General features: G+C 45.8%; 58 protein-coding genes and 2 other annotated features (1 of these 60 running past the window's edge). Of the genes, 7 read left to right on the top strand and 51 right to left on the bottom strand.

The features are described 5' to 3' along the window. Positions 1 to 670, bottom strand: partial view of a M42 family metallopeptidase gene (locus tag BW931_RS02510; RefSeq protein WP_076569736.1) — the 5' portion only. 416 nt of this gene lie to the left of the window's left edge; the window shows 670 of its 1,086 coding nt (coding positions 1-670); the start codon lies at positions 668 to 670; its stop codon lies beyond the left edge, outside the window. A 67-nt stretch (positions 671 to 737) separates the two neighbouring features. After that, positions 738 to 1,220: a dUTP diphosphatase gene (locus BW931_RS02505; protein WP_008588603.1), complete on the bottom strand. Its 483-nt coding sequence runs from the start codon at positions 1,218 to 1,220 to the stop codon at positions 738 to 740. Positions 1,221 to 1,338: 118 nt separating this feature from the next. On the opposite strand from BW931_RS02505, the gene BW931_RS02500 reads away from it, so the two are divergent. Next, positions 1,339 to 1,737 (top strand): hypothetical protein, encoded by a 399-nt coding sequence (locus BW931_RS02500; protein ID WP_008588602.1) that lies wholly within the window; start codon positions 1,339 to 1,341, stop codon positions 1,735 to 1,737. A 148-nt stretch (positions 1,738 to 1,885) separates the two neighbouring features. On the opposite strand, the gene rplT is transcribed toward BW931_RS02500, so the two are convergent. From rplT to BW931_RS02360, 28 genes are all read right to left on the bottom strand, one after another. Further along, positions 1,886 to 2,242, bottom strand: a complete 357-nt coding sequence (gene rplT / locus BW931_RS02495; RefSeq protein WP_076569734.1) for a 50S ribosomal protein L20 — start codon at positions 2,240 to 2,242, stop codon at positions 1,886 to 1,888. Positions 2,243 to 2,271: 29 nt separating this feature from the next. Next, positions 2,272 to 2,469: a 50S ribosomal protein L35 gene (gene rpmI / locus BW931_RS02490; RefSeq protein WP_008588599.1), complete on the bottom strand. Its 198-nt coding sequence runs from the start codon at positions 2,467 to 2,469 to the stop codon at positions 2,272 to 2,274. Between the two features lie 29 nt (positions 2,470 to 2,498). Next, a complete protein-coding gene (gene infC / locus BW931_RS02485; RefSeq protein ID WP_176765415.1) occupies positions 2,499 to 3,044 on the bottom strand; it encodes a translation initiation factor IF-3 in 546 nt (181 codons plus the stop codon). A 43-nt stretch (positions 3,045 to 3,087) separates the two neighbouring features. Beyond that, positions 3,088 to 3,214 (bottom strand) — a sequence feature (ribosomal protein L20 leader region). Positions 3,215 to 3,313: 99 nt separating this feature from the next. After that, positions 3,314 to 5,263, bottom strand: a complete 1,950-nt coding sequence (thrS, locus tag BW931_RS02480; protein WP_076569733.1) for a threonine--tRNA ligase — start codon at positions 5,261 to 5,263, stop codon at positions 3,314 to 3,316. 66 nt (positions 5,264 to 5,329) lie between these two features. Beyond that, positions 5,330 to 5,549: a binding site (T-box leader), on the bottom strand. Positions 5,550 to 5,600: 51 nt separating this feature from the next. Beyond that, positions 5,601 to 6,539, bottom strand: a complete 939-nt coding sequence (gene dnaI / locus BW931_RS02475; RefSeq protein WP_076569731.1) for a primosomal protein DnaI — start codon at positions 6,537 to 6,539, stop codon at positions 5,601 to 5,603. Positions 6,540 to 6,544: 5 nt separating this feature from the next. Further along, on the bottom strand, positions 6,545 to 7,891 hold the full coding sequence (locus BW931_RS02470; protein WP_076569730.1) for a replication initiation and membrane attachment family protein: 1,347 nt from the start codon (positions 7,889 to 7,891) through the stop codon (positions 6,545 to 6,547). A 112-nt stretch (positions 7,892 to 8,003) separates the two neighbouring features. After that, positions 8,004 to 8,468 (bottom strand): transcriptional regulator NrdR, encoded by a 465-nt coding sequence (gene nrdR / locus BW931_RS02465; protein ID WP_040609205.1) that lies wholly within the window; start codon positions 8,466 to 8,468, stop codon positions 8,004 to 8,006. Between the two features lie 35 nt (positions 8,469 to 8,503). After that, positions 8,504 to 8,878 (bottom strand): cytosolic protein, encoded by a 375-nt coding sequence (locus BW931_RS02460; RefSeq protein WP_084193838.1) that lies wholly within the window; start codon positions 8,876 to 8,878, stop codon positions 8,504 to 8,506. A gap of 80 nt (positions 8,879 to 8,958) precedes the next feature. After that, on the bottom strand, positions 8,959 to 9,315 hold the full coding sequence (speD, locus tag BW931_RS02455; RefSeq protein WP_076569728.1) for an adenosylmethionine decarboxylase: 357 nt from the start codon (positions 9,313 to 9,315) through the stop codon (positions 8,959 to 8,961). Positions 9,316 to 9,465: 150 nt separating this feature from the next. Next, positions 9,466 to 10,500 carry a glyceraldehyde-3-phosphate dehydrogenase gene (locus BW931_RS02450; RefSeq protein WP_008588581.1) on the bottom strand — a complete coding sequence of 345 codons (1,035 nt, stop codon included), beginning with the start codon at positions 10,498 to 10,500 and terminating at the stop codon, positions 9,466 to 9,468. Between the two features lie 85 nt (positions 10,501 to 10,585). Continuing rightward, the gene (coaE, locus tag BW931_RS02445; RefSeq protein WP_076569727.1) at positions 10,586 to 11,200 is read right to left on the bottom strand and encodes a dephospho-CoA kinase; all 615 of its coding nucleotides are present in this window, start codon (positions 11,198 to 11,200) and stop codon (positions 10,586 to 10,588) included. Positions 11,201 to 11,302: 102 nt separating this feature from the next. After that, positions 11,303 to 12,127 carry a DNA-formamidopyrimidine glycosylase gene (gene mutM, locus BW931_RS02440; RefSeq protein ID WP_076569725.1) on the bottom strand — a complete coding sequence of 275 codons (825 nt, stop codon included), beginning with the start codon at positions 12,125 to 12,127 and terminating at the stop codon, positions 11,303 to 11,305. Between the two features lie 23 nt (positions 12,128 to 12,150). Then, positions 12,151 to 14,781, bottom strand: coding sequence for a DNA polymerase I (polA, locus tag BW931_RS02435; RefSeq protein ID WP_076569724.1), 2,631 nt, complete (start codon positions 14,779 to 14,781; stop codon positions 12,151 to 12,153). Positions 14,782 to 14,886: 105 nt separating this feature from the next. After that, the gene (gene pnpS / locus BW931_RS02430; RefSeq protein WP_076569722.1) at positions 14,887 to 16,344 is read right to left on the bottom strand and encodes a two-component system histidine kinase PnpS; all 1,458 of its coding nucleotides are present in this window, start codon (positions 16,342 to 16,344) and stop codon (positions 14,887 to 14,889) included. After that, positions 16,334 to 17,041 carry a response regulator transcription factor gene (locus BW931_RS02425; protein ID WP_076569721.1) on the bottom strand — a complete coding sequence of 236 codons (708 nt, stop codon included), beginning with the start codon at positions 17,039 to 17,041 and terminating at the stop codon, positions 16,334 to 16,336. Before BW931_RS02425 ends, pnpS begins: the two co-directional genes overlap by 11 nt. 87 nt (positions 17,042 to 17,128) lie before the next feature. Then, positions 17,129 to 17,605, bottom strand: coding sequence for a MaoC family dehydratase (locus tag BW931_RS02420; RefSeq protein ID WP_076569719.1), 477 nt, complete (start codon positions 17,603 to 17,605; stop codon positions 17,129 to 17,131). 56 nt (positions 17,606 to 17,661) lie between these two features. After that, entirely contained in the window at positions 17,662 to 18,600 is a 939-nt protein-coding gene (gene mdh / locus BW931_RS02415; protein WP_076569718.1) for a malate dehydrogenase, read from the bottom strand. 18 nt (positions 18,601 to 18,618) lie between these two features. Continuing rightward, complete coding sequence (icd, locus tag BW931_RS02410) at positions 18,619 to 19,893, bottom strand: NADP-dependent isocitrate dehydrogenase (RefSeq protein WP_076569716.1); 1,275 nt, start codon at positions 19,891 to 19,893, stop codon at positions 18,619 to 18,621. 70 nt (positions 19,894 to 19,963) lie between these two features. Next, entirely contained in the window at positions 19,964 to 21,082 is a 1,119-nt protein-coding gene (gene citZ, locus BW931_RS02405; protein ID WP_076569714.1) for a citrate synthase, read from the bottom strand. A gap of 184 nt (positions 21,083 to 21,266) precedes the next feature. Further along, positions 21,267 to 21,659 carry an FxsA family protein gene (locus tag BW931_RS02400; protein ID WP_076569712.1) on the bottom strand — a complete coding sequence of 131 codons (393 nt, stop codon included), beginning with the start codon at positions 21,657 to 21,659 and terminating at the stop codon, positions 21,267 to 21,269. 110 nt (positions 21,660 to 21,769) lie between these two features. Then, positions 21,770 to 23,533 carry a pyruvate kinase gene (gene pyk / locus BW931_RS02395; RefSeq protein WP_076569710.1) on the bottom strand — a complete coding sequence of 588 codons (1,764 nt, stop codon included), beginning with the start codon at positions 23,531 to 23,533 and terminating at the stop codon, positions 21,770 to 21,772. Between the two features lie 34 nt (positions 23,534 to 23,567). Then, the gene (gene pfkA / locus BW931_RS02390; RefSeq protein ID WP_076569708.1) at positions 23,568 to 24,527 is read right to left on the bottom strand and encodes a 6-phosphofructokinase; all 960 of its coding nucleotides are present in this window, start codon (positions 24,525 to 24,527) and stop codon (positions 23,568 to 23,570) included. 195 nt (positions 24,528 to 24,722) lie between these two features. Further along, the gene (accA, locus tag BW931_RS02385) at positions 24,723 to 25,685 is read right to left on the bottom strand and encodes an acetyl-CoA carboxylase carboxyl transferase subunit alpha (RefSeq protein WP_076569706.1); all 963 of its coding nucleotides are present in this window, start codon (positions 25,683 to 25,685) and stop codon (positions 24,723 to 24,725) included. After that, positions 25,669 to 26,541: an acetyl-CoA carboxylase, carboxyltransferase subunit beta gene (gene accD / locus BW931_RS02380; RefSeq protein ID WP_076569704.1), complete on the bottom strand. Its 873-nt coding sequence runs from the start codon at positions 26,539 to 26,541 to the stop codon at positions 25,669 to 25,671. Before accD ends, accA begins: the two co-directional genes overlap by 17 nt. Positions 26,542 to 26,582: 41 nt before the next feature. Then, entirely contained in the window at positions 26,583 to 27,200 is a 618-nt protein-coding gene (locus BW931_RS02375) for a FadR/GntR family transcriptional regulator (protein ID WP_076569702.1), read from the bottom strand. A 63-nt stretch (positions 27,201 to 27,263) separates the two neighbouring features. Beyond that, a complete protein-coding gene (locus tag BW931_RS02370; protein WP_076569700.1) occupies positions 27,264 to 28,502 on the bottom strand; it encodes an NADP-dependent malic enzyme in 1,239 nt (412 codons plus the stop codon). Positions 28,503 to 28,652: 150 nt separating this feature from the next. Continuing rightward, positions 28,653 to 31,952, bottom strand: a complete 3,300-nt coding sequence (gene dnaE / locus BW931_RS02365; RefSeq protein ID WP_076569698.1) for a DNA polymerase III subunit alpha — start codon at positions 31,950 to 31,952, stop codon at positions 28,653 to 28,655. A 168-nt stretch (positions 31,953 to 32,120) separates the two neighbouring features. After that, positions 32,121 to 33,068, bottom strand: a complete 948-nt coding sequence (locus BW931_RS02360; RefSeq protein WP_076569696.1) for a DHH family phosphoesterase — start codon at positions 33,066 to 33,068, stop codon at positions 32,121 to 32,123. Between the two features lie 90 nt (positions 33,069 to 33,158). Between BW931_RS02360 and BW931_RS02355 the strand changes: the two genes are divergently transcribed. Beyond that, positions 33,159 to 33,458, top strand: a complete 300-nt coding sequence (locus BW931_RS02355) for a YtpI family protein (protein ID WP_084193836.1) — start codon at positions 33,159 to 33,161, stop codon at positions 33,456 to 33,458. A 29-nt stretch (positions 33,459 to 33,487) separates the two neighbouring features. On the opposite strand, the gene BW931_RS02350 is transcribed toward BW931_RS02355, so the two are convergent. The 7 genes from BW931_RS02350 to BW931_RS02320 form a co-directional block, all read right to left on the bottom strand. Next, positions 33,488 to 34,801: a DRTGG domain-containing protein gene (locus BW931_RS02350; RefSeq protein WP_076569694.1), complete on the bottom strand. Its 1,314-nt coding sequence runs from the start codon at positions 34,799 to 34,801 to the stop codon at positions 33,488 to 33,490. 202 nt (positions 34,802 to 35,003) lie between these two features. Beyond that, a complete protein-coding gene (locus tag BW931_RS02345) occupies positions 35,004 to 35,684 on the bottom strand; it encodes a metal-dependent hydrolase (protein WP_076569692.1) in 681 nt (226 codons plus the stop codon). 15 nt (positions 35,685 to 35,699) lie between these two features. Next, positions 35,700 to 37,250: a polyamine aminopropyltransferase gene (locus BW931_RS02340; RefSeq protein WP_076569690.1), complete on the bottom strand. Its 1,551-nt coding sequence runs from the start codon at positions 37,248 to 37,250 to the stop codon at positions 35,700 to 35,702. Positions 37,251 to 37,305: 55 nt separating this feature from the next. Continuing rightward, positions 37,306 to 37,701 (bottom strand): DUF350 domain-containing protein, encoded by a 396-nt coding sequence (locus BW931_RS02335; RefSeq protein ID WP_076569688.1) that lies wholly within the window; start codon positions 37,699 to 37,701, stop codon positions 37,306 to 37,308. 13 nt (positions 37,702 to 37,714) lie between these two features. Further along, entirely contained in the window at positions 37,715 to 38,374 is a 660-nt protein-coding gene (locus BW931_RS02330; RefSeq protein ID WP_076569686.1) for a DUF4247 domain-containing protein, read from the bottom strand. A gap of 69 nt (positions 38,375 to 38,443) precedes the next feature. Continuing rightward, positions 38,444 to 39,115: a PspA/IM30 family protein gene (locus tag BW931_RS02325; RefSeq protein WP_076569684.1), complete on the bottom strand. Its 672-nt coding sequence runs from the start codon at positions 39,113 to 39,115 to the stop codon at positions 38,444 to 38,446. Between the two features lie 13 nt (positions 39,116 to 39,128). After that, the gene (locus tag BW931_RS02320) at positions 39,129 to 39,641 is read right to left on the bottom strand and encodes a DUF4178 domain-containing protein (protein ID WP_076569682.1); all 513 of its coding nucleotides are present in this window, start codon (positions 39,639 to 39,641) and stop codon (positions 39,129 to 39,131) included. Between the two features lie 209 nt (positions 39,642 to 39,850). On the opposite strand from BW931_RS02320, the gene BW931_RS02315 reads away from it, so the two are divergent. Further along, positions 39,851 to 40,306 (top strand): universal stress protein, encoded by a 456-nt coding sequence (locus BW931_RS02315; protein WP_008591460.1) that lies wholly within the window; start codon positions 39,851 to 39,853, stop codon positions 40,304 to 40,306. A 196-nt stretch (positions 40,307 to 40,502) separates the two neighbouring features. On the opposite strand, the gene BW931_RS02310 is transcribed toward BW931_RS02315, so the two are convergent. Both BW931_RS02310 and BW931_RS02305 read right to left on the bottom strand, forming a co-directional pair. Continuing rightward, complete coding sequence (locus tag BW931_RS02310; RefSeq protein ID WP_076569680.1) at positions 40,503 to 41,696, bottom strand: acetate kinase; 1,194 nt, start codon at positions 41,694 to 41,696, stop codon at positions 40,503 to 40,505. 121 nt (positions 41,697 to 41,817) lie between these two features. Next, the gene (locus BW931_RS02305) at positions 41,818 to 42,813 is read right to left on the bottom strand and encodes a class I SAM-dependent methyltransferase (protein WP_076569678.1); all 996 of its coding nucleotides are present in this window, start codon (positions 42,811 to 42,813) and stop codon (positions 41,818 to 41,820) included. 154 nt (positions 42,814 to 42,967) lie between these two features. On the opposite strand from BW931_RS02305, the gene BW931_RS02300 reads away from it, so the two are divergent. Beyond that, on the top strand, positions 42,968 to 43,771 hold the full coding sequence (locus BW931_RS02300) for an NAD kinase (protein ID WP_076569676.1): 804 nt from the start codon (positions 42,968 to 42,970) through the stop codon (positions 43,769 to 43,771). A gap of 86 nt (positions 43,772 to 43,857) precedes the next feature. Here BW931_RS02300 and BW931_RS02295 read toward each other — a convergent pair whose 3' ends face one another. The 4 genes from BW931_RS02295 to BW931_RS02280 form a co-directional block, all read right to left on the bottom strand. After that, complete coding sequence (locus tag BW931_RS02295; RefSeq protein WP_084193835.1) at positions 43,858 to 45,441, bottom strand: amidohydrolase; 1,584 nt, start codon at positions 45,439 to 45,441, stop codon at positions 43,858 to 43,860. A gap of 102 nt (positions 45,442 to 45,543) precedes the next feature. Continuing rightward, positions 45,544 to 46,752, bottom strand: a complete 1,209-nt coding sequence (gene thiI, locus BW931_RS02290; protein ID WP_008591469.1) for a tRNA uracil 4-sulfurtransferase ThiI — start codon at positions 46,750 to 46,752, stop codon at positions 45,544 to 45,546. Positions 46,753 to 46,754: 2 nt separating this feature from the next. Further along, the gene (locus BW931_RS02285; protein WP_076569674.1) at positions 46,755 to 47,897 is read right to left on the bottom strand and encodes a cysteine desulfurase family protein; all 1,143 of its coding nucleotides are present in this window, start codon (positions 47,895 to 47,897) and stop codon (positions 46,755 to 46,757) included. A gap of 171 nt (positions 47,898 to 48,068) precedes the next feature. Next, positions 48,069 to 49,757 carry a septation ring formation regulator EzrA gene (locus BW931_RS02280; RefSeq protein WP_076569672.1) on the bottom strand — a complete coding sequence of 563 codons (1,689 nt, stop codon included), beginning with the start codon at positions 49,755 to 49,757 and terminating at the stop codon, positions 48,069 to 48,071. Between the two features lie 160 nt (positions 49,758 to 49,917). Between BW931_RS02280 and hisJ the strand changes: the two genes are divergently transcribed. After that, positions 49,918 to 50,715, top strand: coding sequence for a histidinol-phosphatase HisJ (gene hisJ, locus BW931_RS02275; protein WP_076569670.1), 798 nt, complete (start codon positions 49,918 to 49,920; stop codon positions 50,713 to 50,715). Here hisJ and refZ read toward each other — a convergent pair. Then, positions 50,693 to 51,277 (bottom strand): forespore capture DNA-binding protein RefZ, encoded by a 585-nt coding sequence (refZ, locus tag BW931_RS02270; RefSeq protein ID WP_008591476.1) that lies wholly within the window; start codon positions 51,275 to 51,277, stop codon positions 50,693 to 50,695. The two genes, hisJ and refZ, sit on opposite strands and share 23 nt — an antisense overlap. A 93-nt stretch (positions 51,278 to 51,370) precedes the next feature. Here refZ and BW931_RS02265 point away from each other — a divergent pair, with 93 nt between their 5' ends. Both BW931_RS02265 and rpsD read left to right on the top strand, forming a co-directional pair. Beyond that, positions 51,371 to 51,850, top strand: coding sequence for a GAF domain-containing protein (locus BW931_RS02265; RefSeq protein WP_008591478.1), 480 nt, complete (start codon positions 51,371 to 51,373; stop codon positions 51,848 to 51,850). A gap of 272 nt (positions 51,851 to 52,122) precedes the next feature. Further along, entirely contained in the window at positions 52,123 to 52,725 is a 603-nt protein-coding gene (rpsD, locus tag BW931_RS02260) for a 30S ribosomal protein S4 (RefSeq protein WP_008591480.1), read from the top strand. Between the two features lie 560 nt (positions 52,726 to 53,285). Here the strand turns inward: rpsD and BW931_RS02255 are convergent. The 7 genes from BW931_RS02255 to BW931_RS02225 form a co-directional block, all read right to left on the bottom strand. Next, entirely contained in the window at positions 53,286 to 53,588 is a 303-nt protein-coding gene (locus BW931_RS02255; protein ID WP_076569668.1) for a hypothetical protein, read from the bottom strand. Between the two features lie 74 nt (positions 53,589 to 53,662). Beyond that, the gene (locus tag BW931_RS02250; protein WP_076569666.1) at positions 53,663 to 53,881 is read right to left on the bottom strand and encodes a hypothetical protein; all 219 of its coding nucleotides are present in this window, start codon (positions 53,879 to 53,881) and stop codon (positions 53,663 to 53,665) included. Positions 53,882 to 53,993: 112 nt separating this feature from the next. Continuing rightward, entirely contained in the window at positions 53,994 to 54,368 is a 375-nt protein-coding gene (locus BW931_RS02245; RefSeq protein ID WP_076569664.1) for a DUF2513 domain-containing protein, read from the bottom strand. A gap of 98 nt (positions 54,369 to 54,466) precedes the next feature. Further along, the gene (locus tag BW931_RS13345) at positions 54,467 to 55,420 is read right to left on the bottom strand and encodes a DUF6602 domain-containing protein (RefSeq protein ID WP_143541854.1); all 954 of its coding nucleotides are present in this window, start codon (positions 55,418 to 55,420) and stop codon (positions 54,467 to 54,469) included. Positions 55,421 to 55,569: 149 nt separating this feature from the next. Continuing rightward, complete coding sequence (locus BW931_RS02235; RefSeq protein WP_076569662.1) at positions 55,570 to 56,511, bottom strand: hypothetical protein; 942 nt, start codon at positions 56,509 to 56,511, stop codon at positions 55,570 to 55,572. Beyond that, on the bottom strand, positions 56,504 to 56,977 hold the full coding sequence (locus BW931_RS02230; RefSeq protein ID WP_076569660.1) for a Panacea domain-containing protein: 474 nt from the start codon (positions 56,975 to 56,977) through the stop codon (positions 56,504 to 56,506). Before BW931_RS02230 ends, BW931_RS02235 begins: the two co-directional genes overlap by 8 nt. 224 nt (positions 56,978 to 57,201) lie before the next feature. Next, entirely contained in the window at positions 57,202 to 57,507 is a 306-nt protein-coding gene (locus tag BW931_RS02225; protein ID WP_076569658.1) for a hypothetical protein, read from the bottom strand. Positions 57,508 to 57,671 lie beyond the last annotated feature (164 nt).

The following is a 57,671-nucleotide window of genomic DNA, read 5'->3' as shown; positions in this document are numbered from 1 at the left end:
CTGTCTTCGCACCTCTCAAGCCTACCTCTTCCTGAACTGTCCCTACACCGTAAACGATATTCGGGTGTTTTTCTTTTTTCAGGCGCTTCAATACTTCAATGGCAATTGCACAGCCGATCCGGTTGTCCCATGCTTTGGCAAGCAGCATTTTTTCGTTGTTCATCTGAGTGAACTCAAAATACGGGACAACGGAATCTCCAGGTTTCACTCCGAATTCAGCCGCTTCTTCTCTGGAGCCCGCACCGATATCGATAAACATATCCTTGATATCCACAGGTTTTTTACGCTGTTCTGCCGAAAGGATATGCGGGGGTTTCGAACCGATGACACCCGTTACGTCACCTTTTCCGGTCATTATTGTAACACGCTGGGCCAGCATCACCTGACTCCACCAGCCTCCTACTGTCTGGAAGTAGACGAACCCGTTCTCGTCCACACGCGTTACCATAAACCCTACTTCATCAAGATGGCCGGCCACCATCACTTTAGGGCCTTTCTTATCTCCGCGTTTCTCGGCAATCAGACTTCCGAGGTTGTCTGTGTATACGCTGTCCGCGTAGGGTTTTATGTACTGCTCCATCACGTCGCGGGCTTCTCTCTCATTACCCGGGACTCCTCTTGCATCCGTAAGATCTTTAAGCATCGTAAGCGTTTCGTCTTTCTTCGCCATCTTATTACCTCCTTTGAATTACTCCCTGTACATTATAAACCGAAGTCGAAAAAATCACAAAAATAACTCAATACCCACGGTCCTGACGATCGTAATTTTCATCATTTTTTTCGAGATAGGCCTGCTTCATATCTTCTTCAGAAATGTTCAGCGCAGCAGCAAGAGTTACGTACGCATCAAAAAGATTTTGATAAGCCTGCTTCGTTTTTTTACGTTTCCATTCTCCCAAACGTTGGTATACCGTTAGAAAGGCCTCCGTCCGGGAGGTGACATCGGAAATTTCCGCTGACTCGACATAACTGTTCAACTCTATTCCAAGGGAGAGCAGAAAATGAAGCCCGTCCACGTACTCTTCCTTGATGGTTTCATGATCACTTTCAGGTTTATTACTCCAGAATTTGAAACATCTCGTCTCGTTTGCCAGTTCCCCAAGTTCCACGTAAAAAGCCAGAGTCTTATGATCGACGACCGACTCTTTTTCTACATTTTTATGCTGCTCGATGTACTTATCCAGCTGCCGCTGGTATTCATAAAGTTCTGCCCAGTGCATTTTTCTCCTCCTTATCGTTACGTCGGGTGAAAACAGCGCTATCATTTTAAGAAATAGTTGAAACTTCTGCCCCTGTTCTCCCGTATCTCTACTATAAGCCTACAAGGGGACGATTACTATGATGGTCATTTTATTCAGAATACTTTTATTGGCTGCACTCCTGTTTCTCGTCTATACAATGGTGCAGCTGGCCAAAGATCCGAAACGGCAATTTAATACGGCTGTGGAACACCGCAGTTTTTATTTCGAAGATAACGAAGACAATCCGAAGCGCAATTTCTTTATCACTTACAAAGGAGCTATCTTTGAGGGTGAGAAATATGTCGGGGCTACGGAAGAGTCTTTCGAAGTGGTTTCCATTACAGTTTCCGCAAAAGAACCGGACAGGCTGACGGGGATGGAACGGGAAGATCTTTATTTTCTGGAAAAAGAAATTCTGATCCGTTATCCTCACGCCTCCATCGAATGGAAATATCCGATGAAAACATTGTTGCAACGACCGTTTGAAAAACAATAGAAAAACCTGCAGGAAAGTATGTTCTTACTTTGCCTTTTTTCATACCCGTCCACCCGTCCTGAAGAAATAACACTTGTAAAACTCTATCTAAACAGAAAGCCATCTCCTAAACCAGGGAGATGGCTTTCTTTCGTTCGAAAAATGCGTTTTATTTAAGAGCAGTTTTAGCCTGGTCTACAAGAGAAGTGAAGGCTGCTTCATCATTAACTGCAAGATCCGCAAGCATTTTGCGGTTCACTTCTACTTCTGCGAGTTTCAAACCGTGCATAAGACGACTGTAAGAAATGTCGTTCATGCGTGCTGCAGCGTTGATACGTGCGATCCACAGTTTACGGAAGTCACGTTTACGTTGACGACGGTCACGATACGCATACTGACCTGACTTCATTACCTGCTGTTTTGCTGTTTTAAATAGGGCGTGTTTCGAACCATAATAACCTTTAGCTAGCTTTAAGACACGTTTACGACGTTGACGTGTCACTGTTCCACCTTTAACGCGTGGCATAATAATCCCTCCTGATTGTGATACTTAAATTATTTTTTCGGAAGCATGTTCTTGATACGACGATAGTCTCCGTTAGATACGAGTGCATCTTTACGCAATTTACGCTTCTGTTTTTGAGACTTATTGGCAAACAGGTGGCTTGTGTACGCGTGGGAGCGTTTAACCTTCCCGTTACCTGTTTTCTTAAAGCGTTTCTGGGAGCCTTTATGAGTTCTCATTTTTGGCATATCCATTTCCTCCTTTAACTAGATGTCGGTTACTTGTTCTCGTTAAGTGGAGCAAGCATCATAAACATATTTCTGCCTTCCATCTTCGGCTTCGTTTCTACCTGCGCTACATCTTTACACTCATCAGCCATACGGTCAAGTACTTTTTGACCAAGTTCTTTGTGTGTGATGGCACGACCGCGGAAACGGATGGAAGCTTTCACTTTGTCCCCTTTGGAAAGGAACTTACGTGCGTTACGCAATTTCGTGTTGAAATCGTGTTCTTCGATACCCGGGCTCAGACGTACTTCTTTGAGTTTGATAGTCGTCTGTTTCTTACGGGCTTCTTTTTCTTTCTTCTGCTGTTCAAAGTGGTATTTCCCGTAATCCATGATCCGGCATACCGGCGGTTTCGCGTTAGGTGCAACCATAACGAGATCGAGTTCTGCATTCGCAGCAATGTCCAACGCTTCATTACGAGATTTGACACCAAGCTGGTCGCCATTTACGTCTATGAGACGAACTTCCTTGGCACGAATCTTCTCATTAATTAACGTCTTATCGTTTTTGCTAATATCTAGCCACCTCCAAATTATATTCGGAAAATCATAACAAGATCTGTCATCGACAAGTTGTTGATTCCATAAAAAAGTGCGGGTACATAACTGCACCCACACGTAGCCCTACTGAAAAGCAGGGAAATTGAACCTGCCAACTGCTCATTGAGCGTCGATCAGGTGAGAAGCGGGTGCTTCTTCTTGTCTCAGATCCGTTCATTCATTTACCTAATATATATTATCACCGAGTGCTTCCATTGTCAAACCTTTATTTTAAAGGAGCAGGAATGATCTGCCCCTCCCCCTCATTACTTCCGCAATAATTTATGATCTATCTCGTTTCTTACTTCTTCAATAAATGTGGAGACCTCTTTCGTTTCCGAATCCTGTTCTCCGTACCTGCGTACGTTCACAGAATCGGCTTCTATTTCTTTATCGCCGACGACAAGCTGGAACGGTATCTTTCCTGTCTGGGCCTCACGGATTTTATATCCGATTTTTTCGTTACGTTCATCAACGCTCACCCGGACTCCCGACTGACGCAGACGGTCTTCGAGCTGCTTGGCGTAATCCAGGTGGACGTCCGCCGAAACCGGGATAATCCGCGCCTGTTCAGGGGCAAGCCACGTCGGGAACGCTCCCTTATACTCCTCGATGAGGAAAGCTACGAATCTCTCCATTGTGGAGACAACACCGCGATGAATAACGACAGGGCGGTGGTCTTTGCCGTCTTCTCCGACATACGTGAGGTCGAACCTTTCCGGCAGGTGGAAGTCGAGCTGGACTGTGGAGAGCGTCTCATCTTTTCCGAGAGCCGTTTTCACCTGAACATCCAGTTTTGGACCGTAAAAAGCTGCCTCCCCGTCCGCTTCCACGTAATCAAGCTCCATTTCATCCATCGTTTCTTTCAGCATGGCCTGGGATTTATTCCACATCTCATCGTTATCCACATATTTCTCCTTGTCCTCAGGATCACGATAAGAGAGACGGAAGTAATAGTCGTTCAGGCCGAAATCGTGATACACCTCGCTGACTAGTCTGACCACGCGTTTAAACTCATCTTTCAGCTGATCAGGGCGGGCGAAGATGTGAGCGTCATTAAGCGTCATAGCCCGGACGCGCTGCAGCCCTGCAAGGGCGCCGGACATTTCGTGCCGGTGCATCGTACCCAGTTCCGCGATACGGACAGGCAGGTTCCGGTAGCTGTAGTATTCATTCTTATAGACCATCATATGATGCGGGCAGTTCATCGGCCGCAGTACGAGGTCCTCATTGTCCATCTCCATCGTAGGGAACATGTCCTCTTTGTAGTGATCCCAGTGTCCGCTCTTTTTGTACAGATCCACGCTTCCAAGAACCGGAGTATAGACGTGATTGTACCCCAGTCTCTCCTCCAGATCCACGATGTAACGCTCAATTGTACGACGGATCGTAGCACCGTTTGGAAGCCATAAAGGCAGCCCCTGTCCGACTTCCTGACTGACCGTGAAAATGCCGAGTTCCTTACCAAGCTTGCGGTGGTCCCTCTCTTTTGCCTCTTCTCTTAAACGAAGATATTCGTCAAGCTCTTCCTGTTTCTCAAAAGCTGTACCGTAAATACGCTGCAGCATTTTATTATCACTGTCTCCCCGCCAGTATGCACCTGAGATGTTGAGCAGTTTAAAGATCTTTATTTTGCTTGTCTGCGGAACATGAACACCGCGACAGAGATCGACGAACTCACCCTGCTGATAGAAACTGATCGTTTCTCCTTCAGGAATATCTTCTATAAGTTCCACTTTAAGGTCATCCCCAAGTTCTTTATACTTCTGTATCGCTTCTTCCCGGCTGAGTTCAAATCGCTTCACTTCCAAATTCTCATCAACGATCTTCTGCATTTCTTTCTCAATTACCGGCAGGTCCTCGGGAGTGACGGATGTATTCAGATCCATATCATAGTAGAAACCGTCTTCGATTACGGGACCTACTCCGAGATTAATATCCTCGCCAAACACCCTCTTCACGGCCTGAGCCATAAGGTGGGCGGTCGAGTGTCTTAACACTTCCACCCCTTCCGGATTTTTATACGTTACGATTTCGATGGAGGCGTCCCTGTCAATCGGGCGCCGTAAATCGTACATTTCGCCGTCAAGTTTTACAGCAAGCGCCTGTTTTTTCAACCCGGGAGAAATAGAGTGAGCTATTTCCTCACCTGTTATCCCCCGGTCGAAAGTTTTCTCGTTGCCATCCGGAAACTGGATACTGATCGATTCTGCCATTACTACCACTCCTTCTGTATAATAATTTTCCCCTAAATAAAATAACCCGCCCACAATTGCTTTCGCAAAAGGGGCGAGTTATCAACTCGCGGTTCCACCCATCATTCACGCCTTCTTGAGGCGTCTTCATTATCCTTAACGCAGATATACGCTGACTGCTACTCACAGTTCACAGTCAGAGCTCCGAGGTGGTAATTGATAATCCTTCCGGGAGAAGCTTCCAGCCGCGACTTCTCTCTCTGAACCACAGGTACTTTACCAATCATGTCCTCTTCAAAGCTTTCATTTATCATTATGTCGTTATTATAGCCCTCTCCCGCGGTTAAATCAAGCTTTCCTAACCATTTCTCCGGTTAGGACCGCTCACTTCCACCGGGTCGCTCAATTGACGGATTCTTTCAATGATCCTCGTCGCTTTCAAAGCACCCACTTCTCCTCTGTTCGTATGACCCATCACCTGTTCCAGTTCTTTAAGGGAGTAATTGGAAGTGAAGAAGACGGGAAGTCCTTCCATCATCCTGTGCTGCAGAATAGAGCCGAGTATTTCATCGCGGAACCAGGCGGATTGTGATTCTGCCCCAATGTCATCCAGCATTAGAACGGGTACTTTTTTGAAAGCATCCACTTTACTTGCAATAGAATCATCTTTAATCGAAGCTTTCATTTCCCTCACGAATTCCGGCATGTAAATCACCATAGTCTCGATGTTGTGATTACTGAGTTCATTGGCCAGAACTCCGAGAAAATACGTTTTCCCTACACCAAACAACCCGTGGAAGTACAGTCCTTTTTGAGGAAGTTTCTCCCCGAGCTGGTCCACGTAGGCCACAGTTTTCATTACTGCTTCATTTCTCTCCTCGCTGCCGGTGAAATCCAGTTTTTCCAACGTCGCTTCATGCAGCTCTTTAGGCATGTACAAACTTTTGACGAGGGAACGCTGTCTCTCTTCTCTTTCTTTTTTCACCTGTCTCGGACATTTGTCGTAAGCGATCTTCACTTCCTCTCCGTGAACTTCCACACGGGGCACGTAGCCGGGTAAGATGTTAATGCATTCGGCGCGGGAAGGACACTTCTCACAGGCCAGCGACTGGTTCTGATATTCGTGAAGTTTAATCAGGTTTTTCTCAGCCACTGTTCTCGTCAGTCCCTCTGTTTCTTCAATCAGTTTTTTGACCTCCGGAGCTTCGAGCACCTGCTGCCTTGCCTGATTCATGCGGTTTTTGAACGATTCGTTATCTCTCATCCATTTCTTCAAAGATTCCTGAATCGGTTCCACGTGGTTCACCTGCCTTTCCGTTTCTCGGTGATGCGTTGAATACGCTGGGCAATTTCTTCGCCGGAAGCACCCTGCTCTTCCTTATCCTCATGTCTCGGATAGGGCTCTTCCTTGTGTTTTTCCTGCTTATACCAGGCAGGGAGAACTTCGGAACTGCGCTTTTTCTTCATCCCTTTGTCCTTACTCCACTCCTGGTATTTCTTGTGTTCAGCTCTGGCCATATTCATAGCCTGATCTACCGTTTTCACGTTTTTTCGTGCCCAATGACTCGCAATTTTTTCAAGATAAGGTTTTGAGAGTTTCATATCCGTCTTGAGCAGTACGTAGTGGATCAGTACGTTCATTACGCCTTTTGGAAGACCCTGTTCCGTCATAACGTTCCTGATCAGTTTCACGTCCTGGTCCGTTGCTTTGTTTCCATTCGACATATCCTCGAGCAGTTCTTTTGGAGTAATGTTTTCGAGCATACTGATGAATTTCTCGTTTTTCGAAACGGGGCTATCCTTCTCTTTCCCCTGTTCTTCCTTTTTCTCTTCAAACTTTTCAGGAGCAGGTCCTGTTGGAACGTCACGCTGGCCGAGATCATGACAGGAGGCTTTCAACTCTTCTGTATCCAGCTCATTCTGCTCCGTAACCGACCACAGAACCGCCTTCTCCATATCCGTCGTACTTATATTATAGAGCACCGCCAGCTGATGTACGAGCCGGCTGTTTTCTTTTCCTAAAATTTTCCCGGCAGGAAGCATACGTTCCTGAAGGGCTTTCTGGATCCACTCAAGGTCTACGGCACTCTCCTTGAGAGCCACTCCCTGCTGCTGTACAGTCTCTTCCCCTGTGTCCATACCCTCCGGAAGAGAGGCTGCCGGAGAAAAGACGTCACTGAACGAAGCGGTGACTTCCATATACTCGTCCAGTTGCACAGAAGAAAACGAAAAAGCCTGCTTCAACTTATTGAATTTCTCCTCGCCTATTCTGTGGAGAAGCAGGAGGGAGAGCATATGGTCATTAAAAAACTGGAAAGCTGAGAAAGGAGGGACAAGATGGTACGCATAACTGATGCGATTTTCCTCTTCCTTCCTGAACGATTTCAGAAGACCGATCGCTTCAAGCTGAATTCTGGCTTCGTAGATCCTGTCGAGCGTCAGACCCGTATAGGTCATCAGCGCATGATGGGTCCGTTCCCCTTCATACAGCCTGGCTTCTCCTTCCAAAAATTGAAACAACGTTACAGCTTCGCGCCCTATAACGGGCTGATACAGATGAGTCAGCACCGTCGTTCTGTCTTCGAGACCAGGCGCACTTAAGGAAATATAACAATCTTTCGGATTCAGTTTTCCGATTCCTTTATTCATTGATCTCACTTCTTTCTGCCTGAGGAAACTGAAATTTCACCTGTGGTCTGATAGTCCGGAAGTTACACATATGAAGCTGCCTCCTGCTGAAAAAGAATGAGCCTGATGCGGCTCATTCTTTCTCTTCATGTTTGATCAGGTCTTTCAATTCATCAATGAAAACGTTGATATCCTTGAATTGACGATAAACAGAGGCAAAGCGGACATATGCTACTTCATCAATTTCGGAAAGATTCTTCATAACCATCTCTCCGATTTCTTTACTGTTCACTTCAGACACTCCGCGATTACGTAGTTCCTTTTCAATGTCATGAGTCACTGCTTCCAGGTCTTCAACAGCTACCGGACGCTTCTCGCAAGCCCGTATCAACCCTCTCATCAGTTTCTCACGGCTGAATTCCTCTCTCGTCCCCTCTTTTTTGACTACTATCAGTGGCACTTCTTCCACTCGTTCAAATGTAGTAAAGCGGAAATCGCAATTATCACATTCCCGGCGTCTTCTGATCGCATGCCCGTCTTCTATGGGACGGGAATCCAGCACTCTCGTATTTTTGTCACCACAGTTCGGGCATATCACCATTCATCATCTCCACTATTCAGAAGTATATGTATCTAAGTTTTTTCCACCACTGGTAATTTATCTTCCAGCTTTTCGTAAAACCGACTCACCAGTTTATGACTGTATCCGAAATCAAAAGGAAGAGCTGATTCTGTAGTCACTGAAAAATCGACAGCGCTCCTGTAGGGGCGGACCATGATAATTGTTACAACCACAAAAGCTTTCCTTCCATCCCTGTATTCCACCGTCAGTTCGCCGCGCTCTCTGGAAGAACCTTTTATTTTTGAAGGCGGCTGGAACATCTCTTCAACAATACTGAAAATTTCATCTTTGTTCGCTTTATAGTATTTCGTCTGCAACGATGAATCCGGATGATGATCTCTCGTCTCGGCGTGATCGGAAAAATATCTTGACATAAAATTTTTCACTTAGTCTTCTCCTCATCACTGGGTTTTTATACATATATCATTTTAACATGATTCCTTCCGTACCGAAACTGACTATACGCTCAGCCATTAAAAACGGCACCCCGACGAATTTCATTTATGTCATACTTACGGCACTTCAATCCTTCCACAATAGTATGGAAAGCTTCCTCCGGCTGCAGATGGTCGCCACACGTATAAATATCTATACTTGCATACCCGTGTTCCGGGAAGCTGTGAATAGTCAGATGTGACTCAGAAATCAGCACAACTCCGCTCACTCCCTGTGGAGCAAATTTGTGAAACGCAACTTCTCTTACTTCAGCACCGGCTTTCAAAGCTGCCCGTACAAATAATTTCTCAACATAGTCGATATCTTCGAGACAGGAAATATCACAGTTCCATAAGTCCCCAAGTATGTGTCTTCCCAATGTATTCATGACAGACCTCTTCTCCCTTTCATGCGTCAATCGAACTGAACATTCCCGTTACAGTCTCCCCCGCTGAGTGAACTCAGCAGGTCCACTGCCTTTTTGAAATCGTAACATCCCCCCGTAAAAAAAGGAAACCTCAAAGCGTTAGCTTTGAGGTCACGATACTTTTTGTTTTTTTTCGCTCATCAGTTGTTCTGCTACCATTTTCGTCAAATCGACAGTGCGTGCGGAGTATCCCCATTCGTTGTCGTACCAGGCAAGCACCTTCACTTTTCTGTCTCCTACCACCTGTGTAGTCAGACCATCGATGATGGAAGAGTAAGGTGAAGAGGTATAGTCGATTGAAACGAGGGGTTCGTCGGAATAGGAAAGAATATTTTTCATTCCGTCTTCACTCGCTCTTTTGAATGTTTCGTTTACATCTTCCTTAGTGACGTCTTCTTTCAAATCGACTACGAGATCGATAAGAGAAACGTTAGGCGTCGGCACGCGTAAGGCCATACCGTTAAGTTTCCCTTCAAGTTCGGGCACAACTTCCGAGATAGCTCTGGCTGCCCCGGTGGAAGTAGGGATGATCGACTGGGTGCATCCCCGGGCACGCCGCAAATCTTTATGCGGGTTGTCCAGATTCTGCTGGTCGTTGGTGAACGAGTGCACGGTGGTCATGAGACCGTCAACAATGCCGAACTCATCTTCGAGAATTTTCACTACCGGAGCAAGACAGTTCGTCGTGCAGGAAGCATTGGAAATTACGTGATGATTGTGGTGGTCGTATGCTTCATTGTTGACACCCATTACAATAGTAGCGTCAGCCTGTTTTCCGGGAGCCGTAATAATGACTTTTTCGGCACCGGCACTTAAATGTTTCGCAGCAGCATCTCTTTCCCGGAACTTACCGGTAGCTTCTATAACGACATCAATGCCCATTTGTCCCCACGGTAATTGAGCAGGGTCCCGTTCCTGGCAAAGAGCTATCTTATGATTATTGATGTACAGTGCCTCCTCCGTGTGATCGATGTCAGCATTCAGTTTCCCGTGTACGCTGTCATATTTAATCATATGAGCCAGCGTTTCCGGTGGATAGCTCGCATTTACAGCTGCCAATTCCACTGTATCATCGTCAATCAACTGTCTCAGGACCATCCGCCCGATTCTTCCAAGTCCGTTGATTGCTACTTTTGCTTTACCCATAAGTACCCCTCCATTGTGTCATCATAATTTAAAAATAGTATATCATATTGTAATCGTTTTTGTTAGTAGGTAATTAAAAATCCTGTTATTTTTCAGGATTTTTCAGGACCCCCCATTCTTCCAGCTGTTTTCTTACCTGGATCTTCGTCTCTTCCACACTTCCATTGTTATTAATCACTGCATCTGCCATACGCGCTTTTTCTTCGATATTTATTTGGGAAGCTATCCTTTCAGTCGCATCTTCCCTGGCGGAACCATCCCTTTCCATAAGTCTCTGCAGCTGTACGCCCTCATCGACGAACACCACCATCGTCCTGTTGACGTAGTCCGTCAGCCCGCTTTCATACAGAAGAGGTATGTCCAGCACAACCGCGTTTTCCCCTTGTTCCTTGTAATACTCCCTTTTTTCTATCATCCTTTTGCGCACTTCGGGATGTACAATAGCATTCAGCTGCTTTCTTTTTTCTTCATCACCGAAAATAATCTTCCCAAGAGCCGGTCTGTCTATCTCACCAGTATGTAACAATACTTTATCACCAAAAAAATCAACAATTTTTTCATAGGCCGCTTCGCCTGGTTCCACCACTTCTCTGGAAAGCTTGTCCGCATCAATTACAGGTATATCCCACTCCGCAAACATACGCGAAACCGTGCTTTTTCCGGTGGCGATACTTCCTGTAAGTCCTATCACAACAGTCATTTAAGATCCTCCTGCGTACCGGCTTCCGGCCCGGGGAGTGCCGGACCGGAAAACAGGTCTTCTTTTATTCTTCAGCTGTTTCATGGCGTACTTATAATTTCTTCATTCCTGACAATAATAGCATACGTGTGTTCCGCGTCCGCCTACTTTTGTTTTGGTAATCGGTCTCCGGCAGACGGGACAGGGTTCCCCTTCTTTTCCGTACACGAACAACTTGTTCTGATACTCTCCCCGGCTCCCGTCACTTCTGCTGTAGGAGCGGATAGTGGAGCCGCCGGCTTCCATCGCTTCCCTGATAACTTTTTCTCCTTCCTCCACTATTCTTTTCACTGTTTCCCTGTCAAGAGAACTCCCAAGTCGTTCCGGATGGACGCCTGATCTGAAAAGTGTTTCGTCCACATAGATATTCCCGAATCCCGCCACTATACTCTGATCAAGAAGTATTGTTTTGATTCTTCTGGTGGTTCTTTGAAGCTGTTCATACATATATTCCGGAGTGAACCGTCCTTCGATAGGGTCCGGACCCAGCGTATTAAGCGGTTTGTTATTATATTCTTCCCCTTTATCAAACAGATGCATCGTACCAAATTTCCTTACATCATTATAGTGAAGACTCGACCCGTCCTCGAATGTGAAAATGATGTGAGTATGCTTGTCTTTCGGTGCTTCCCCGTTTCTTACAAAATACTTGCCCTCCATCCGCAAGTGAGAAACAAGCGAAAAGTCGTCCAGGTGGAGAATGAGGAATTTCCCCTTTCTGTCCACTCCTTGCAGTTCCTGTCCCTGGAGCATCTCTTCAAACTGTTTTCTGTCTTCAGGTACTTTTACTATAGAGGGCCAGAAAACTTCTACCCGACTGATCCGTTTTCCCGTAACCTGTTTCAGCAAAGACTGTTTCACTGCATCAACCTCAGGCAGTTCCGGCATTTTTCCCCCTCCTTCATCACTTCCTATTTTGCGTCGAACCAGGTCTTGCCGTAAGAATGATCCACTTCGAGAGGAACTGTAAGTTCCACCGTTTCTTCCATCACTTCTCTGACAGCTTCCGTAACCTTCTCCACTTCCTGCTCAGGAACCTCAAGGATCAGTTCGTCATGCACCTGCATAAGCATAGTAGCTTCGAGTTTCTCTTCCTTGAGACGGGCTGCCATATCGATCATCGCTTTTTTGATTATATCGGCAGCGGTCCCCTGTATCGGCGTGTTCATAGCCGTCCTTTCAGCGGCGTTCCTGCGATTGAAGTTGCGACTGTTCATATCGGGAAGGTATCTGCGTCTGTTCATAAGGGTCTCCACGTACCCTTCTTCTTTAGCCTGCTGAACTGTGTCCTGCATATACTCTTTTACTTTCGGGTAACTTTTAAAATATGCATCTATATAAATCTGAGCGTCTTTCCGACTTACTCCGAGACTCTGGGAAAGTCCGTAGTCACTAATCCCGTAAACGATACCGAAGTTCACGGCTTTCGCTTTTCTCCGCATATCCGAATCAACTTCTTCCGGTGCTACGCCGAACACTTCACTCGCCGTTTTGGTGTGTACGTCTTCTCCCTCTTTAAACGATTGAATCAGTTTTTCGTCTCCGGACATGTGTGCCAGAACACGCAGCTCGATTTGTGAATAATCACTGGCAAACATGACCCACCCCTGTCTGGAAGGGATGAACGCCTGCCGGATTTTTCTTCCTTCTTCCAGCCGGATAGGGATATTCTGCAGGTTCGGATCCGCGGAACTCAATCTCCCTGTCTGGGTAAGTGCCTGGTTGAACCTTGTATGAACTTTGCCGGTCTCCTTGTGAACCACCTTCAACAAACCTTCGATGTAAGTGGATTGAAGTTTGCCCAGCTGCCGGTACAGAAGAATCTCATCGATGATTTCATGCTGGGAAGATAATTGCTCCAGTACATCTGCAGCTGTCGAATACCCCGTCTTCGTTTTCTTAAGCGGCGGCAGTCCTAATTTCTCGAAAAGAACAGGGCCAAGCTGTTTAGGAGAGTTGATATTAAACTCCTCTCCGGCATGTTCATAAATCCTTTTTTTGATTTCTTCAAGTCTTCTTTCAAGCTCTTCTCCCATTTCCTTCAACCGGTCCACATCGACGCGCACCCCTGTGTATTCCATTTCACCAAGTATCAAAGCCAGAGGCATTTCTAAATTGTGGAACAGTTCTTCCTGCTTATTCTGCTTAAGCTGCTCTTCCAGGTTGGACTTCAACCGGTACAGCATGAGAGCCTTACGACCGGCGTGTTCATAAAGCACATCATCTTCCGGCCTTTTCCGCTTAGCCCCTTTGCCGTATACCTCCTCGTCCGTCGGGATGCCTGTTTCGCCGAGACGATGACTGATGGCTGGTATATCATGGTTGTTTACGGCAGGATTCACAAGATAGGAGGCCAGCAATACATCGAACGTAATCCCTTCTACCGGAATACCGTAACGTTTAAAAGCAACCAGCGTACGTTTGGCGTCAAACACCCATTTATGCCTGGAGCTGTCGGCTGCCCACGTTTTGAATGTGTCAGACTCCATGAGCTGTTCCGGTGAAAAAGCGAAGACACCCTTCTCATTGGAAAGAACGATCGCTTCTACAGGTGAAGTGTGGTAATTATCTTCAAGAATCTCGACAATAAGCGCAGTTTCATCCAGGAGAATATCTTCAGTCAGCGGTTTTTCTTTTTCTACCTCTACGGAAATCATCTCCGCTTTGCTTTCTTCCTCATCACTTCCGATGCGATTAATAAGAGATTCAAATCCGAGGTCCTGGAACTGCTTCCGGACAGCAGACGGTTCATAGCCCGGGTAAGCCGTATCCGTTACGGCTATTTCCAACGGAGCTTCCAGTTCGATAGTTACAAGCTTTTTACTCATATAAGCTTCATTTTCGTTCGTTTCAAGTTTTTCTTTCAGTTTCTTTCCGCTTACTTCCCCGAGATTATCATACAGATTCTCAAGCGTACCGAATTGTTTCAGCAACTTGACGGCTGTCTTTTCACCGACGCCCGGGACGCCCGGAATGTTGTCGGAACTGTCTCCCATCAGAGCTTTCAGATGAATGACCTGCTCAGGATCTATCTCCATTTTCTCTTTAAGGAATCCGGGTGTATATGTCTCCACGTTTGTAATCCCTTTTTTCGTAAGACGGACAGTTACATTTCCGGAGACGAGCTGGAGCAGATCTTTATCTCCCGAAATGACTGTCACTTCGTCCCCCCGGTTCTCCGCTTTTCTTGCAAGCGTACCGATAATATCATCCGCTTCGTACTGGGGAAGCTGATAATGTCTTATACCGAAAGAATCAAGCAGCTCCTGCAGTAAAGGGAACTGTTCCGAGAGCTCCGGAGGCGTCTTTTGCCTGCCCCCTTTGTATTCTTCGTAAGTTTTGTGGCGAAAAGTCGTTTTCCCGGCGTCAAATGCTACTAACATGTGATCGGGGGATTCCTCCTCAAGAATTTTGAGCAGCATAGTCGTAAAACCGTAAACCGCATTCGTATACACCCCTTTGTCATTGTTCAACAGGGGTAAAGCGAAAAACGCCCGATAAGCGATACTGTTACCATCAATCAGAACCAGTTTATTTCCCATAACGTCACTCCTACCTTTTTTGCTATACTCATTTTACCACGTCCCGACTTCAAGATAAAAAAGACAGAAGCAATTCGCTTCTGTCCGCAGTACTATTTTTCAGGACTACTCTTCGGCCGGAAAGATTTTTTCTCCTGTTACCTTGTGAAAAACGAGGGTAAACTCAGAACCCTCTCCCGGCACACTCTGTACGTAAACTTCTCCCCGGTGCGCCTCCATAATGTGCTTAACGATAGCAAGGCCAAGGCCGGTTCCGCCCGAGTTCCTGCTTCTGGCCCGGTCCACCCGATAAAAACGTTCGAATAGTCGCGGTATTTCTTCCGAAGGAATTCCTATCCCTGAGTCGGAAACGGAAACAGTGATCCGGTCTTTTTCATCGTGCAGTCTCACGTTAATTTCGCCGCGGTCCGGTGTGTAAGTAATCGCATTCGATAATATGTTGATCAGCACCTGCCTAATCCTGGTAGAGTCCCCTTCACAGACAGCATCTGTATCCAGATGTTCCGAAATACGGATACCCTTCCTGTCTGCCTGAGTCTGGACGAGTTTCTTCGTCTCCATCACCAGGTCGGTTATGTTCACCTGCTGGAGGGACAGTTGAAAATCTTCGCGTTCTATTTTCGTTAATTCAAGCAGGTCGTGAATGAGCGTTTCCAGTCTCGTGCTTTCTTTCAGCATAATTCCCAAAAACTGTTCATTCTTTTCTTTGTCTTCCGCAGCTCCTTCCAGAAGGGTCTCAGCAAAACCTCTTATCGATGTTATCGGGGTTTTGAGCTCATGGGAGACATTGGCTACAAAATCTTTTCGCATCTGTTCCAGCTTCTTCAGTTCCGTAATGTCATGAAATACGAGTACGACCCCCTGCCACCGTTTATTCTCTTTGAAAATAGGCGCGCCGTTCACCTGTATAAATTTTCTTTCGAGTCCCCGCTGTATTGTAAGCATCTGACTGTCCGGCTCTTCGAACATATAAACGTTTTCCACTACACTCTGAACTTCCTCGTGGGGAACCACTTCATGATAGAGGTAATCAAGATAATAAGCTTTGTCTTCTTTAAAAGTGCGGATGAAAGATTCATTGACCAGCTGAATATAACCTTTTTCATCGATAAGGACGAGACCGCTGCTCATATGATTAATGACAGCACTTAAGCGCGTTTCCTGCATTCCCTGGACGCTCGTCAGTTCTTTCAGATGTCTACCCAGTTCGTTTATGACTGCTCCGAGTCTTCCGGCGTCTCCGAATACCCCCGAGTCCGCCCGGGCCCTGTAATTTCCATGGGAGAGCTCTTCCGCAGTATCTGTGGCTTTACGCATAGGATCGACGTATTTGATGAATATCTGATAGCATATAGTTATCAATGCCATAGCAATCACAGAAATCATTATGAACGTCATAAACCATATATTTCTGGACGCTTCCTCCGCGCGTTCCATTCCGTTCTCGCCGACTACCTCTATGATAGACTGCTGAGCGTATTGGGCAAGGACGAGACCGAAAGAAAGCATAAGTATAAGAATGATAAGAGCATAAACAAGTAATATTCGTCCACTATATTTCATATTTGGAAGGGTCCTCCATTTTATATCCCAGTCCGCGCACCGTTTTGATGTAGGCGGGTTTCTTTGTTACCGGTTCGATTTTCTCCCGCAAGTGACTTACATGTACATCGACGATTCTCGTATCTCCGGCAAAGTCATAATTCCACACGTACTGAAGCAACTGATTTCTTGACAGGACCCGACCGAGATTTCTGGCCAGATACAATAGCAGTTCGAACTCTTTCGGAGTGAGGGTCAGCCATTCCCCTTTTATAGCAGCCTCATACTGAGCAGGATAAATTTCAAGATCTTTGACTGTAAGCAGCTCCTCTTTTCCACTGCTCTCTTTTTTATCGATACGTCTTAAAATAGCTTTAATTCTTGCTGTCACTTCTCTCGGACTGAAAGGTTTCGTCATATAATCGTCTGCTCCGATTTCCAGACCAAAAACTTTATCGAACTCTTCATCTTTTGCCGTCAGCATCAGAATCGGCGTTTCGATACGTCTCTGCCTCAATCGCTTGCATACTTCAACCCCTTCCACTTCGGGTAACATCAGATCAAGTACAATCAGATCGAACGTCTGGGCTGCAGCTTTTTCGAGCGCTTCAGCTCCGTTGTACGCCACTTCCGTTTCATATCCGGCCTGTTCTATATTGTATTTGAGAAGGGTGACGATCGATTCTTCATCATCCACTATCAAAATCTTTTTCTTCATTCCCCCTGCCCCCTATTTCTGACTTTTCTCTATCATACCTTGTATCCCCTGTACATTTCTTCATTAGTGAACAAATTTTACAAAATATTAATAAAAGTTCTCAAGGGATATAGAGTTCAAAGAACCAGGCTCATAGGGCGGTACCACGTGAAGCGTTCCATGAACTACCACGTCACCCGAACTGTCCTCACCCTGTACACTTATATAGATCAAGTGCTCCTCGTCCAAGATTTTTTCGATTTTATAGGTGAAGGTGACTGTTTCATAATGATGGACATGTTTAGGGTAGGTGATTTCCTGATAGGTAAGGTGGCTGCCGGGGCCGGGCAGGTGCATGGATACAGCCTGGGAAATCATTCCCTGGAGCATAACAGGCGGCACGACAGGACGTTGAAAAGGAGTCTGTGAGGCATAATCATGTTGAAGATAAAGGGGATTGGCGTCGTCGGTTAAGCCCATGTAAATCAGCAGGTCTTTATCATTCACTTCACAGACCTTTTCATACACCTCGCCAACTTTTAATTCATCGATTTTTTTACCGAGTTTACGTTTTTTATCAAGCATTGTTTTCCTCCTTTTTTAAAAAAAGACCCGAGGAAATTCCTCGAGCCTTCTCTTAACTATTTCAGTATATCGAGTACTTTTCTGACAGAGTCAGCCGATTTATCCAGCTGGTCTTTTTCTTCACCGGTCAGATCAAGCTCAATAATCTCTTCTACACCGTCGCCCCCTATAATGACAGGGACGCCGAGATAAATGCCATCATAGCCGTATTCCCCTTCCAGGTAGGCAATTGCAGGCAAGAGACGCCGCTGATCTTTAATAATCGCTTCCACCATCTGTACAATGGAGGCGGCCGGGGCATAATAAGCACTTCCGTTCCCCAGCAGACCAACGATCTCTCCTCCGCCTTTACGGGTCCGTTCAATTATTTCTTCGATTCTCTCGGAAGAAATCAGTTTATGAAGCGGAACACCACCGACACTGGAATAACGGATCATCGGAACCATGTCGTCTCCGTGACCGCCGAGAACGAATCCTGTTACGTCCTTGACGGAAACGTTCAATTCCTCGGCGATGAAGCTCCGGAACCTGGCGGTATCAAGGACACCCGACTGTCCGAGTATCCGGTGTTTCGGAAATCCGGACTCCCGGAAAACACTGTAAGTCATTGCATCAACAGGGTTCGTCAATACAATAATATAGCACTCAGGTGAATACTTCACGACCTCTTTCGTCACTTTTTGCATAATACCGGCGTTCGTATTAACGAGATCATCACGGCTCATTCCCGGTTTTCGGGCTATACCGGCCGTAATGACGACTACATCCGAACCCTTCGTGTCTGCATAATCAGAAGTGCCTTTGATTTTTGCATCAAACCCCTGTACAGGGCTTGCTTCAAACATATCAAGAGCTTTCCCTTTCGCAGGGTCCTCCTGATCAGGAACATCCACAAGCACAACGTCAGCCAGCTCTTTCTGGGCTATCATCAGAGCGGTGGTGGCACCGGTAAAACCGGCACCGATCACCGAGACTTTCGGTCGCTTCATTCCCATCCTTCGCGCCTCCTTCAATCAGTCCATGTTCTTGATCAGTTCATCACCGAACTGAGATGTTTTAACTTCTGTCGCACCTTCCATCATACGGGCAAAATCATACGTCACTACTTTACTTCCAATCGTTTTATCCATCGATTTGGAAATGAGCTCTGCAGCTTCTCTCCATCCAAGGTGTTCAAGCATAAGTACACCGGAAAGGATAAGGGAAGACGGGTTAACTTTGTCCATACCGGCATACTTCGGAGCAGTACCATGAGTAGCTTCGAAAATAGCGTGTCCGGTGTTGTAGTTGATGTTCGCACCCGGCGCAATACCGATACCGCCTACCTGGGCTGCAAGTGCGTCAGAGATATAGTCGCCATTCAGGTTCATAGTTGCGACGACGTCGAATTCACTCGGACGAGTCAAAATCTGCTGAAGGAAGATGTCTGCAATTGCATCTTTCACAATCATCTTACCTGCTTTTTCTGCTTCATCCTGTGCTTTGTTCGCCGCTTCTTTTCCTTCTTTTTCAACGATACGGTCGTATTCGGCCCATGTGAACACTTTGTCCCCGTATTCTTCTTCGGCTACTTCGTATCCCCATGCTTTGAAGGAACCTTCGGTGAACTTCATAATGTTTCCTTTGTGTACGAGGGTCACGTTACGACGGCCTTCATTGAATGCGTAGTCGATAGCCGCACGTACAAGACGTTTCGTCCCTTCTTCGGAGACAGGTTTTACACCGATTCCGGAAGTTTCCGGGAAGCGGATGTTATGTACACCCATTTCGTTCTGGAAGAAATCGATGACTTTCTTGACTTCATCAGTACCTTTCTGCCATTCGATTCCGGCATAAATATCTTCCGTGTTCTCGCGGAAAATAACCATGTCCGTGTCTTCCGGACGTTTCACCGGGGACGGTACACCTTCAACGTAACGGACAGGACGAAGGCAGGTGAACAAATCGAGTTCCTGACGCAGAGCCACGTTAAGAGAACGGATACCTCCACCGATAGGAGTCGTCAACGGGCCTTTAATAGCGATTTTGTAATCACGGATCGTGTTAAGAGTTTCCTCCGGCAGCCATTCTTCGGTTCTGTCGTATGATTTCTGACCGGCATACACTTCTTTCCATTCGATTGCTTTCTCACCGTTATATGCTTTATCTACAGCTGCTTCTATGACACGGCTCGCGGATGCCCAGATATCGGGTCCGGTTCCGTCGCCTTCGATATAAGGAATAACTGCGTAGTTAGGTACGTTTAATTCTCCATTTTCTTCTACAGTGATTTTCTTTGCTTCTGACATGATGTTCCCTCCTGTTAAATGATTCATTACCTATCATACGTGATGTTTAGTAAAAGGAAAAGCCTGATGGTCAGGAACGCTCCTCCACCGGCTTATACGTCTGGTTTTTCGGTCCTACATACTCGGCACGAGGACGGATCAGACGGTTGTCGTTGTACTGTTCAAGAATATGGGCAAGCCAGCCGGACGTACGACTCACGGCAAAAATAGGCGTGAACAGGTCATGGTCGATGCCAAGACTGTGATAGACGGAAGCGGAATAGAAATCCACGTTTGCCGGCAGTCCTTTATTTTCTTTAATATACTCTTCGATTTTTTCGGACATATCATAGAATTTCGAATGTCCTGTCAGGCCTGTCAGTTCGCGGGACATTTCTTTCAGGTGCTTCGCGCGCGGATCTCCGTTTTTATAAACGCGGTGGCCCATCCCCATAATTTTCTCTTTATTTGCAAGTTTCTTCTCAATATGCGGAATGGCGTTATCCACTTCCCCTATTTCAGTGAGCATAGCCATGACACGTTCGTTCGCTCCACCGTGAAGCGGTCCTTTCAAAGCACTGATGGCAGCTGTAACACCGGAGTAAATGTCACTCATGGTAGCTACACATACACGTGCAGTGAACGTAGAGGCATTCAGTTCATGATCAGCGTGCAACACAAGCGCTTTATTGAACGCTTCCACTTCCAGATCCTCAGGCTCTTTGCCATTCAACATATATAGGAAGTTAGCTGCAAAGCTGAGGTCTTTTTTCGGTTTCACCGGTTCTTCTCCCTTACGGATGCGGCCAAAAGCAGTAACTATCGTCGGTATTTTAGCCTGGATACGAACTGCTTTACGCTTGTTCATCTCTTCATCCATTTCTTCGGCTTCACTGTCCAGAACGCCGAGCATGGAGATGGAAGTTCTGAGAGCAGCCATAGGATTAACCGTTTTCAAATCATAAGATTTCAGATGATCGATGATACCTTCAGGCACTTCCATTTCATTGGCTAGCGCACTTTTCAGTTCCTCCAGCTGTGCTTTGTTCGGAAGCTTCTGGTTCCAAAGCAGATAGATTACCTCTTCGAAACTTGAGTTTGTAGCAAGATCATCGATGTCGTAACCTGCATATGTCAGTTTATCATCAATGATTGAACTGATTGATGACTCCGTAGCTGTAATTCCTTCCAATCCTTTAGTAGATGCCATAGAACTTTCCCCCTTTTAAAAATTAAAATCACTTTCCGTTTCTAAAAAACGTGTTTCAGATTACTTATTATAACTTATCGGGAAATTCCCCAACCACAATTATAAATTATTTCGAAAAGAATGTGAATTGAAACCGTTTGATTTCTTTTAAAACACCATTAATTCACAGAAAAAGAGACGCGGCTCATCTTCTGTGAATAGTGATCGTTCCATTACTCATACCCTTCTCAATGGCTTTCATAACTACTTTTTTGATCGGATGTCTCGTCACAGGGAAAAGAAGCAGAAAACCTATTGTATCCGTAATGAAGCCGGGCGTCAGTAAAACAGCTCCACCGACGAGAATACAGGCACCGTCAAGCAGAGTATGCCTCGGCGGGTTGCCCCTCTGTAAGGAGTCCTGGAAATCCCTGATCGTTTCCATCCCTTCTCTTTTTGCCAGCCAGGCACCGATTGCCCCGGTGGTAATTATAAGAAGTATTACCCAGAGAGGTCCTATGATGTTTCCACTCCATATCAAAATACCGATCTCCAGAGCCGGTATAATGAGGATGATTAAAAACAGCCATTTAAACATGTCATCACTCCTTTCCGTACCGAAGTGCAGATAAAGTCTTTCTGTGACTTCAGTTTATCACGTGTCTCTTACGCTGACCTAATAAAAAGACGGGGTTTCCCCCGTCTTTGTTAAAGTATTCCGGTATGCCCTTTATAGATTTTCCCCTGAGCTCCGTCAATGGTGATGTCTGTGTAATCTTCAATTTTCTCGAGCGCTTCATCGGTACCGACGATCACCGGGATACCGAGACTCAACCCTACTACAGCCGCGTGAGATGTAAGTCCCCCTTCGACTGTTACGAGACCTTTGGCTTTCTCGATAGCCGGCATCATCTCTTTGTCCGTACCGAACGTGACGAGGATATCCCCCTCTTCAACACGGGCATTGGCATCCTCTGCGTTTTCAGCTACCACTGCCCGGCCCGAGGCACTTACCTGACCGATGCCCTGTCCGTTCGTGAGTACATTACCGATTACGTGCACTTTCATCAGATTGGTCGTACCACTTTCACCTACCGGTACTCCGGCTGTAATGATGACTCTGTCTCCGTGCTCTACGAGACCTGAATCGATTCCTTTCTCAATGGCCGTTTCAAGCATTTCGTCCGTGGAAGCAGCTCTTTCTCCCATAAGCGCGTGAACGCCCCAGACGAGAGAAAGTTTGCGGTTCACTTTTTCACTTGAAGTTACCGCAAGAATCGGCGACTGGGAGCGGTATTTGGATACCATGCGAGCAGTATGGCCACTTTCCGTCGGGGTGATGATAGCATTTACGTCCAGATTGATAGCCGTATGAGTGACAGATTGACTGATTGCATCCGTTATCGTCATCGCCGTGTGTTTCGATCGCTCACTTAGAATAGAGGCGTAATCGAGTCCGGTCTCCGTCTTTTTGGCTATATTGGCCATCGTCTGAACAGAAGCTACAGGGTAATCTCCCGCAGCCGTCTCTCCGGAAAGCATAATGGCATCGGTTCCATCGAATATCGCGTTCGCCACGTCTGATGCTTCCGCACGCGTCGGGCGTGGGTTATGCTGCATGGAATCGAGCATCTGAGTAGCAGTAATTACAGGTTTTCCGGCCTGGTTACATTTTCGGATAAGTTTTTTCTGGACAAGCGGCACGTCTTCTGCAGGTATTTCCACCCCGAGATCTCCACGCGCTACCATCAGACCATCACTCACTTTAAGGATGGCCTCTATGTTGTCCACGCCTTCCTGGTTTTCGATTTTAGGAATGATCTGTACATCACTCGCGTTCTTTCTTTCCAGCAGTTCCTTGATTTCCAGTACGTCGGAAGCCCGGCGTACGAAAGAGGCAGCTATAAAGTCGACTCCCTGATCCACACCGAACTCAATATCTTTCGCATCTTTATCGGTCATGCCGGGAAGGTTGACACTTACGTTCGGAACGTTGACCCCTTTTTTACTTTTGATAGGACCGTTGTTCAGGACCGTCGTTTTAATTTCATTGTTCTCTTTATCAATTTCCTCAACAAGCAGTTCGATAAGACCGTCATCCAGCAGGATTTTGGAACCTTTATGAACGTCGTCTATGAGTCCGGGATACGTCACGGAAATCCTTTCTTCATTTCCTTCAACCGGAGTCATGGAAACGTAAAGTATAGAGTCTCTTTTCAGATAAACCTCTTTCTCCGCCATATCACCCGTGCGGATTTCCGGACCCTTTGTATCCAGAAGGATAGCTACCGTTTTCCCAGCTTCCTTCGAGGCTTTTCTTATATTTTCAATCCGGCTTCCGTGTTCTTCGAAGTCTCCATGCGAAAAGTTGAGCCGGGCCACGTCCATCCCCGCATCAATAAGTTCTTTTAAGATTTCGGGTTTTTCGGATGCAGGTCCGATAGTACTTACAATTTTAGTTTTTCTGAGCATTGCTAATTCCTCCTCTTAATGAAACCATGTAACGTTAAATCGATAGTTCTTTGGACAATCGATACATATCCAGATCGATGTGGTGCTTTTGACTCAGGACTTCGACTATATCATGATCTACAATTTCATTGTTCTGAATACCTACCATTCTGCCTGCGGATCCTTTTCTGAGGATATCGACTGCTGCAGCTCCAAGACGACTTCCAAGTACACGGTCCGATGCTGAGGGAGAGCCTCCGCGCTGCGTGTGCCCAAGTACCGTAACCCTCGTTTCCAGTTTCGCTTTTTCCTCGATTTCTCTGGCGAAATCAACACCGCTTCCATACCCTTCCGCTATAATGATGATGCTGTGACGTTTTCCGCGTTCGTTCCCGCGTTTCAGACGATCGATTACATCTTCTATAGTGTCTTCCGCTTCCGGAATCAGAACGCTTTCGGCACCATCGGCAAGGCCTGCCCATAAAGCCAGGTCTCCGGCGTCTCTGCCCATTACTTCTATAATATATGTTCTTTCATGGGAAGTAGCCGTATCCCTTATTTTATCGATAGCCTCCGAGATGGTATTCAATGCCGTATCAAAACCGATGGTAAAGTCCGTCCCCGGAATATCATTGTCTATCGTGCCCGGGACCCCGATGCAGGGATAGCCCCTCTCGGTCAATTTCTCTGCTCCCCTGAAAGAGCCGTCCCCGCCGATGACGACAAGACCTTCTATTCCATAATGCTCAAGTGTTTCGATACCTTTAAGCTGACCTTCTTCCGTTTTGAAGTCTTCACAGCGTGCAGAGTAAAGCATCGTTCCTCCGCGCTGTATGATATCCCCAACAGAACCGAGCTCCATTTTCCGGATATCTCCGTCTATCAGTCCCTGGAACCCATAGTTGATTCCGTATACTTCAATACCATGATAAATCGCCTTCCGGACGACCGACCGGATGGCAGCGTTCATGCCCGGAGCATCTCCTCCACTTGTAAGGATGCCTATTCTTTTCATAACCTTTCACCTCGTTTAATTATCTCTCTGTCTTTTCCCTTTCATCAGGAGGATCTAAACAATTTAAATACCAGAGGAAAGTAATCGGACAGCCCCGATTCTTAAAATGATAACGTTATCACACCCTAAAGACGGGAAAAGTCGCACAAAAATAGTGCGACTACGGTCTTTCCTCTCCTGATTCAACTGTCTTCATTATATCTCAATTGCTGCATACGCGCCAATATTTTTGTACTTCTCATATCTTTTCTCCAGACGTTGTTCATTATCCATAGCAGACAGTTCTTCAAGCGAAGAACGGAGGTATGGTTTCAGAATTTCCGCCTGATTTTCAATTTCTTTATGGGCGCCTCCCATAATTTCCGGTATCAGTTCATCGATGATGTTCAACTGTTCCAGATCATACGAAGTGATTTTCATTGATTCTGCTGCCTGTTTGGCATAAGCAGCATCTTTCCATAGAATAGAAGCCGCTCCTTCCGGTGATATAACAGAGTATGTAGCGTTCTCAAGCATAAGAATTTTATCCCCTATTCCGATACCGAGCGCTCCTCCGCTTCCTCCTTCACCGATAACGACGCATATGACAGGGACATCAAGCCCGGCCATTTCCATTAAATTCCTTGCTATCGCTTCACTTTGTCCTCTTTCTTCAGCTGCTTTCCCGGGATAGGCCCCCTTCGTATCTATGAACGTTATTACAGGACGCCCGAATTTCTCGGCCTGCTTCATCAGTCTCAAGGCCTTTCTGTACCCTTCCGGATGAGGCATGCCGAAATTTCTGTATATGTTCTCTTTCGTATGTTTACCACGCTGATGGCCGATCACTGTAACCGGTGCACCTTCGAATTTGGCTATTCCACCGATGATGGCAGGGTCATCACCGAAATGACGATCTCCATACATTTCCAAAAAACCGTCAAAAAGATGATTAACGTAGTCGAGAGTCGTCGGTCGTTCCGGGTGCCGGGCCATCTGAACCCTGTCCCACGGCTTCAGATTGGTATATACATCATGCTCCAGTTTCTCAAGTCTTTCTTCAAGAGTGCTGATTTCCTCCGCCAGATCTATATCTTTCTCTTCCGTCAGCTTTTTCAGTTCTGAAATTTTCTCACGAAGGTCGATAACCGGTCTTTCAAAATCAAGCACGTGTTTCATTGGATTCCCCTCCTGTCCGGTGCATGTCCAGTACATTTCCAAGAATACTTTTTAATTCATGACGATGTATAATCCGATCCAACTGTCCGTGTTCGAGTAAAAATTCGGAAGTCTGAAAATCTTTGGGCAGCTTCTCCCTGATCGTCTGTTCTATAATTCTTCTTCCCGCAAACCCGATCAGCGCACGGGGTTCTGCGAAGTTATAGTCCCCGAGGGAGGCGAAACTTGCCGTCACCCCGCCGGTAGTAGGATGAGTCATAACCGAAATGAACAGCAGGCCTGCCCGGCTGTGACGTTCGAGAGCTATCGCCGTTTTACCCATCTGCATTAAACTTACGACTCCCTCCTGCATTCTTGCTCCTCCGGAAGCAGTGAAAATGATGAACGGGAGAGATTCTTTCCGGGCTCTTTCCACGGCTCTTGCAATTTTCTCCCCGACGACAGCCCCCATACTTCCCATCCTGAAACGTGAATCCATCACGGCTACAGCTGCAGGGGCGTCACCAATCGTCAGTTTTCCGGTCACAATCGCCTCTTTAAGGTCCGTTTTGTCCTTGTCTTTCTCCAGCTTCTCTTCGTATTCGGGGAATCCCAGTATATTTGTGGTTTCCAGATTTTCATCCCACTCTTCGAACGACCCGGCGTCCGAGAGCTGTTCAATGCGTTCATACGCAGTAAGATTTACATGATAATCACAGTGAGGACATACAAATAAATTCCTGTTCAGTTCCTTCCTGTAAAAAATCTTCTTACAGCCCGGACATTTCTGCATCAAACCTTCCGGTACGTTCTTCCGGCTTTTTTTACTCGGTACGGAGTTATATCTTTTCTTTTTTCCAAACATATCTCGGAACATTTCGTCACCCTCCTTTTTCTTTTCGTATTCGAATTGCTGGATTAAATACTGTTTTCATATAATCCGAAAATATCTTCCTTGTTTGCGCGTCGCAGTGCATCACAAAGTTCCTCGTGCCATTCTTTCGTATAATGGATCTTCTCAACCGACTCCAGATACGTAGTGAGAAGCTGCCATATAGAAAGAAGCAGTTCCTGATTCTGTGCCATAAACAGTTCTTTGAATAAATCGTTATGACTTTCCCCGTTGAATGGAACGAGGTGTGCTTCGAGCTGTTCGATTTCCGGAACGGACAATCTGCCTATCGACAAAAAAATGATTTCTTTCTCCACCATGTTTTTGGCGATATGCAGCTCTTCCCGTGTCCTGTTTCTGTTCAGTATAAAGGTCGAAAGCAGATTGATCATATGATAATCCTTGTATTCTTTTAGAAACGTGCCTTCCCCTCTTTTCGTTTCAATAAGTCCGAGCAGCTCCAGCGCACGCAGGGCCTCCCTGATCGAGGAACGCCCCACACTAAGCTGATCACTCAGTTCCCTTTCGGAAGGAAGCTTATCTCCGGGACGGACATCTTCTTCCTCTATGAATTCCTTCAGCCGGTGGAGCACCCCTTCATATACTTTCGTCTTTTCGGGCTCATTCGGGGACAATGTGCACATCTCCCCTTTCTATGTAAATTCACTGGCTCGTTCGAAAACGAAGGAGAAGGCAGTCCCTTCTCCTCAATCTTCATCAATTAACGTCAGCTGGCGGGTTCTTTCGCTTACCTGTTCAGGGTCCACATGCTTCCTCGCAACGCCGGATTCCATAGCAGCTTTAGCGACACTGGCCGCAACAGCCGGAGCGACTCTCGGGTCGAACGGAGCAGGTATTACATAATCTTCCCCAAGTTCCCCGTCACTTACGAGTTCGGCAATAGCTTCGGCTGCAGCTATTTTCATCCTTTCATTGATCCTCGTCGCCCTCACGTCAAGAGCTCCTCTGAAAATCCCAGGAAAAGCAAGGACGTTATTCACCTGATTCGGAAAATCGGATCTGCCTGTACCGATTACACGGGCACCGGCCTCTTTTGCAGCATCCGGCATAATTTCCGGTTCCGGGTTTGCCATGGCGAAAATAATCGACTCCTCTTTCATTTTCGACACCATCTCGCTGGATAAACTGCCTCCTACGGAGACTCCGACGAAAACGTCCGCACCTTCTATTACGTCTTCAAGTTTCCCTGAAACTTTCTCTTTATTCGTGATTTTGGCTATTTCATCTTTCACTTCGTTCATTCCTTCTGTGCGCCCTTCGTAAATCGCACCCCGGGAATCACACATGATGATATCTCTTACTCCGAAATGGTAAAGCAGTTTAATGATGGCGATCCCAGCAGCCCCTGCTCCGTTCGCTACCACTTTAATATCGGAAAAAGAGCGGCCGGTAAGTTTCAAGGCGTTCATCAGCCCTGCCACGGTAACGATAGCCGTTCCGTGCTGATCATCATGGAAAATCGGAATATCCGTTTCTTTTTTCAGGCGGTCTTCGATGATAAAACAGTTGGGGGCAGCTATGTCCTCGAGGTTCACACCTCCGAACGTAGGCTCCATCAGCTTAACGGTCTGAACTATTTCATCGATGTTGTTTGTGTTCAGGCAGATGGGGAAAGCGTCGACGCCGGCAAAACTTTTGAAAAGAGCGGCTTTCCCTTCCATAACAGGGAGGGAGGCTTCCGCACCGATGTTGCCAAGTCCGAGCACTGCCGAACCGTCACTGACGACTGCCACCATATTCCCTTTCATTGTGTAATCGAAAACTGTTTCCTTGTGATCGTAAATTTCTTTACAAGGTTCCGCTACCCCGGGAGAATAAGCTAAGCTTAAATCCCTGGAATTACGGACAGGGACTTTCGAGGTAGTTTCCAGTTTTCCCTGGTTCACTCTATGAATATGCAATGCTTCATCCCGTAAATTTGACAAAAGACCACGCTCCTTCGATTCAATGGATTGGTACGGATTTTTCTACTTTCCTACAGGTAAAGCAGGTGTATTTGAAGTGGTCTGACCACCGGATTTCGACTTCTTAATTATAACAAATCGTCAAATCGTGTAAAGGCATCCATCTCCATTTCAGAGCCATCTGTGCCTTATAGCATATTTTTCATTTCCGATATTCTTTTCCAAACGCTTCCGTACTTCTTCACTCACATCAATCCCGTAGCCGGAAGGCATTTTATAGACTTTCTTCACTTCTTCGATATAGAAAAATATTTCCTGTTCTCCCGGATGATCACGGGCCAGGGTTTTCATAAATTCGAGAATTTCCGTATACCGCTTTTTTTCTGTCTTAATGAAGATTTCACTCGTCTCCTGCACAGGACGTATACTTTGTGCCTGAAGCTGTTTCTCTCCCCGCCGTTCCTGTATTTTCCCGCCGATTACTACAATCATGTCCTCGTCCAGCCAGGAGCTGCAGGTACGGTACGTTTCGGGAAACACCACTGCGTCCATCTCTTCTTTATCGTCACTCAATGAAAGAAAAGCCATTTTCTCTCCCCGTTTCGTCCGTATCTCTCTGACGTTATCTACGACGGCGGCTACGGTAATGAACCCTTTTTCTTTCATCAGAGCCGCGCTGAGTAATTCTATATTGTTTCTTTTCAGACTTTTGCCCGCCCCTTCCAGAGGATGGGAAGAAAGGACAGCTCCGAGCACCTCTTTTTCCAAATTCAGCCGTGTGAGGGCTGGAAGCGGGTCTTTGTGGACGAGACCTCCGCTCCATTCCGTAATGAACCCTATATCTTCCTGAAATTCCCTGAACAGTTCACTTTGTTCCAGCGCCTGATCGATACTCGCAAGTAAACTTGCGCGGTTGGAGTGAAGACGGTCAAAACAGCCGGCCTTAATGAGGTTTTCCATCGAGTTCCGATCCAGGTAGGAAGACCCCCTCATCGTGAACTCGAAAAAATTCGTAAAGCGTCCCCGCTGCCTCTCTTCCGTAATGGAACGGCCCATCTTGAAACCGATACCTTTTATCATCATGAAGCCGAGGATGATATTTCCTTTTCGGACAGATGTATGAGGAAAAGCCTCATTTACGAACGGGGGATGTACGGGTATACCTTCCTGCTTTGCTTCACGTACGTAATTCGCTATTTTCTCTTTATCTCCTACGGCGCTGTTGATCAGTTCGGAAAGGAAGTATTCCGGAAAATGCGTTTTAATATAAGCAAGTTTATACGAAATGATGCTGTAGGCTACTGCGTGGCTTTTGTTGAATCCATAATTGGAGAATTTCACAATCCATCTGAACAGCTCCCGCGCCACTTCTTCCTTATAACCAGCCTGTTCAGCGCCTTTCAGAAATCGGCTCTCCTCATTTTTGAGAATACTTTCCTGTTTTTTGCTCACTGCCCTTCTGAAAAGATCCGCTTCCCCGAGAGAATACCCGGCAACAATCTGAGCGACCTTCATTATTTGTTCCTGGTACAAAAGCACCCCGTATGTCTCCTCGAGAATCGGTTCAATGTCCGCGTGTAAATAAGTGACAGGGGTCCTGCCGTGTTTTCGCTCCACATAATCCGGAATGAAATCCATCGGTCCGGGACGATACAGGGCATTGACGGCGACAATATCTTCAAAACGTTCAGGCTTCAACTGTTGCAGTACTTTCCTCATTCCTTTCGACTCCAACTGGAAAATCCCGTTCGTCTTTCCTTCCGCCAACTGTCTGTAGGTAGCTGCATCATCATCCGGAATGCTCTGGACCGAAAATTCGGAATCGGCGTATTTTCTGATGTTCTTTTCCATATTTTCAAGAAAAGAAAGATTCCTGAGTCCGAGAAAATCCATTTTGAGAAGACCGGAAGCTTCCACGTCCTCCATAGCCATCTGAGTAAGCAGTGCCGGACCGTCATGATCCATCATTCCGGTATATCTCCCGAGAGGATAGTCGCTGATAACTACTCCGGCAGCGTGAGTGGAGACGTGCCTTGGCAGCCCTTCGATTCTGGTGCCGATTCTGAACAGAGTCTGAAGTTGACCGGAACTTCTTATAAAGTCCTTAAGAGGTTCCGACTGTTTTACAATCTGTTCCAGGTTGAGCGAACGGTTTCCGGGAAACTGCTTCAGTATATACGCAGTATCCTCTTCTTCCACTTTCAGCGCTTTTCCTACCTCCCGTATCGTACTCCTTGCTGCGAATGTACCGAAAGTACAAATTTGGGCCACTCTTTCTTTTCCGTATTTTTCCCGTACATATGTAATCACTTCATCACGCCGGTGATCGGAAAAGTCAATGTCGATGTCGGGCATGGTCTGACGTTCCGGATTGAGGAACCTTTCAAAAAGAAGACCGTATTTCAAAGGGTCCACAGTCGTTATATTCAACAGATATGCTACGATCGACCCGGCAGCGGAACCACGGCCGGGACCGACTTTAATCCCCTTGTCCTTCGCATATTTGACGAAGTCCCACACAATAAGGAAGTAGTCGCTGAATTTACGGGAGGTTATCACTTCAAGCTCATGTTCCAGACGTTTCTTTGCTTCCCCGGTATCAGCGCCGTACTTCTCCGGCAACGCCTGCTCACACAATTCCCTTAAATATTCATTACTGTCCCCACCCTCCAGGGGATAGGAAGGGAGAAGAGAACGGGAGCGGGTTAGAGAAACAGAACTTTTGTCTACTATTGTTTCGTTATTACTGATGACCTCGGGCCATTCACTGAAATATGACTCTGTCCGGGAAGGATCTTCGAGACAAGTTACTCCAGGGGAAGAAGTCCCTGCTTTAAAAGCTTCGCCTGCCTCCATCGCCTGCATAACTTCATAGGCTGTTCTATCCTCTTCTTTCAGAAAATGTACGTCACTGATGGCTGTACAGCTGATCAGTCCTGCCTGCGCCCACGCCTTCAGAGGGTCATGAAGCATCTGTTCCTGTCGCAGTTCTGCAGCACGGACGCCTGCGAACATTAAAGAAAAGACGGATTCGAACTCCCGATATACGGGGATGACTTCTTCTTTTCTGTTTTCCGTAACCTGTTGCGCTACAGGGGTGTCTCCCGTTTTCCATATCGCGATTACATCGTTCCCAAGTTCTTCGATACCGTTCAGTTCCACTCGACCGTCCAGATGGTACCTGCTTGTAATTTCTATTACGTTTCCTGCTCCCTGTTCCGAGGTGGCAAGCAAAAAAGTCGGATACTCCTCTTCTTTATGTATCACCGGGAGTTCGACGCCGAGGATAGGAGTTATGTTTTTTTCTATACAGGCATTATAAAACGACAGCCAGGCACTGATATTTTTTTCATCGACCAGACCGAGCGCTCTTATTCCCCGGCCGTAAGCTTCGTCTATGAGTTCATGTATATCAATGGTACTGTTCATAAGACTGTAACCGCTTTTTATACCTATGTGAGTAAACCCCATTACTCCCACCTCCTTCTAACTGAATTATACTAACGATTTCGATCACTGTCGTCATATACACTCCGTATCCGGATTGATCGGGTATTACCGGAAGAAGACACAGAACCCGGGACTATTTAAAAGAGACAGCTGTAAGGTTTTATGTATCGAAAAAGAAAATGGGTGTATTCACCCATTTTCTTTCCGGTATTCCCGGCAGATTGATTGCAGCCGCTCTTCTATCCTTTTCGTCTCTTCCCAGCTCTCCGCTCTGGCACCGGCAGCCATCGGATGTCCGCCTCCCCGGTACTCCCCGGCGAGTTTATTGATGACAGGTCCTTTGGATCGGAACCTGACTCTTATTTCGGATTCTTCCTCCACAAAGAACACCCAGGAAAGGATCCCCTCGATATCTCCGAGCATCCCCACGAACTGGCTGGTTTCTGAAGGGTCCACTTCAAAACGCTCCAGCACTTCTTTTGAAAGCGGAATGGCTGCGTGCCCTTCTTCCGACACAGTAACATTCTGCAGAATATAACCTTTCAGCCTTGCAAGCTTCAAAGAAGTCTTATAAAGTTCGTCGTACATAGCAGAACGGTCGAAGTCGTATTTAATCAGTACGGAAGCCGCTTCAAACGTCCGTTCTGTCGTACTCGGGAAAAGAAATCTTCCGGTATCTCCGATTATGCCCGCATACAGCAGCCGGGCGGCTTCCCTGGAGAATTTCCATCCAGCGTTTTGAGCAGCAAGCACGTAAATCATTTCGCTCGTGGAACTGGAATGGGTCTCCACCCACTGAACATCTCCATACTCGTCCACGACCGGGTGGTGGTCGATCTTAATGAGAGCCTCGCCTTTTTCATACCTTTCATCGTCGACTCTTTCAAGGTTTGCCGTGTCGTTAATGATTACCAGGGCGCCCCTGTAATCATCGTCGTCCACGTTATCCATAGTCCCCAGAAAACGGAATGCTTCGTCATCATCGCCGGCAGCCAGCACCGTTTTCTCCGGATATGTATCCTGGAGTATTTTTTTGAGGCCGAGCTGTGAACCGAGAGCATCGGGATCGGGACGGACGTGGCGGTGTATGATAATCTTCGAGTATGATTCTATTTTATCTTTAATCTGTTTATGCATAAAAAGGCTCCTTCTGATAAAGATGTTGGCATTTTAATAAGAAACAAGCTAAAATAGGCGATAGAAAAAAATTACCTAAGGATGATGTTCATGTTCATGTTTCTGCTTATCGCTTTCGTCATTACCTCCATTGTACTATACATTTATAACAAAGTAATGATTACACGTACGGAACACCCGGTCACTCAGCAGTATTATAACAGTATCGCAAAATTCTTTCTCGGCATCTTCATCGTAAGTTTCGGTGCGGCTCAGTACCTGTATTATGAAACGAGACTGTCGCTGTTCATCGGTATACTATTTATCGTCCTCGGCGTTTTACAGCTGATGCACGGCTGGAGGGCAGCACGTCACTACAAAAATGAATATAAACGGGTCGAAAAAGTTTAAAGCCGCTTTGAAAGCGGCTTTTTTTGTGCTTATTTATCAATCAGCTGGGCCATCAGCAGCGCTTTTCCGACAAGACTGCCTTCATGATAGACTTCTACATCCAGCTTGGCGAGTTTCCTCCCGGCTTCGAGCACCCGGGGATGAATCTCCACTTCACTCTCGAGCTGCACCGGCTTTATGAAGTAGACGGAAATGTTTTCGACAACCAGCTCCCCTTTCTTCTGCCGTGTCAGAAGATGGCTGGAAGCCTCCGTTATCAAAGCGGTGAATACACCATACGACATCGTACCAAGCTGGTTTGTCATCTGCGGGGTGACTTTCGTTTTCAGCGTGTACGTTCCCTCTTCGTCCGTAATGTGCGTCAGCTGACTGGTGATCAGGTCATCGATCGTTTCCCCCACCTGCGGCTGTCTCTGGATATTCTGAAGCGCTTTAAGTACGTCCTGTCTGGAGATGATACCCTGAATTTCCCTCAGCGAATCGACGACTGGCATCAATTCAATTCCTTCCCACACCATCATATGGGCGGCATTCGCGAGAGAAGTGTTGACTGTGACCGTCATCGGGTTCCTCGTCATCACCTTTTCCACGAGAGTATTTTCATCTTCTCCCACAATATCTTTAGATGTTACGATACCGACTACTCTGTTCTGCATATCGACTATCGGATACCGGCTGTGGCCCGTCTCCCTGTTCAGGGAATGCCACTTGGAAATGCGGTCGTTCGAAGATAAAAATTTCGACTCCTCCAGCGGAGTATATATATCCTCTACCAGAACAATTTCTTTTTTGATCATCTGGTCGTAAATCGCTCTGTTGATCATGGCGGCTACCGTAAACGTGTCATAACTGGTGGAAATGACCGGTAGTTCTTTTTCATCCGCCAGCTGCTTCACTTCATCCGAAGTGTCAAATCCTCCCGTCACAAGAACGGCCGCACCTTCCTGAACCGCTAATTCATGAGCGTTCGTACGATTCCCTACGATAAGCAGAGAACCCGCTTCCGTGTACCTCATCATAGCATCGAGTTTCATAGCACCTATGACGAACTTATTGAGCGTTTTATACAGGCCTTTTCTCCCGCCCATCACCTGGCCGTCTACGATATTCACAATCTCCGCAAAAGTCAGGCGTTCAATGTTCTCTTTTTTCTTCTGTTCTATTCTGATCGTACCGACCCGTTCAATCGTACTGACGAGTTTCTGATTCTCTGCTTCCTTGATTGCACGATAAGCCGTCCCTTCACTCACCTGCATTTCCTTGGCAATACGGCGGACGGAAATTTTACTCCCTATACTCAAAGAATCTATGTGATTTAAAATCTGCTCGTGTTTTGTAGTCAAACGCTCACCTTCTCTCTAACTGTACTAGTGTTTACAAGTATAATTGTTATTATACTAGTGATACAGTTATAGTTCAATTTCGAACAAGTCCCGCTCTCTTCCCTTATTAAATGAATTATTATGTATTTCCATTAAATCACCGCTGTTCCGATTTAAAAAAATCCCGGCCGCTTTCTTCAAAAGCGACCGGGGTGTGGTGATATTACAGTTCGATATATTCTCCCGGTTTGAGAGCTTTGCCTTTTCCGGGTTTAACTTTAGAAGCAAAAGCTTCTCCGTCCTGATTAATCAGATCAAAAGTATTGTAGTGAACCGGTACTACCTGTTTAGCTCCGATCCATTCAGCTGCCGTAAGCGCATCCTCAGGTCCCATAGTGAAGTTATCACCGATCGGAACGAATGCCAGGTCAATATCGTTTCTTTCCCCGATCATCTTCATGTCGGAGAAAAGACCCGTATCTCCCATGTGGTATACAGTTTTTCCGTCAATCGTCAACAGAATGCCGGTAGGCATACCGGTATATACGATAGTGCCGTCATCTTCTGTGTAGGAAGAACCGTGAAAAGCCTGAGTAAGTTTCACTGTACCGAAATCAAACTCGTGAGCCCCACCAATGTACATAGGATGGGCGTCCAGACCTTTATTGCCGAGATACGTGGCCAGTTCGAAAGGAGCAACTATCCGGGCATCATTTCTTTTAGCAATCTCAAACGTGTCACCGACGTGGTCATTGTGGCCGTGAGTCAGGAGAATAACGTCCGCTTTTGCTTCGTCCGCTTTCAGATCGGTATTGCCATTTTCGGAAATGTAAGGGTCAATCAAAATGGTGTGTTTCTCCGTTTCCACTTTCACTACTGCGTGTCCATGATAAAATACTTTCATGTTCAGCATCCTCCTTTAGTAATCTTTCCACGCTTGCTCATATTTCTGAATAAGATTCGGGTGGATTAATGTATTAGGTTCCAGGTTCTTAACCTGACCGTCACTATCTAGGATTTCCCGGTCTTCGTCTTTTCCAAACACGGTAAGCGCCGGAACAATTTCCTCATTGAGAAATTCCGTCGGTACATCTATTGAAACATTTTCGATATCCACTTCTTTCCTTGAAGCCATTACGAAACCCCAGTTCCCGAAACTCGGTATGTCGACGTGAAAATTGTACGTATTCATATCCGTCGCTTCCACCGTTTCGTTGATGGTCCAGTACACCTCCGGGGCGAAGACGGGGCTTGTGGCCTGAGCCATCATCACGCCATCGGCTCTCAGATGATTCCGCACGAGTGAATAGAATTCTTTCGTATACAGCTTATTCAGACTTTCGTTGTTGGGGTCCGGCAGGTCGATAAGCACCGTATCAAAACGTTTGTCTGTCGCTTTCAGATACTTGAAGGCGTCTTTATGCTGAATATCGACCAGAGGATCGTCAAGCGCACCATCATTCAGCTCACGCAGGTGCGGGTTTTCTTTGGCGAAATCGACGACAGCGGGGTCGAGATCCACAAGAGTGATCGATTCCAACCCTTCGTACTTCAGCAGTTCGTTCACGGCAATGCCGTCTCCCCCTCCCAGCACGAGTACATCCCGGACGTTCTCTTTATAAGCCATAGGAAGATGTACGAGCGTCTCATGATACCGGTATTCATCAGTGGAACTGAACTGCAGGGCCCCGTCCAGAAAAAGTCGGGTATCTTCGTCGTCTTTTGTAAGAACCATCTTCTGATAAGAGGTGTTTTCCATGTGAAGAATCGGATCTTTGTAAAGTTTCTGTTCAAAGGAGAAAGCCAGCTCTTCCCCGAAGAACAGACCGCTAATGAGAAGAATCCCGATAAAGATTGCACTGCCCAGATGAAAAGAGAACTTTTTAATTTCTTCCCTGAAATAAAATAATACGAGGACGGCGACCGACAGATTAATGACCCCGACGAAAAACGCAGTCTTCACCATGCCCATTTCCGGGCGCAGATAGAAAGCGAACAGTAATCCCCCCACCAGCCCTCCGGCATAGTCGGAAAAGAGTACGCGGGCGGTACTTTTATTAAGTTCGACCCCGATATCATTCGCTTTACGTATAAGAACCGGCAGCTCCACACCCGTAAGAGCCCCGATCGTAAATGTTACAGTGTATAGAAAAAGCGCGTCGGATCCCGCCGGAGCAAAAGCGGTCATACCGAACATAAGAAAGCTGGAAAAACCTCCAATGACCGCCACGAGAAACTCCGTCCAGATAAAGGCGACGACGAGATCTTTCGTCACTCGTTCACTGATGCTTGCTCCCACCCCCATTCCTGTCAGGAACAGGCTGATCGTAAGCGTGTACTGTTTCACCCCGTCCCCGAGAATATAGGAACCGAGCGCCCCGAATAACACCTCGAAAATAAGGCCGCAAATAGAAACGATGCCGGACGCCCAGTAAATAAGTTTGCTTTGTTTCAATCCTTTTTCATTCATTCATACTACTCCCTGTCAGAAAAAAGCACCCTCCCCACGGAGAGTGCTTTCCACCTTATGTAATCGAAGCTCCGATGACGAAAGCGAGACCTATCGATACACCCATCGAAATAATACCGACGGCTGTGTTATTCTCCTTCAGTTTGTCCTCCACAGAAAACTTACGGGTGAGCAGTTCAAACAGAAGATAGGCTACCATCTGCAGAAGTACGCCCACTCCTCCCCAAATTAATGTGTCCACCACTGTGAAGCTGTGGTAAATGGCAAACGAAAGCACAATACAGATCCCGATAATCTTACCTGAGATGGACATTGCCACCGCCTGGTTTCCGGCACTTACTTCATCCCAGTCTTTATACTTCTTCGTCAATACTTCGAATATTGCAAGACCTGCAAGAACAACTGCAACCGCAATAAGGAAATATCCTAATGTTGCAAGTAATGGTTCCATACTTTCCCTCCTTTTATTTTCCTACACTCGGTCCTCCACCTCTTGTAGAAGATCCTCTGAACGACCCGCTATTGCCGCCGTACATTGAATACCCACCGTAGCAGCCTCCATTGTCACATCTGTCTCTCTGTGTACTCCTCCAGTCGTTCGTACCAAAGGCCTGGTTCAGCAAAGCGTACGCAAGCATCCCCTCGAAAAAGGAAGGGGAATAATTATTCTGTACAAATTCTTTCTCGGCAAGTTCAATGAGAATCAGACCTGCCTCTTCTTCACTCTCTTTCAATATGACAAAATTATCAGGATAAATCAATGCCTGTTTGTCACCCTGTCTATCACCGGTATCCTCAGGCTTTACTTCCTCCACAATCAGCTCTTCCACTTCCCGGAGATTATACTCACTCGTCATGTAAATTTCCGAACGGCCCCGGTCCGTCTGGACGGTATCAAGCTGAGGAAAAGTCTCCTCGATCATCGTTTCAACGGAAGTATAGGACTGCCCATCCAGGCTGTCTTCGATTTCTCCACGCGTCGGCTCTTCGGGTAATGACTCATAGGACTGTTCATTATATGTACCGGACATGCCGTTATCGGCACCATCCCCACTGTCAAAAATAAAAAAGGCGATAAAAGCTGCAAAAATCGAAAATAACACGACGCTCCCTATGTCTCTCACGGATGTTCCTCCTTCCCCTGGAAAGTAAAACTACAAGCCCGGCAACGCCAGGCTTGTAAGAAACCTTTATTATTCTTTATTCATTTTTTTCTTCATGGCAGCCAGCTCGTCGTCAACTTTATCGTCTTTTCCGAGCTCCTCGAATTCATCATCAAGAGAACGGCTTTCGGAACGGAGGTCTTCGCTCGTTTCCGCTTCCGCTTCATGCTGCATAACTTTCTCTTCCATCCGTTCGAATCCCTGTTTGGATTCATCATTACCGATATCAGACATAGTACGGTTCATCTTCGTACGGGTTTTTGCCGACTCCGCTCTTGCTTGCAGGGAGTCTTTTTTAAGTTTCATTTCCTGGTATTCTTTCTTCATTTCATCCAGTTTCGTACGAAGCTGTTCAGAATCTTTCTTCGCACGGTCATATGATTCTTTCAGCTGATCCGCCTGTTCCTGATGACTGTTTTTGTCTTCGATGGCACGACGGGCCAGGTCTTCATCCTCAGACTCCAGCGCCTTTTCGGCCTGCTTCATCCGCTTGTCTACCATAGCCTGAGCATCATCGTACTTGCGCTTAAGCATCTTTTCGTTGGCAATCTGCTTAGCTACTGCACTTTCAGCCTCCCGGATGTCATTATCCATATCCCGCATAAACTGATCGAGCATTTTTACCGGATCTTCCGCTTTATCAAGCATGGAATTCAGTTCGGAACCTACTACCGTCTTTACGCGATTAAAAAATTTAAACATATAAATCTCCTCCTTATTTTGTTCCTGCTATAATCTTCAGTTCATACTCCTGCAGGGGTGTTCCGGCACTTACTTCAACTTCCGTGCCCCAGGCTTCCAGACTGAGCATATGCTCTTCGTCATCGGCAAGGTAATCCCCGTAACGGACCGATTCTCCCTGAAGGTTGCTGCTTCTTCCCTCTCCGATGACTTTCGCCACCCCTTCTTCCTTCTTATGATAGGTAAGACCATCATATTCCAGTTTAGCAGGGTAGGGAGTATCCACGGGCAAATGAACTTTCTCAAACATTCCCAGTTCGAGTTCTTCGTCCATCTCGGAAGATAACCACTTTGTATTTCTGCCTTCGAGAAGTTGATAACTGTACCATTCATAACTGCCGTCACGGTATGTCAGTTTACCGACCACTTCGTAATCCGCAAGGTCATACGTAACGATGTCCCCTACCTCGAGGTTCAAAGCATTCCGCTCCTCTACCGCTTCAGGTGTTTTTTTCGTTTTCGAAAATAATCGTTTTAAAAAACCCACACAGCTCTCTCCTTTTCATGACCTTGTACCCTTTATTTACGAATTGCTTCGGCAAAGGTTTCAAAAAGTAATTTTTTTCTTCTTCAAGTATACCCTTTTTGCGCGCAACACAAAAGTTCACCGCTTTTTCACATAATTGAAACGGTTTCACGTCTAATATACAGCTCCGCGTGGTATATGTATAATAGAAAGAGAAAGGAGTGGATAGTATGACTTTTGAATACAAAAACATTGTAGTAGCGGTAGACGGTTCGGAGACAGCGGAAAAAGCGTTTCATAAAGCGGTGGACATCGCCAACAGGAATAATGCCACTATCATTCTGTCTCACATTGTGGATACCAGAGCTTTTGCCACGGTAGAAGCGTACGACCGTTCGCTGGCTATGAGAGCGGAGAAACATGCTTATGAAATTCTGGAAGACTACAAAAAGCAGGCCCAGGATGCAGGACTCGACAGCATCGAAATCGAGATTGAATACGGCTCTCCAAAAGTGAAACTCACCAAAGAAATCGCTCCTAAATACAATGCCGACCTGATCATCTGCGGTGCTACCGGCTTAAACGCCATGGAACGTTTCTTTATCGGAAGCGTGTCCGAGCACATTACGAGAACTGCGAAATGCGATGTTCTTGTAGTACGCGACAGTGCCCAGGCCGATTCATGAAGTTAATTCTCCGTTGAAAAAAAGAACATGAAAAAACGGAGGGAATGGTGAAAACCACTCCCCCCGATTTTTTTATGTGTATGACTCTATTCTCTCCGCTGTCAGAAAATAAAGAGTGATGTCCTTTTATAAATTGAAGGACATCACTCTTTTTTGAATTATATTTTTTTGGAAAGGAGACGGAAAGAGGGGTGATTCAGTCTTTCAACCCTTTTTCGACTGTATCTCTCGCTATCATGACTTCTTCGTTCGTAGGAACGACCATAACTTTTACGGGAGAATGAGGATAGTTTACGAAAGCATCTTTTCCGCGGACGTTATTAAGGGAAGGATCCCAGTATACCCCCATAAATTCAAGGCCCTTCAATATACGTTCCCGTATTGAAATACTGTTTTCCCCGACACCGGCAGTAAAAATAATGCCGTCCACACCGTGCATCCGGGATGCGTAGGAACCTATATATTTGTGGATACGGTCAGCGAAAACCTGAAGAGCCAGCTGGGCCCGTTCATCCCCTTCTCCCGCTTTCTGTTCAATATCCCTGAGGTCACTGGAAAAACCTGAAAGGGCCAGCATCCCGCTTTCCTTGTTGAGGACGCTCATTACTTCATCAGCTGTTTTTCCTGTTTTTTCCATAATGAAAGGTATGAGAGCCGGGTCGATGTTTCCGGACCTCGTCCCCATAGTGACACCGGCAAGCGGAGTGAAACCCATGGAAGTATCAATCGATTTCCCGCCTTCGATTGCCGCAATACTCGCTCCGTTCCCGAGGTGGCAGGAGATGAGTCGAAGCTGCTCAACAGGACGGCCGAGCATCTGCGCCGCATGCTGGGATACATATTTATGGGAAGTCCCGTGGAAACCGTATTTCCTTATCCCGTAATTCTCATAATACTCATAAGGCAGGCTGTACAGGTAGGACTCTTCCGGCATCGACTGGTGGAAAGCTGTGTCGAACACTGCCACGTGAGGCACGTTCGGCATCACCTTACGGAAAGCCCGTATTCCGGTCAGGTTGGCCGGGTTATGAAGAGGTGCAAGTTCAGACACTTCTTCGATGGCCTCTATTACTTCCTCCGTTACGAGAGCCGAATCGCTGAATTTCTCCCCTCCGTGCACTACCCGGTGACCGACCCCATCGATATCATCCAGAGAATCTATGATGCCTTTTGAGGTCAATGTACTTAAAAGCAGATCCACGGCCTGCTGGTGATCGGCGATTTCCTCCACCTTTTTATCTTCTCCGTCCACAGTCTCGATATTAAAGATGGAGTCATTTAATCCGATCCGTTCCATGACACCTTTTGCATTGACTTTCTCCTCCGGCATTTCAATAAGCTGGAACTTCAATGAAGAACTTCCGGCGTTTATAGCTAAAACTTTATTCAACGTTGTTCATCCCCTTAAATATAGGTTCTATACTTATAACAAATACATTTAACCACCCGTCATTCCTGTTTTCAAGGATAACAATCAATGGGAACGTTTTCGTGTTATATTCTATATTTTCTTACAATTTCCCGCTGTGATAATCACTGAACCAGTCGTTTACCTGGGAGATGACATTCGATGTTTTCTCCGGGCTCGAAAAAGATGGGAGTTTAACGAGAAGAGCCTGCTTCGGCGGTTTTGTGCCTTCTTGTTTCTTCTGGACGATAAACACACTCCTGGCGAATTTTTCTTTCTTAAACAGATCTTCCGGCAGCTGCAGCATTCCGATGATATGTGCGTGATCGCGCAGATACCTCTGCAGCTGCTGTGCCTGATCACTTTCAAACAGGAAGTTGGGTACGACGAAGATGCCGTATCCTCCCTCTTTCAAATACGTGAGACTCTGTTCAATCAGCAGGTGATGAGCGTAGGAGTGTCCTTCCCCGGCTTTCAGTTCGTATTTTTCCGCCTGGGCGTCGTCCGGGTAATATCCTACCGGAAGATCTGCCGTTACGATATCGACGGGTTCAAGCAGAAAGGGCTGAAGACTGTCCTGATGAAAAAATTCGATATTATGCTTTTGAAGGTTCGCCTGGACGACAGCGAGTTGAATGAGAGAATCATCCACTTCACTGCCGTATGGGACGATATCTTTATCCGTACCGTTCAAAATGGCGGTCAGCAAGTTGCCACTGCCACAGACCGGATCAAAAAGTCTGACACTTCCCTGATGAAACTCTGTAAGTTTCCCTGTCAAAAAACCGATAAAAGTGGCTACTGCATCCGGGGTAAGAAGGTGCTGCTGCTGCGTGACGCCTTTCATCCCTTTGAGCGTAGCCAGCTGTATGGCTTTTCTGATCTCTTCGTTTTCATAATTGTTCTTATTGAAACCGAGCCACTTGTTCCGAATGTCCACCTGGAGCTTCTCAGGATAATCTTCGAAGACCTGACCCTGATATAAAATATCGAGCGCCTCGGTAACGCCTTCCAGGTACGTAATGTTCAGACCCTCCGAAATAGCAGTGGCCATTTCATCTATCTGAGTAAACAGTTTCTCTACGTTTTGCTGATCCATATGTCGTTCCTCCTAAACAATTGAGGCTTCATTAGCTACCTTCATATACAATATCGAAAGTGCACTATCTTTTCAAATGCGGACCTTTCTAAGAAGTATAAACTGAAATAACTGTGGTAAAATGGGGGTGGATAAATTCAAAAGAGGTGGTTTTATGTCAAATCAAAGAAGAAATCTATATTTCTATTATACACCCAGCAAAGAAAAGGATGAGAAAGTACAACCTTTGAAACAGCTGGCTGTTGATAATAATTTCACTATTGTGGAAGATTACAACGATGCGAACATCATTATTTCTGTAGGAGGAGACGGGGCTTTCCTTCAATCCGTCCGGAAAACCGGTTTCCGCCAGGACTGTCTTTACCTAGGAGTTAAAGAGGGGGACGAAGCCGGACTCTATTGTGACTTCAGCCTGGATAATTACGAACAGATGGTCACCTATATGATGAATGATGAAATTGAAGTAAGGAGATTCCCTCTGATTGAAGCTAAAGTGAATAATGAATCGACCTTTCTCTGTCTGAACGAATGCAGCGTACGTTCCTCGTTAATAAAAACGATCGACATCGACGTACACATTGATGACCTTCACTTTGAACACTTCCGCGGGGACGGACTGATCGTCTCTACACCGACTGGAAGTACAGGCTACAATAAATCAACCAAAGGGGCTGTCGTGGATCCTCTCCTCCCTTCTATGCAGGTGAGTGAACTGGCATCGCTTAACAACAACCGCTTTCGTACTCTGGACTCTTCCTTCATTCTCGGTAAAGAGCGTAAGTTGCGTCTTGACGTACGTCAGGACGGGAATGACTTCCCTATTATCGGAATGGACAACGAAGCCTACTCTATCAGAAACATCCGGTATATCGATATTTCTTTGAGTGATAAACTGGTGAAAACCGTCAAATTGAAAAGTAACTCCTTCTGGCACCGGGTACAGCGTACTTTTCTGTAACATTACTGAAAACGCCCGGAACGAAGATATAATACAAAGAGCCGGTCAGTGTTGACCGGCTCTTTGTTTTGCTCGATCTCTTTTCATTATTTTTCGTACATAATCTCTCCGTCGACTACCGTCATCATAACGACCGCATCGGCGACCTCGTGGCCGGCTGATGAGAAGAGATTACGGTCCAGCACGGTAAAATCAGCCACATACCCCGCACGGATCATTCCCTGCTCCTCTTCTCTGCTGACTGCATGGGCACTTCCCTTCGTATACAGAGATATCGCTTCGTACATCGACAGTTTTTCTTCTTCCCCGTATACCTGAAAATCGAGGGTCGCCCTCCTGTCTACAGCCGCCCGGATACCAAGCAGCGGATTCACTTCTTCGATGGGAGCATCGGACCCTCCTGCAAGGAGGACGCCTTTATCGTAAAGGGTTTTCCAGGCATAGGCATACTCCATCCTTTTTTCGCCAATTCTCTCTATCACCCACGGAAAATCGGAAGCAACAAAAGAAGGCTGTATGTCGAGCACTACAGGTAATTTCTGCAGACGGGCAATCAGCTCCCCGTCCAGAATCTGCGCATGGATAATCCGGTCTCTGTGCCCATTTTTCAGTGGAAACCGTTCCATTCTTTCAAGTACGGCTTTTACCGCCCCGTCTCCGATAGCATGAACAGCTACGGGCATCGCCTTTGCTCTTGCTTTTTTGAAAAGATCATCGAGATCTTCATCGCTGTGGATAGCCACGCCCCGGTTCGACGGGTCATCTTCATATGGAGCATTCAGAAGAGCGGTACGGCCCCCTAAAGCCCCGTCAGAAAATATTTTCATAGCTCCAAGTTCTGTAAAGGGCGCCCCGTCCCCGAAAGCGAGCCCCGCTTCTTCCATTTCGTCTGCTGCTTTATGGTGGACGAGAAGATTAGTGCGGAACTTCTTTCCTCTTTCATGTATGACCTTGCGGAAAACGCGGTATGTTTTAAGAAAACCTCCATAATAATACAGATCCTCTGTATGTCCGCCTGTAAGACCGCGGGCATACATATCTTCTATCGCTGCCGTAAGCGCCTTTTCGAGATAGTCCGATGATACGCCCGGCATCTGTTGCTTAATGAGTTCCTGAGCCTCGTCATGAAAAACACCAGTTACTCCGCGCTCGTCCTTCCCGATTCTCCCTCCCTGCGGGTCAGGAGACTCTTTCGTTACTCCTGCGAGTCTGACAGCTTCGGAATTCGCAACCAGCGCATGGCGGCAGACTCTCGTAATGATGGCCGGATGTTCTCCGGTCACTTCATCCAGTTCAGACTTATGGATGAGTCCGTTTTCCTCCCACTGATTTTCATTGAATCCTTCTCCTACGATCCACTCTCCCGGAGACGTATTATCCGCATACTGTTTCAGAGCACGGAGAACCTCTTCCTTTGATTTCATAAATGACAGGTCCAGCCTGAGAAGCCGTTCCCCGTGCATCATCATATGTAAATGGCTGTCCGTAAAACCGGGATACATAATGCCGCCATTCAGATTATGCTGTTCATTCAACATTCCCCCGTACTTATCATACAGTTCACTGGTGCTCCCGGTGTCCATCACCCGCCCTTCACTCACAACTACAGCTTCCACCCAGTCTCCTTCGTTTATCATTGTATAAATTTTTCCCCCGAACCAAAGTTCCACCACTTTCCCCTCCTGCAACCGTTTTCTTTTTCCCCAAAAAACACCTGCCGGCTTTTTCACCCGCTATACCTCACAACAGAAAAACCGACAGGCAGACACTCGTTAAAATAAGTCGGCAAAACTTTCCTGTTTCCGACCCTCTGATTTTCCATTAATATGAATGGTCTCTATATTCCCTACTGCTTCTTCTATATAACCGGAAAAATCTACCGACTGTTCGATAGCTACTGTCTTTTCCCTATTCGGTTTCGTTTTCGGCTCTTTCGGAACGAAAATAGTACAGCAGTCTTCATAAGGACGGATCGAGATATCATACGTATCGATCTTCTCCGCAATATTTATGATTTCAAGCTTGTCCATCGTCACGAGAGGTCTGATCACCGGATAATCAGTCACTTCGTTTATCGTGTTCATGCTTTCCATCGTCTGGCTTGCTACCTGGCCGAGGCTTTCGCCTGTGGTAATCGCCAGCGCCCCCTGCTGTCTGGCTACCTTTTCCGTAATCTTCAGCATCATTCTGCGCGTAATAGTCATCCCGTAGCTGTCGGGGATATCTTTATGAATTTTCTGCTGGATGGCTGTAAACGGCACGATGTGCACTTTAATACGTTTTCCGTACCGGGAAAGCTCCTGAGCGATATCCAGAACCTTCTGCTTGGCACGCTCGTTCGTGTAAGGAGGGGAATAAAAGTGGACGGCCTCTATTTCCACTCCCCGTTTCATCGTAAGATAGCCGGCTACCGGAGAATCAATGCCTCCCGAAAGCATGATCATCGCTTTTCCTGTAGTACCGACCGGAAAACCGCCTGCACCCGGGTAATCCTTCGAAGTTACATAAGCCCCTTCGTGTCGGATCTCCACTTTCAATTCGACGTCCGGATGGTGGACATCCACACTCAATCCTTCCGTATTTTTAAGGATATGCCCCCCAAGTGCCGGGTTGAGATCTTCCGAAGTAAGAGGGAAGGATTTATCCGCCCGCTTGGCAGAAATTTTGAACGTCCGGGCCCCGTTTTCCGCCTGTACTGCGGAAAGTACAGCTTCTTTCAATTTTTCCAGCTCGTTTTCCGTATGAATGGCGAAACTGAGACTGTAAATACCGAATACCTGCTGGCAGGCTTTCATGACTTCTTCTGCATCTTCTCCGTTCAGCAGTACGTACATACGCCCTCTCGTTTTCTTTACCTTCGCCCGCCGGAATTCCCCCAGACGGAACTGAACGTTTTCGAGCAGCTGGCGCTCAAAATGTTTCCGATTTTTCCCTTTCAGAGCCATTTCACCGAAACGGATCAATATATGATCAAATTCCATTTTTATACCTCCATCGTTTTTATTAATGAGGCTTTCACTTCGCTCAACGCAGTAATGAATTGCCTGACTTCTGTTTCCGTCGTACTGTAGGACAAACTGATCCGCAGGGCGGAAGATGCTGCTTCCCCGCTCACCCCGCAAGCGTCAAGAATTGAACTCTTATCCGGTTCCTTCGAAGAACAGGCCGACTTCGTCGAAATATATATGCCCCGCTCGCCGAGAGAGTGGATAACCGTTTCAGGTTTATAACCGGGAAGTGAGAAATTGAGGATGTGCGGAGCCCCACGTTTCGGTGAGTTGACTACAGCCCCGGCCATTTTCTCCAACTCCTCATACGCATAGTTACGAAGTCTCTGCAGCTCCTGTGCTTTTTCCTGCTGTTCTTCTTTTATGAGACGCATCGCTTTCGTAAAAGCGACGATTCCGGGCAGGTTTTCCGTACCGGCCCGTTCCCCGTCTTCCTGACCTCCGCCATGCTGAAGAGGAAACAGACGCACATGATCTTTTTTATAAAGTGCTCCGGTTCCTTTCATGCCATGGATTTTGTGACCGGAGAGCGAACACATATCTACTGCCGCTTCATGGAAAGGAAGATCGACTTTTCCGAAGCCCTGCACATGGTCCACATGAAAATACACTTTAGGCCAGTTGCTCAAGAACGCCGCTATTTCTTCTATAGGCTGCACGGTTCCCATTTCATTATTTACGGACATCACACTAACAAGAATCGTGTCTTGCCTGACTGCTTTCTGAACATCTTCCGGATCCACCCGTCCATAGGCATCCACTTCAAGATAAGTGACGTCAAAACCGAAAGATTCAAGAGATTGGAACGTTTCAAGGATGGAAGGATGTTCCACCCTTGTCGTCACCAGGTGCTTCCCGCGGGACATATGCATGAGGGCTGTGCCTTTGACGGCGAGGTTATTACTCTCCGTGCCCCCGGATGTAAAAATGACCGCCCCTTCCTTTACTCCCAACCAGGAAAGGACCCGTTCTCTCGAGGACTCAAGCAGTCTTTCAGCCTCTCCCCCTAAAGCATGAATGGAAGAAGAATTTGCATAAAATCGCTCAGCCGTTCTGGTGAAAGTATCAAGAACCCCTTCGTAAGGACGCGTAGTGGCACTATTATCTAAATAAATCACGGTAGTTTCCCTTCTTTCGCTCTATAAATGCAATGAGTTATATTAACACAACTCGTTCGGTAATTCCACTTCAAACGACACGTGCTTTCCTTTTCTATTACTCATTGAAAGAGCCTGCCGGCAAATTACCGACAGGCTCTTTTTCAAATCGATCGTTCTATATGCTTTCTGTTATACCGTTACCTCTTCCTGTTCACGGAAGCGATCCACTACTCCGGGTTCTATCTTTTCAAGGACTTTGGAAGTCCGTTCAAAAGCCCGGGAGTACTCTGTCATGCGGAACTCTTTTTCTGCTTCCGTTAGCTCCGCAGCTACAAGTGGACGGGAAGTACGATATTTGTTGCCGTATTGAATCAGGCGTTCTGTCAGTCGCGAGAGCTCCATAATTTCGCGGGATCTCTCATGAGCTACCTGCAGCGCGTCTTCGGCTTCATCTATCTTTTCGTGAACCCTGTCCATCTCAAGCGGCACCTCTTCAAGAGTACCGAAAGCCTCATCTACGGCAAGACGGGCCTTCTCGATAATGTCGACGACTTCCCGGGGAAGTCCGGGCAGATTGCTCCGTCTGAGCTTTCTGTTGATTTCTTTCAGATCCTGTTCAATCAGCACAATTCTTTCATTAGCTTTCCATTCTTCCTCTCTCAGATCTTCCAGTCTCGTTTCTACGTGAGCCTTTTCCTTATCAAGAAGATTCAGTCTATCCTCTTCCTGGTTCAATTGTGAAAGCAGTCTCGTAAAAGGTGTCTCCCCATCATCCATCTGAGTTCTCATCTCATCATCCGCCTGCACGATAGCGTAAAAAGTACTCTTGGCCTGTTGGAGAGCTTCCATATCTTCTTCACTGAATTGGTAAGCCTGCTTCACTATTTCCGCTTCTTCCTCAACTTCACGCATGCCGAACGTCATCTGTCTTAACCTCTCGGAGAAGGCTTCATATCTTTCCGCGAACGTCTGGACAGCCAGCGCCTCTTCCTCCAGCTGGTTATACATTTCAGTGATACGTGCTTCCATCGTATAAACGTCACTGTAGTCAATGCTCTCTCCGGCTTCCATTTTCTCTTCATAGTATCGGAGGTCTTCCTGGAATCTATGTAATTCTTCCTCAAATCCCAAGTGGTCTATTCTGTACCCCTGATCCTTCATTTCAAGTATTCCCTGCTGTAGTTCTTCACATTGCTTCGGAAGTTCTTTCTTGCACTTTCTCAGCGCATCAGGGAAGGAGGCTGTCTCCTCTTTCAGCTGGTCTACATCTGTCCGGACAGATCTTATCAGTTCTTCGGCTTCCAGATAATTGCCTTCCTCGGAAAGTTTCTCAAACTGATGTATCTTTTCCTGAGTATTATCGATGCGGCCTTCGAAAACGTGCACTGCCTCTCCGTAACCGTAACGGTCCTTGATCAGTCTCTTTTTCAAAGCATCGAGTTCCGGCTGCAGTTCCTCCGCTTCCTGCCTGGCGCTCTCTTCGGAAGTAAGAAGGCTGTTCAGTTCTTCCATCATTTCTTTTATTTCGTTTTCTACTTTATCCAGTTTATCTTCCGTCGCGGTTTTCTGTTTTTTCAGTTTCTGAAAGTGGAATTTGTCCACGGCTTCTTCCATCTTAAAGAGGTCATCCTCGATTTCGGGAAGCGTCCGGGTCAGTATACTTTCCCATCTCTCCCGCCATGATTCAAAACGCTCTTCTGTCTCTCCCGACAAGTTGAGCCGTTTCACTTTGTTCAGCTCTTCAGAAACATTGCGGTCCCTGATATCCAGCTTCCAACCTTCCAGCTGATCGATCTGATCATACACACGTTTTCTCCATATAAATCCGACAATAATAAGGGCGATGATCACTACGATCACACCTACTATATACTTCATACAAAATCCCTCCTGGCTACATGACGGAACCTGCGTTCAGTACCGACAACTTACAGATTCATTACCTTTTATGATACCATTAATCTAATGCTTTTGGCTAAAATAATTAAAAAATTCCCGGTGTAAAATCAAAAGTTTTTATCGGAAAGGATGTATCCGAATGAGAGACGGTCACATACACAGCCCCTTCTGTCCACACGGAAGCAGGGACTCGTTTGAAAAATATGTAGAAAAAGCTTTACGTTCCGGGTACAGGACGATTTCCTTCACGGAACACGCTCCCCTCCCGGCGAATTTCGAGGACCCGGTTCCCGGTAAAGACAGCGCCATGTCCATGAAAGACTTCGAAAACTATCTGGAAACGGTGAATAAAGTGAGAGATCTGTACAAGACAGACATAACTATCCACCCCGGCCTGGAAGTCGATTACATACAGGGATATGAGCGGGAAATACGTGACTTCCTTGATGAATATGGGCCTCATCTCTCGGATAGTATCCTGTCCGTCCACTTTCTGAAGGGAGAATCGTTCTGGCATTGTATCGATTACAGTCCTGAAGCTTTCCGGCAGGCAGTTGACGACTTCGGCGGAATCCATTCGCTGTATTCGGCTTATTTCCGGCAGATCCGTCACTCTGCTTCAGCAGACCTCGGTTCCTGTAAACCGGGTCGGGTCGGCCATATGACTCTTATCAGGAAGTTTCATCACCTGTACCCCTCGCCGGAAGGATGGGAATCTATGGCGGAAGAGAGCCTTCCGCTTATAAAAAGCAGCACCATGGAGCTTGACTATAATGGTGCGGGGATGATGAAGGAGTACTGCACGGAACCTTATCCCCCTTCCTTTATAGCTCTTAAGGCTCATGAGACCGGCATCCCTCTTGTATACGGCTCAGATGCCCATACAGCAAAAGGGATGAATGCCGGCAAAGAACTTATTCGACAGGATCTCCTTTGAACCACTGCCGGATGTTTTCAACATACTTATCAATAAAATAGCGTTTAGCTTCCGTACTGCTTCTTTCCCCTCTCTGATACCAGGGGACGGTGAAAGGAGCCTGAAGCATCCCTTTCATTTGCAGAAGCTGTAATTCCTGGCCATAACGGAGATCGGAAATATCATCCGCCTGAAACAATATACTCGCCCACAGAGAGTCTTCCTTCGCTATATAAGTAACAAGCAGTTCCCGGAGCAGCGTCGAATCAAGCATCATTTCTCTATGGACAAAACAGGACAGTTGATAGTTATCCATTTTATAGTGTAAAATTCTCTTAACTATTGTAAGAAAATGTTCACCCAGCGACTCTTCGAGCAATTTCAGATTCGCTTCGAGATGATCGATGACAATTGTTTCGAAAAGCCCCTGTTTACCATTGAAGTAGTAACTGATCAGAGAAATATTCACTTGGGCTTCTTTGGCAATATCGCGCACAGAAGTCGCATGATAACCTTTCTGATAAAAAAGTGTTCCTGCTGCCTGAATCACTTTTTCTTTCGTAGGGTGCGTGTTTTTCATCATTAGCGTCCCCTCTCCTGCAATATATTATTCTATTGAAATACTGAAAATCCCTGCACAATTATTTTTTTCAAAATTGAAAGGAGCTTATTCCCTATGTTTCAATCTATCACGTATAACGGTACGAAGGAACAGAATTACAGTCTCGTTTTAAAACAGCTGAAGGCACTGATTGATGGTGAGCCGAACGTAATCGCCAATCTGTCCAACGCTTCGGCGCTTCTGAATGAATTTCTGGACGACGTTAACTGGGTAGGCTTCTATATGATGGAGGACGGAGAACTTGTCCTCGGTCCATTCCAGGGGCTTCCTGCCTGTCTGCGCATCACGCCCGGTAAAGGTGTGTGCGGTACCGCCGTGTCCGAACAGAAAACTCAGCGGGTGGAAGACGTCAATGCTTTCCCCGGACACATCGCCTGTGATGCGGCCAGCCAGTCGGAAATCGTTGTTCCTATCATGAAGGATGACGAAGTTTTCGGCGTGCTGGATATCGACAGTCCGAGCACCGACCGTTTTGATGAGACGGACGAAAAGTATCTGAACGAGTTCGTCAGTATCCTCGAACAATATATTTAAGACAGATCTCCGCTGTTCCGGCAGCGGAGATTTTTGTCCCGCTACCCCTCTTGACTTAACAGCCAGTTCAAGGTACAATATCCTTTGTGTAAAATAAACAGCAGCCTACGTGAACCGTCATTGTTCGTATTTTGTTCCTCTTTGTAAAGAGGTGTATCGAGTAACCCTTTGCTGCTGGGGCGATGGTACATGAAAACATCATACGCAGTGAAGCAGGGACACACACTGTTTTTATTTTATGCAAAATAAAATAGACAAAGGAGGAAATCCCAATGGCACGCTATACAGGTCCAACTTGGAAAAAGTCACGTCGCTATGGAATTTCTTTGAGCGGAACAGGCAGAGAGCTTGAAAAACGCCCTTACGCTCCGGGCCAGCACGGTCCAACACAACGCAGAAAGCAATCTGAGTATGGTCTTCAGCTTCAGGAGAAGCAGAAGCTCCGTTTCGCGTACGGATTGACTGAACGTCAATTCAAACGCATTTTCGAACAGGCAGGAAGAATGAAAGGTGTTCATGGTGAAAACTTCATGATCCTTCTTGAATCCCGTCTTGATAACCTCGTTTACCGTCTCGGTCTTGCACGTACCCGTCCACAGGCTCGTCAGCTTGTAACTCACGGTCACGTAACAGTCGACGGCGGTCGCGTTGACATCCCGTCTTACCGCGTAGTACCTGGTCAGGCGATCGGTCTTCGTGAAAAATCCCAGAACTTGACGATCGTTGAAGATGCTATCGAATCTCACAACTTCGTTCCGGAATATCTTACTTTCGACGAAGAGAAGCGTGAAGGTTCCTACGCCCGCTTCCCAGAGCGCGCTGAACTCACATCCGAAATCAACGAAGCTCTTATCGTTGAGTACTACTCCCGTTAATCGATTCGGGATGAATACAGACACACAAAAAGCCTTGAAAATGCTGTTATACCAGTGTTTTCAGGCTTTTTCTTTTATCTTCTATCATGCAGAGAAATGCACGAAAATGACCCTCAAACGGGCAGGAAACGGGCAAAATATGGGCAAGATTTGCGCGGGGTGGGCACATGGATAAAAGGCTTTATATCAATGTTTTGCGGCTCTTTCACAAATCAGGAACGGGCTAGATTTAATCTAGGTCGGGCTAGCTGGATAATCCAATATCTGTTTATCCTTTTTGACTAATCAATCTTTTCGGTACAGTCGGACGAAACCTCGGCTCAGTGAATCGGATGGCGCATAATTGCGCTCTCCAAATCCGGAATTGCCTACTCCTACGGGCTCACATCTGAGCCTGATCCATCCAAAGGGTGTAGGTTGAAACTACTTCCCTATTTTGAAGGGAGACGTGATTTCAAATCACTCCCCAAAAGTGGGGGATGATGCTATTACTAATCACCCCATGTATCAGAACTCAATTTTGCGTTTTGACCTCATGCAACTCCATTATAGCCACAAGGTTATGGCCTCTTATCCGTAGGAACGGCCCACGGTGACACCTTCTTTTGTTCTTCAACCCACTCCATAAGGAAAGCTTTCATTTCTTCTGCAGGAAAATAACACTTGCCCCCGATCTTCATTTTCGGGCAGCGTGGATCGTAGAAGAAATGTTCCTTGATGGTATTCCAGCTCATGCAGGTCCGCCTCCGTAACTCTTTCGTGTCCCAGAGCACGAGATCTGTCTCTGCCGATTCTACAGCCTCCTTCACTCTTTTCTGTATTTCATCCTGGAGCTTCTCTTCGTCTACGTTTATATCAATCATTTCATCACAATCCTTACTTCAGAATCGGAATCTCTGCATAGGAAAAGCACCCCTGTTGGAGTGCTTTAGAAAAACTATACTTCTTCTCCAATTAGCAGCAAAGCTGTATGCCGAATTTCTTTATCATCATCTCCTGCTTCCAGATATGAAGGATCAATGACAGCTTCATAAGTAGAGTACTTGATATCTATTACTTCCAAGTTTTCATTGGAACTCAAGAACCTGTTAATTTCATTTTCAATCATCTCTGTGTCGACTCCCTCTAAAACCTTCACTTCTTTAATTTTATACAACAATATCACCCCCTCCCATCGTAGGATTCCGATAAAAAACGGTGCTTCTAGCTTAAATATCGCTTATTCAATTCTTTTCTGTGTTTTCGAAAAACTGAGCATAGAGGTGTTTCTATAAGTCAAACATCTGTTTGGCAGATGCAATGGCCAGTGATTTCACTACCTCTATCGGTAAATCACTTAGTTTTGAACCCTGTTTTTCAGCTTTTTCTTCAGCCATTTCTACGGCTTTATCATTCCTCAGTGCCTCCAACAAATCGTGACCTTCCCATGTAATGGACCGTATGAGATTAACCTGACCTCCACCCATAAGTCCTTTGATTTCGGCATCAATATAACCGCCTTCATCTAAAAGTTTTAAATGATAATTAATCATATCCTCTGGATAGGGGTCATTTTGGTCCGGGGAGAACTGAATAGAATCATTTGACTGCTTACTCTCAATCTCTTCCAATACATACTTGATCACTTGAATATTTCTTTTCATAATTATCCCTCCTGCCCACTTTTTCGACAGAAGGGAACATTTTCCTTCTATAATGCAATGGATAAATTCATAACTAAACAATGTGTATAGCTCAAATACTAAGAGAAATTCAAACTCCATTCATCCCAATTCCCAGGATTTCTAATCTTCCCTGAACGAATTTGCTGCTGAACTTCTTCAGAGAACACCTTAGTAAAATCCCAATGGTGTTGAGTTCCGACACCGGAACCTTCTATATCTACTGATGATAGGTAGTTTGCTAGCCTTCTAATACCCTTATCTTCATATCCAAATTTAGAAAATAGACTCCAAATCAGAGTACCTATTGGAGAAAAGTACTCTTTTTGATGTTCAGAATCTTTGGAGTGCTGAATATATGAAGTAATAGTTGCTTCCCTATAACCATATATGCGTTCAAGTTCTTCACTCCAGTTATTAATGCTAGGCCCCATATAAGTTATTTTAGTTGTATTCCAACAACCTAAATCGGAGATGCAAATGACATCAATCATTTCTTTAGGATGAGAGGTAATCCTCTTAGTAGATTCATCAATAGCCTCTTCAACATTTTCTAATGGTGTAGATTTATCTTTATTCCATACATGAGAGTGTGCTAAAACCCCATATATTATAGGACTGTTTAACTCTTTATAAGGAGTGCCATTACGAGATTCAGTTAGATTTTTGACTTTTTTTGCAGTTGAAAAAGCCTCTTCAAGGTCTTTCTTTTTCAGAGTATTTTTGCATTCGAATGCAGCAATCACTCCTCCCGCTAGATATAGTTTTTTATCTAGCAGCTTTTGTGGATAGTCTGGACTTAATACTATTACATCCACTTGCGGGCTGGCATCACCTTCGGAACTTAAAATCCTACCTTTCGTTACTACTTGAAAACTATTGGGCAACCATTCCCTGAAAAGTGTGGCCCAGTTCTCTTCACCTTGATCTCCGGCAGTGCCAGGATCTTCTTTTGCTCTTTTTTGTATTCGTTTGTATTCTTCTCCCATTTCATTAGTTGTAACTTGAATAAAATCATGCAATTCGTTTTTCAATTCAACCCCTCCTGCCTACAATTTCGACAAAAGTAAACATTTTCCCTTCATAAGAAATGCCCTATAGTAAATTAACCGCTCACAAAAGAAGCCACAGTTGAAAGATAGTGCTTCAACCGATATGGTGTATAAAAAACCTGCATCTATTTTTAAGATACAGGTTCGGGTTTATTTTCTTTCATTTTTCTCAATTCCTTATATACTAGACACAATCCTGAAAGAAATGCTGCATGAAATATAATCACGCCAGCAACCAAAAATCCAGATGTAAGAAAATTATGATATGGTATCACGAATCCACTTAACCCGGAACCAAACAGATAAAGCATGATTATCATGAACACAACGACCGTAGGGTGTTTCTCTCCTATCCCATGCGGACAGCCTCCATTTACAGTATGACACCTGCAACTTCTAATGTCCTTCCCGGTGAGTCTCGCTATCCCGTTAAGTAAAATAAATAATAGCAGCACAATTCCGGCCATTGATAAACTGGAGAACACAATCAACTTGTGTGTAGCCACCCCTTCTATGTTTTCGAGAACGTTCCTTAGTATCTGCAACCCACCGAAAGATGCGAATATAATCGTCGTAAAAATACCTAATATTGCAACGAATTGAGTATATACGTTTGAAGAATTATCCTCTATTTTCTTCACTTGTTGATTTAACTCTTCGTAATCTTTTTTTCTTTTTTTATAATCATTATCCTGCTGGCGTTTCAACTCACTCAATCGCTCATTCAGATCTCCAACACGAGAGAGTTGATCGTTTATGTATTCTTTTTGAGCTATTGCCAAATTAAAATGATCTATTAGTTTTTCAAAAGACTTACGTACCTGTTCTTCTTTATTATCCCTAGTGGAATTTTCCAAAAAGTCTTTTGCGACCTGCAGGTACATATCTATAACTTCTGGATCATCTGTATTATACACGAGTTGAGAAACAGTTACATATTCATGCCTTCCATCATTCTCATAAAAAGAAGATAGACGAGCATATAGCCCATCTACCTTTTGACTCTCATCAAAATAGTCTTCGACGGACAGTTTTTCATAGTCATGGATGATGGATGAGAATTGTTCAGACATTTATTAAACCATCCTCATTGTAAGCTACTAATAACTCTTCCTGGCTATAACTCAATCCTTGAGCACCCTTCAGGATTTTTTCTTTTTCACTTTTCCAAGGAGAATGCTGATGAGTTTTTTTAACTAAATAGAACCCATCTTTATTGGACAGGTTATTTACCACAACATCAATGAATTTTTCATCTTCATCATCGACAAACTCATCCTCCATGAAAAGCTCATCTTCAATCATAAAGCTGATTGGTGAAGAACCGAAGCGTTTAAACTCATGGTAGACATTCGGGATGACCGGACCAAACTTCCATTTTTCAATAGGTTCAGCCAACAAAGGCTCCCCTTTTTTTCCTAGGTAATGCAATTGTAAATAATAGAGTATTTTCTGTAACTGTAGATTACTTACGGGCCTACCTAATTCTGATGCCTTTTCGACAACATAATTAGCTATGGTCATAGCTCTATATACCATATTATCCCCTCCTTAAACCACTATACGTATAGTGGCCTTACTATTGTATACCCTAAAAACAGCATAACTCAACGTGCCTTTCGTTTTATGTGAAACTAAAACTAAAGCTTTTCCTTCATTTTATGCAAGGTGTGAAGGTTTCTTGTAGTTTTTCTCCCTAAGTAATTTTCATGCATAGGAAAAATCGCCCCCTAATAAAAGATGCTTGAAATTCTAAGCTTATTTCACTTCTTATTTAACTCTTCAGCTATCTGTTTCAACTTCTCATATAAATTTTCTTCGTATTCCAGAAGGAATTCTGTGATGATCCCAGGGGTAGAATCAAATTCTGTTACGCTAGTGGGGTCAATACAGATCAATGATATATCCTTATTCCTTGTGATTTCCAGAGCATCTTCACAAGATTTCGCTCCCGTATAGTCTATCCCCTGTTCTGTTAAAAAATCGAGAATCGGATTTAAATAAGCTTGATGGAACAAATCGTTTTCGACTTCTCCTCCGTTACGAAACACTTTAAACTCTATTGTCATTGCAATCCCTCCTTACCTAAGTTTTCTACAAAAAAATACATATCCCTGCAAAAAAATAGCCGCCCTGAATGAACTGTAACCCTGAAAATGGACAGTTTAATAAAAAGTGCTAGGCTGCTATAAGATGACCTCGGTATTGAGCCGGGGTCATTTTTTGTAAGGAC

The sequence above is a fragment of the Salimicrobium salexigens genome, from assembly GCF_900156705.1.
Classification (GTDB): Bacteria; Bacillota; Bacilli; order Bacillales; family Halobacillaceae; genus Salimicrobium; species Salimicrobium album.
This window is presented reverse-complemented; position numbering and strand designations above follow the sequence as displayed.

What these genes read in the sequence shown, in the direction of transcription:
- BW931_RS02265 (WP_008591478.1), top strand. Translation starts at nt 51,371, where the DNA reads ATGTTTCAATCTATCACGTATAACGGTACGAAGGAACAGAATTACAGT.
- coaE (WP_076569727.1), bottom strand. Translation starts at nt 11,200, where the DNA reads ATGACTGTTGTGATAGGACTTACAGGAAGTATCGCCACCGGAAAAAGC.
- citZ (WP_076569714.1), bottom strand. Translation starts at nt 21,082, where the DNA reads ATGGCATCTACTAAAGGATTGGAAGGAATTACAGCTACGGAGTCATCA.
- BW931_RS02355 (WP_084193836.1), top strand. Translation starts at nt 33,159, where the DNA reads ATGTTCATGTTTCTGCTTATCGCTTTCGTCATTACCTCCATTGTACTA.
- dnaE (WP_076569698.1), bottom strand. Translation starts at nt 31,952, where the DNA reads ATGGGGTTTACTCACATAGGTATAAAAAGCGGTTACAGTCTTATGAAC.
- pfkA (WP_076569708.1), bottom strand. Translation starts at nt 24,527, where the DNA reads ATGAAAAGAATAGGCATCCTTACAAGTGGAGGAGATGCTCCGGGCATG.
- BW931_RS02400 (WP_076569712.1), bottom strand. Translation starts at nt 21,659, where the DNA reads ATGTTTAAATGGCTGTTTTTAATCATCCTCATTATACCGGCTCTGGAG.
- BW931_RS02300 (WP_076569676.1), top strand. Translation starts at nt 42,968, where the DNA reads ATGTCAAATCAAAGAAGAAATCTATATTTCTATTATACACCCAGCAAA.
- accA (WP_076569706.1), bottom strand. Translation starts at nt 25,685, where the DNA reads ATGAAACACGTGCTTGATTTTGAAAGACCGGTTATCGACCTTCGTGAG.
- BW931_RS02345 (WP_076569692.1), bottom strand. Translation starts at nt 35,684, where the DNA reads ATGAAAGTATTTTATCATGGACACGCAGTAGTGAAAGTGGAAACGGAG.
- icd (WP_076569716.1), bottom strand. Translation starts at nt 19,893, where the DNA reads ATGTCAGAAGCAAAGAAAATCACTGTAGAAGAAAATGGAGAATTAAAC.
- BW931_RS02470 (WP_076569730.1), bottom strand. Translation starts at nt 7,891, where the DNA reads ATGAATAAAGGAATCGGAAAACTGAATCCGAAAGATTGTTATATTTCC.
- mutM (WP_076569725.1), bottom strand. Translation starts at nt 12,127, where the DNA reads ATGCCGGAACTGCCTGAGGTTGATGCAGTGAAACAGTCTTTGCTGAAA.
- BW931_RS02450 (WP_008588581.1), bottom strand. Translation starts at nt 10,500, where the DNA reads ATGGGTAAAGCAAAAGTAGCAATCAACGGACTTGGAAGAATCGGGCGG.
- BW931_RS02425 (WP_076569721.1), bottom strand. Translation starts at nt 17,041, where the DNA reads ATGAAGAAAAAGATTTTGATAGTGGATGATGAAGAATCGATCGTCACC.
- rpsD (WP_008591480.1), top strand. Translation starts at nt 52,123, where the DNA reads ATGGCACGCTATACAGGTCCAACTTGGAAAAAGTCACGTCGCTATGGA.
- rpmI (WP_008588599.1), bottom strand. Translation starts at nt 2,469, where the DNA reads ATGCCAAAAATGAGAACTCATAAAGGCTCCCAGAAACGCTTTAAGAAA.
- BW931_RS02505 (WP_008588603.1), bottom strand. Translation starts at nt 1,220, where the DNA reads ATGCACTGGGCAGAACTTTATGAATACCAGCGGCAGCTGGATAAGTAC.
- BW931_RS02500 (WP_008588602.1), top strand. Translation starts at nt 1,339, where the DNA reads ATGATGGTCATTTTATTCAGAATACTTTTATTGGCTGCACTCCTGTTT.
- accD (WP_076569704.1), bottom strand. Translation starts at nt 26,541, where the DNA reads ATGTTCCGAGATATGTTTGGAAAAAAGAAAAGATATAACTCCGTACCG.
- BW931_RS02335 (WP_076569688.1), bottom strand. Translation starts at nt 37,701, where the DNA reads ATGGAACCATTACTTGCAACATTAGGATATTTCCTTATTGCGGTTGCA.
- BW931_RS02230 (WP_076569660.1), bottom strand. Translation starts at nt 56,977, where the DNA reads ATGGTATATAGAGCTATGACCATAGCTAATTATGTTGTCGAAAAGGCA.
- BW931_RS02325 (WP_076569684.1), bottom strand. Translation starts at nt 39,115, where the DNA reads ATGTTTAAATTTTTTAATCGCGTAAAGACGGTAGTAGGTTCCGAACTG.
- mdh (WP_076569718.1), bottom strand. Translation starts at nt 18,600, where the DNA reads ATGGGAATGAAGCGACCGAAAGTCTCGGTGATCGGTGCCGGTTTTACC.
- rplT (WP_076569734.1), bottom strand. Translation starts at nt 2,242, where the DNA reads ATGCCACGCGTTAAAGGTGGAACAGTGACACGTCAACGTCGTAAACGT.
- BW931_RS02305 (WP_076569678.1), bottom strand. Translation starts at nt 42,813, where the DNA reads ATGGATCAGCAAAACGTAGAGAAACTGTTTACTCAGATAGATGAAATG.
- BW931_RS02315 (WP_008591460.1), top strand. Translation starts at nt 39,851, where the DNA reads ATGACTTTTGAATACAAAAACATTGTAGTAGCGGTAGACGGTTCGGAG.
- hisJ (WP_076569670.1), top strand. Translation starts at nt 49,918, where the DNA reads ATGAGAGACGGTCACATACACAGCCCCTTCTGTCCACACGGAAGCAGG.
- pyk (WP_076569710.1), bottom strand. Translation starts at nt 23,533, where the DNA reads ATGCTCAGAAAAACTAAAATTGTAAGTACTATCGGACCTGCATCCGAA.
- BW931_RS02235 (WP_076569662.1), bottom strand. Translation starts at nt 56,511, where the DNA reads ATGTCTGAACAATTCTCATCCATCATCCATGACTATGAAAAACTGTCC.
- BW931_RS02280 (WP_076569672.1), bottom strand. Translation starts at nt 49,757, where the DNA reads ATGAAGTATATAGTAGGTGTGATCGTAGTGATCATCGCCCTTATTATT.
- speD (WP_076569728.1), bottom strand. Translation starts at nt 9,315, where the DNA reads ATGAATACATTGGGAAGACACATACTTGGGGACTTATGGAACTGTGAT.
- BW931_RS02340 (WP_076569690.1), bottom strand. Translation starts at nt 37,250, where the DNA reads ATGAATGAAAAAGGATTGAAACAAAGCAAACTTATTTACTGGGCGTCC.
- BW931_RS02255 (WP_076569668.1), bottom strand. Translation starts at nt 53,588, where the DNA reads ATGATTGATATAAACGTAGACGAAGAGAAGCTCCAGGATGAAATACAG.
- BW931_RS02245 (WP_076569664.1), bottom strand. Translation starts at nt 54,368, where the DNA reads ATGAAAAGAAATATTCAAGTGATCAAGTATGTATTGGAAGAGATTGAG.
- BW931_RS02420 (WP_076569719.1), bottom strand. Translation starts at nt 17,605, where the DNA reads ATGCTTGATAAAAAACGTAAACTCGGTAAAAAAATCGATGAATTAAAA.
- pnpS (WP_076569722.1), bottom strand. Translation starts at nt 16,344, where the DNA reads ATGAAATATAGTGGACGAATATTACTTGTTTATGCTCTTATCATTCTT.
- thiI (WP_008591469.1), bottom strand. Translation starts at nt 46,752, where the DNA reads ATGGAATTTGATCATATATTGATCCGTTTCGGTGAAATGGCTCTGAAA.
- polA (WP_076569724.1), bottom strand. Translation starts at nt 14,781, where the DNA reads ATGGGAAATAAACTGGTTCTGATTGATGGTAACAGTATCGCTTATCGG.
- thrS (WP_076569733.1), bottom strand. Translation starts at nt 5,263, where the DNA reads ATGGCAGAATCGATCAGTATCCAGTTTCCGGATGGCAACGAGAAAACT.
- BW931_RS02375 (WP_076569702.1), bottom strand. Translation starts at nt 27,200, where the DNA reads ATGTGCACATTGTCCCCGAATGAGCCCGAAAAGACGAAAGTATATGAA.
- BW931_RS02360 (WP_076569696.1), bottom strand. Translation starts at nt 33,068, where the DNA reads ATGCATAAACAGATTAAAGATAAAATAGAATCATACTCGAAGATTATC.
- BW931_RS02225 (WP_076569658.1), bottom strand. Translation starts at nt 57,507, where the DNA reads ATGACAATAGAGTTTAAAGTGTTTCGTAACGGAGGAGAAGTCGAAAAC.
- refZ (WP_008591476.1), bottom strand. Translation starts at nt 51,277, where the DNA reads ATGATGAAAAACACGCACCCTACGAAAGAAAAAGTGATTCAGGCAGCA.